Below are 53372 nucleotides of genomic sequence, written 5' to 3' on the forward strand. Positions count from 1 at the left end.
GAGGCCCACGAAAGGGGCTTCTGGAGCGGAAAATAACTCAAAATCTGCCCCTGATCCCGTCATGTGAAACAAAGTCTACCATCACCGCGTCCTCTGGAACGAATAGGCTGGGTTGTGCAGAGGTTTCTTAGCGCAGCCCCCGCCTACAATTGCGCCACCATGCTCGATATCGCTTTGTTGCGCCGCGACCTCGACGCCGTCGTCGCGCGGCTGTCTACCCGTAAGAATCCCCAACCGTTTTTGGATGTGGCGGCCTTCACCGCGTTGGAAGGCGAGCGCAAATCGCTGCAGGTGCGCACCGAGGAACTGCAGGCCCGCCGCAACGCCCTGTCCAAGCAGATCGGCCAGCTCAAGGCCAAGGGTGAGCACGACGCCGCCCAGGCGGTGATGACCGAGGTGGCGCAGCTCAAGGGCGAGCTGGAAATCTGTGCCCAGCGGCTGGAGCAGATTCAGACCGAGTTGCACGCCTTGCTACTGGCGGTGCCCAACCTGCCGCAGCCCGAGGTGCCGGTGGGCCCCGACGAAAGCGGCAATGTGGAGTTGCGCCGCTGGAGCCCGCAGGGCGGTCTGGGTGGCGACCCGGCACCCTTGCCGTTCGCGCCGCGCGACCACGTGGCGCTGGGCGAGCGCCTAGGCTTGGATTTCGAGACCGCCGCCAAGCTCAGCGGGGCGCGGTTTGCCGTGCTGCGCGGGCCGCTGGCGCGCCTGCACCGGGCGTTGGCGCAGTTCATGCTGGACGTGCAAACCACCGAGCACGGCTACACCGAGTGTTACACGCCCTACATCGTCAATGCCGAGACGCTGCGCGGCACGGGCCAGCTACCCAAGTTCGAAGCCGACCTGTTCGCGGCCAAAAAGGGCGGTGCCGAGGGCGACGAGGCGGCGCTGTATCTGATCCCCACCAGCGAGGTGACACTGACCAACTTCGTGCGCGACGCCATCGTGGCCGAGGCCGAGCTGCCAATCAAGTTGACGGCGCATACACCGTGCTTCCGCTCCGAGGCGGGGGCGGCGGGGCGCGATACGCGCGGGCTGATTCGCCAGCACCAGTTCGACAAGGTGGAGATGGTGCAAATCGTGCACCCGCAGCGCAGCCACGCGGCGCTGGAGGAGATGACTGGCCACGCCGAGGCCATTTTGCAAAAGCTTGGGCTGCCGTACCGCGTGGTGTTGCTGTGCACCGGCGACATGGGGTTTGGCGCGGCGCGCACGCACGACCTGGAGGTGTGGCTGCCGGCGCAGGGCACCTATCGTGAGATCAGCTCGGTGAGCAACTGTGGCGACTTTCAGGCGCGCCGACTGCAGGCGCGCTTTCGCAACGCGCAGGGCAAGCCGGAGCTGGTGCACACGCTCAATGGCTCGGGCTTGGCGGTGGGGCGCACGCTGGTGGCGGTGCTGGAAAACTACCAAAACGCCGACGGCACCATCACGGTGCCGCCAGTGCTGCGTCCGTATTTGGGCGGCGCCGAGGTGTTGTGACAGCCCGTCCGCCCGCCTGCCGGCGGGCGCCTCAGCGCAGGCCTGCGCCCGGCGCGTCGAAGTCGCGCTGGATCAGTTCGATCTTGTAGCCGTCGGGGTCGGTGACGAACGCGATGACCGTGGTGCCGCCTTTGACCGGGCCCGGTTCGCGGGTGATGGTGCCCCCCGCGGCGCGGATGCGCTCACACGTCGCGTAAACGTCCGGCACACCGATGGCGATGTGGCCGTAAGCGGTGCCCAGTTCGTAGGACTCGACGCCCCAGTTGTAGGTGAGCTCGATTTCTGCTTGTCCGGGGTTGCCGCCGTCGTAGCCCAGAAAGGCCAGCGAGTATTTGTACTCCGGATTGTCGGAGGTGCGCAGCAGCTGCATGCCCAGCACCCGGGTGTAGAAATCGATGGAGCGTTGCAGGTTGCCCACGCGCAGCATGGTGTGCAGGATACGCATCGCGGTCTCTCCAGGATGAGCCGGTTATTGAATACGGCCAAAGCTGGTGCGCAGCGGGTCGATGCCGCCGCCGCTCTTGCCCGGGCGGTTTTTGTTGCGACTGCGCCGCCCACGGTCGTTGAGGGCATCGATGCCGGTGCGCAGCGGATCGGGTTGCCGCGCCGGTGCGGGCCCCTGCGCCTTGCGTGGCCCTGGCATCTGGCCTGAGCGCCCGTCGCGGGGAGCGCGGTTGGCACCATCGGGGCGCGCAGTGGCCGTGGCGTCGGGCGCGCCGGCCGCCTTGTTTTTGTTGCGGCGACGCCGGTTGCGGTTGCGCCGTCCTTCGGGGTCGATGCGATTGCGGCTTTCCATGCCGTCGGCAGCGGGTGCCGAGGGTGAGGCGTCGGATTCGGCGCCCGCGTCGCCGGACGCGGCGTGGGCTGCCGGCGCCGCCGGGCGCGCCGCTTCGCCTGCCTTGCGCGCATGCATGCGCTCTTGCAGCTCGCGCCGTGCTGCGCGCGCAGCCGCTGCCATCACTTCACGCGTTGGCGGCTTGCCGGCGCCGCCCCACAGCACCTGCCGGCCCATGGCGATCGGTTCGGCCTTTTCGTCCGGGCCGGGCATGAACTCCGGCAGCGCTTCTACCGGAATCTGCTGGCCCGTGAAGCGCTCGATGGCCATCATCCAGCCTTCTTCGTCGAGGCTGACGAAGCTGAGCGCCTCACCTTGCGCGCCGGCGCGACCGGTGCGGCCGATGCGGTGCACGTAGTCTTCGGCGATGTTGGGGATGTCGTAGTTGATGACGTGCGGCAGGTCTTCGATGTCAATGCCGCGCGCGGCGATGTCGGTGGCCACCAGCACGCGCAGCTGTCCGCTCTTGAAGCCGTCCAGCGCCTGGGTGCGCGCCGTCTGGCTTTTGTTGCCGTGCAGGGCCATGGCACTGATGCCGTGTTCGTTGAGGAATTGCGCCACTTGGTTGGCCCCGAACTTGGTGCGCGTGAACACCAACACCTGGTTCCAGCCGTGGGTGTCGAGCAGGTGTTTGAGCAGGGCCATCTTGCGGTCGCGCGCCACCGGGTAGATGACCTGGCGGATGCGCTGCACCGTGGTGTTGGGCGGGGTGACCTGGATGTGCAGCGGGTCGCGCAGCAGCCCCGCGGCCAATTCCTTGATCTCGTCGCTGAAAGTGGCCGAAAACAGCAGGCTTTGTTTGTTGGCGGGCAGCAGCGCCAGCACCTTGCGCACGTCGTGGATGAAGCCCATGTCGAGCATGCGGTCGGCCTCATCCAGCACCAGGATTTCCACCGTGCCCAGGTTGACGTGGCCTTGGTCGGCCAAGTCGAGCAGCCGTCCGGGGGTGGCCACCAGGATATCCACCCCTTTGGCCAGCTTGTCGATCTGCGGTTTCAGTCCCACGCCGCCGAACACCACGGCGGACTTGAGCTTGAGGTGTTTGCCGTAGGCCTTGACCGATTCCTCGACTTGGGCGGCGAGCTCGCGCGTCGGCGCCAGCACCAAGGCGCGCACCGGGCGGAAGACGCCGCGCTTGGGTGGCTCACCGCGCATGGCCAGCAGCTGCAGCATGGGCAGCGTGAAGGCGGCCGTTTTACCGGTACCGGTTTGGGCGCCGGCCAATACGTCGCGGCCGGCCAGGACGGCTGGGATGGCTTCGGCCTGGATGGGGGTGGGCGTCTCGTAGCCCTGTTCGCGCACGGCCTCCACGAGGGCCGGCAGCAATTGGAGATCTTCGAATGTCATGTGTTTGGGATCGGGCGCCCATGCCGGGGCGCACGGCATCGGCCCATGTCACCGATGCGGCGCTCGAGCCAGTGGTGACTCAGCACGCGGGTGACTCAGTCCAGGGCAGATGAGGTCTGGAAAATGGGCAGCGGCCGCCGGGTGCGAGAGAAACGTTGATAGCACCTGCGTGAGCCCGCGTGCCCGGGCTTCATGCCAACCGGGACGCGACTGCTGGGCCCGGTTGGCGCCAATTGTCGCATAACTGCGATAATTCGGCGCAGCGCCGGGCCCAGAGCCCGGCCCCTTTTTTGTCGAACTGTTGTTTTTTCGAGTATGGCGCAGTACGTTTTTACGATGAACCGGGTCTCCAAGACCGTGCCGCCCAAGCGGCAGATCTTGAAAGACATCTCGCTGAGCTTCTTTCCTGGCGCCAAGATCGGCGTGCTCGGCCTCAACGGCGCGGGCAAGTCCACTCTGCTCAAAATCATGGCAGGGGTGGACAAAGATTTCGAGGGCGAGGCGGTGCCGATGCCCGGTATCAAAATCGGTTACCTGCCGCAGGAGCCGCAGCTCGACCCCGACAAAACCGTGCGCGAGACGGTGGAGGAGGGCATCGGCGGCGCGCTGGCGGCCAAGAAGCGGCTGGAGGAGGTGTATGCGGCCTACGCAGAGCCCGATGCCGACTTCGACGCGCTGGCCGCCGAGCAGGCCGAGCTGGAGGCCATCATCGCCGCTGCGGGCAGTGAAAACACCGACTTGCAGCTGGAACTGGCCGCCGACGCCCTGAACCTGCCGCCGTGGGATGCGGTGATCCGGCACCTCTCAGGTGGCGAAAAACGCCGCGTGGCCTTGTGCCGTCTGCTGCTGTCCAAGCCCGACATGTTGCTGCTGGACGAGCCGACCAACCACCTGGATGCCGAGAGTGTGCACTGGCTGGAGCAGTTTTTGCAGCGCTTCCCCGGTACGGTGGTGGCCATCACCCACGACCGCTACTTCCTGGACAACGCGGCCGAGTGGATTTTGGAGCTGGACCGCGGCATGGGCATCCCGTACAAGGGCAACTACTCCCAGTGGCTGGAGCAGAAGGAGCGCCGCCTGGAGCAGGAGCAAAAGGCCGAGGACGCGCGCCGCAAGGCCATGAAGGAGGAGCTCAAGTGGGTGCGCTCCAACGCCAAGGGGCGCCAGGCCAAGAGCAAGGCGCGGCTGCAGCGCTTCGAGGAGCTGTGCGACGTCGAATACCAAAAGCGCAACGAGACCAACGAAATCTTCATCCCGGTGGCCGACCGCCTGGGCTCGCAGGTCATCGAGTTTCGCCACGTCAGCAAGGGGTTCGGTGACCGCTTGCTGATCGACGACCTGAGCTTTTCCGTGCCGGCGGGGGCCATCGTTGGCATCATCGGCCCCAACGGCGCCGGCAAATCGACCCTGTTTCGCATGATCCAGGGCGTGGAGAAGCCCGACCGCGGCGAGATCATCATCGGCCAGACCGCCAAGCTGGCCTTCGTCGATCAGAGCCGCGACTGCCTGGACCCGAACAAGACGGTGTGGGAAGAGGTCTCGGGCGGCCTGGACAACATCACGGTGGGCAAGTTTGTCATGCCCAGCCGCGCCTACCTGGGCCGCTTCAACTTCAAGGGCAACGACCAGCAAAAGCGCGTCGGCGACCTCTCCGGCGGCGAGCGCGGTCGCCTGCATCTGGCCAAGACCCTGGCCAAAGGCGGCAATGTGCTGCTGCTGGACGAACCCTCCAACGACCTGGACGTGGAGACCCTGCGCGCGCTGGAAGAAGCGCTGCTGGAGTTCGCGGGCAGCGCGCTGGTCATCAGCCACGACCGCTGGTTTCTGGATCGCATCTGCACCCACATCCTGGCCTACGAAGGCGACAGCCAGTGGTATTTCTTCGACGGCAACTTCACCGAGTACGAGGCCGACAAGGTGCGCCGGCTCGGCGAAGAAGGTGCGCGCCCGAAGCGCGTGCGCTTCAAGTCGTTGGCCTGAGCATGACCGCGCCGCCTGCCTTGTCCACACCCGTGTCCCCACCGCCCACGGTGGCTGAAGTCGAAGCCGCGATGCGGCGCTGGATCGAGCGCGCCGTCATCGGGCTGAACCTGTGCCCGTACGCCAAGGCGGCGTGGGTCAAACGGCAGGTGCGCATCGCGGTGAGCCAGGCGCGCCACCTGGATGGCTTTTTGGACGATTTGGATGCCGAACTGCTGCGCCTGCGCGACACCCCAGCCGACCAACTGGACACCACGCTGCTGGTGCACCCGACCTTGTTTGCCGACTTCTTCGTCTTCAACGACTTTTTGGACGTCGTCGATCGGGTCATCGAAGAGCATGGCCTGGAGGGTGTGATCCAGGTCGCGCCGTTTCATCCGGATTTCGTCTTCGAGGGCAGCGCGCCCGACGACATCGCCAACGCCACCAACCGCGCGCCTTACCCGACGCTGCATTTGTTGCGTGAGGACAGCGTGGCGCGCGCCGTCGACGAGGGCGAGCCAGCCGAGCTCATCGTCGAGCGCAATATCCGCACCCTGCGCCAGCTCGGCGCCGACGGGTGGCGCCGGCTGCTGGCCGGCGACGGGCCATCGCCGTGAGCGCGTGCACAATGCTACATTTCACGCCAAAATGGCGAGAATGAAAAAGGTGAGCATGTCCAACCCGTTGACGCCCAGCAGCGATGCGTACTACACCACGTTGGAGGTGGCGCGCATGCTGGGCATGGCGGTGCGTTCGGTGCAACTGATGGTGGACCGCGGCGAGCTGCAAGCGTGGAAGACGCCGGGCGGGCACCGGCGCATCACCGCCGAGTCGCTGCAGCGCTGGCTGGCGCACAGCCGGGCGGGCCTGGTGCCGCCGGCGGCGCAGCGCGTGGCGCGTCCGCGTCGCAGTTCCGCACGCTCGCCACGGCCGCCGCGCATCCTGCTCATCGAGGACTCGTCGCACTTTCAGCACCTGGTGCAGCTGCTGGTGCGGCAGCGCTTTCCGCGTGCCGAGCTGCACGTGGCGCCCGACGGCATCACCGGGCTGGTGTCGTTCGGCCAGTTGCAGCCGGACTTGCTGATCGTGGATATTCTGCTGCCCGGGATCGACGGCGCCTCGATGTTGCTCGGGCTGCGCCGCCACGAACTGTGTGGCAGCTGCGGCTTGATCGTGGTGACGGCTCTGGACGAGCAGGCACGCCGCGATTGCGCCCATGCGCTGCAGGGGGTGCCGGTGGTGCACAAGTCGGAGCTGGTGCGCGCGCTGCCGCCGCTGATCGCCGCCGCGCTGGCCGAGCGCGGGTTTGAGGGCGCACCGGTGCCCGATGGCGCTCAGCCCAGCCAGGACGACCAGTCACCGGGCAGCAACCACAGCAGCGCCGCCGTCATCAACACGTAGCGGGCGAATTTGCCGATCGCCATGTAAAACAGGCAAGGCAGCAGCGGAAATTTCAGCCAGCCCGCCACAGCGCACAGCGGGTCGCCCACCGCGGGCAGCCAGCTCAGCAGACAGGCCTTGGGGCCGAAGCGCTCGAGCCAGTCCAGCGCGCGCAGGTGGGTCGGGGAGCCGCGGGCGCGGTCGATGGCGGCGTGGGCGCCATAGCCCATGGCCCAGCTCACGGCGCCGCCCAGGGTGTTGCCCACGGTGGCCACCAGTACCGTCGGCCAAAACAAATCGGGGTTGAGCTTGACCAGCGCGAACACCGCCGGCTCCGATCCCATCGGCAGCAGGGTGGCGGAAACGAAGGCCACCACGAACACCGTCGTCAGCCCCACCTCGGGCAGACTGAGGGTGTGCAGGAGTGACGAGAGCCAGACATCCATGGGGTTGCGTGAGAACCGTCGCCCAGACCGGGCACGGGCACCTGTCGGGTGCGCGCGCCCGGTCTGGGAGTTGTCGCAACGTGCGGGAAACGACGCTGCCGAGTATAGGGGTAGGGCATGACGGCGCGCGGCAGCGCGTGGTCCCGCAGTCGGTCGCCATCGCGGGCAGCGGGGATACAATCGTGCCTGTTTTTTCGGCAAGTCGCTGCATGCGCGGCGCCGCCCCGCTGTGCAACCCCCGCATCGTCCCTCTTCCATGTCTGGCGGTCTGGCCATTGGCCCCCACGTGCTGCTAAACCGGCTATTCGTCGCCCCGATGGCGGGTGTGACCGACCGGCCGTTTCGGCGTCTGTGCAAACGCCTGGGTGCGGGCTACGCGGTCAGTGAAATGATCACCTCGCGCCCGGAGCTGCGCGACAGCCTGAAAACGGCCCGCCGCGTGAACCACGACGGCGAGCCGGGGCCGATCGCGGTGCAGATCGCCGGCACCGACCCGGCCATGATGGCCGAGGCGGCGCGCTACAACATCGACCGCAGTGCGCAAATCATCGACATCAACATGGGCTGCCCGGCCAAGAAGGTGTGCAACAAATGGGCCGGCTCGGCGTTGATGCAAGACGAGCCGCTGGCCGCCGCCATCATCGAAGCGGTGGTGGCGGCGTGCGAGCCGCACGGTGTGCCGGTGACCTTGAAGATGCGCACCGGCTGGAGCGCCCGGGCCAAGAATGCCCCGGTGCTGGCGCGGGTGGCCGAAAGCGCTGGCGTGCGCTTGCTCACCATCCATGGCCGCACGCGCGAGCAGGGCTACCGCGGCCAGGCCGAGCACGAGACCGTGGCGGCCATCAAGGCCAGTGTGCGCATTCCGGTAGTGGCCAACGGCGACATCGACAGTCCCGAGGCCGCCGCACACGTGCTGCGCACCACCGGGGTGGATGCGGTGATGGTCGGGCGCGCGGCGCAGGGCCGGCCGTGGCTGTTTCGCGACATCGCGCACTATCTGCAAACCGGACGGCACGCGCCGCCGCCGACGCCGGCCGAGCTGCGACTGTGGTTGCGCGAGCATCTGAGCGACCACTACGCGCTGTACGGCGAATTCAGCGGCGTGCGCAGCGCGCGCAAGCACCTGCTTTGGTATTTGCGGGCGCTGCCAGGCAGCGAGGCGGCGCGTCAGCGCTTGCGCGACACGGTCATCGCAGCCGAAACCTGCGCTGCCCAGTTGCGCGCCGTGGACGCCTATTTCGACCAACTCGACCTGCCCTTGGCCGCATGAACCCACCTGCCTTGCCCGACTGCGTACGCGCCAACCTCGAGGCCTACTTCGCCGACCTGGGCGATACCGAGCCCGCCAACCTGCACGACATGCTGATGTGCGCGGTGGAAAAGCCACTGCTGGAGGTGGTGATGGCGCGCGCGCGCGGCAACCAGTCGCGCGCCGCCCAGTGGCTGGGCCTGAATCGCAACACGCTGCGCAAAAAGCTCCTGGAGCACGGTTTGCTCGACGCGTGATGCGTCACCCTGGATTTCCTGCCACTTTTTTCGAGGATGAACCCCCCATGAGAGCCCTGATATCCGTCTCCGACAAGACCGGCGTGCTGGAGCTGGCGCGCGCGCTGCATGCGCTGGGTGTGGCGCTGATTTCCACCGGCGGCACGGCGCGCCTGCTGGCCGACGCCGGCTTGCCGGTGGCCGAGGTGGCCGAGGTCACCGGGTTTCCGGAGATGCTCGACGGCCGCGTCAAGACGCTGCATCCCAAGATCCACGGTGGTCTGCTGGCACGCCGCGACCGGCCCGAGCACATGGCGGCCTTGCAGCAGCACGGCATCGCCCCCATCGACCTGCTGGTGGTCAATCTGTATCCATTCGAGGCCACGGTGGCGCGTGCCGACTGTACCCTGGCCGACGCGATCGAAAATATCGACATCGGCGGGCCGGCGATGGTGCGCTCCGCAGCCAAAAACTGGCGCGACGTGGCGGTGCTGACCGACCCCGCCCAGTACGCGCCGGTATTGGCCGAATTGCGTGACAGCGGCCGCTTGAGCGACACCACCCGCCTGCGACTGGCGGTGGCGGCGTTCAACCGCATTGCCCAATACGACGCGGCCATCAGTCAGTATCTGTCGGCCATCGATCTGTCGGCTGGGGCACCCGCCGTCGATGCGCCACCGCCGCGCCACCCCTTCCCAGGGCAGTTCAACGCCTGCTGGACCAAGGTGCAAGACCTGCGCTACGGCGAAAACCCGCACCAGCAGGCGGCGTTCTACCGCGATCCCGAGGCGCCGGCGGGCGCGCTGGCCACCGCCCAGCAGCTGCAGGGCAAGGAACTGTCCTACAACAACATTGCCGATGCCGACGCTGCCTGGGAGTGCGTCAAGAGCTTCGAGGCCCCGGCCTGCGTCATCATCAAACACGCCAATCCCTGCGGCGTAGCGGTGGGCGAGGGGCCCTTGCAGGCCTATCGCAAGGCGTTTCAGACCGATCCGACCAGCGCCTTTGGCGGCATCATCGCCTTCAACCGCAGCGTCGATGGCGAGACGGCGCAGGCGGTGGCCCAGCAGTTCGTCGAAGTGCTGATCGCGCCCGACTTCACGCCCGAGGCCTTGGCCGTCTTCAAGACCAAGGCCAATGTGCGCTTGCTGCGCATCGCACTGCCGGCCGACGCGGCCGCCACGCGCAACGCCTGGCACCTGCAGCGCGTCGGCGGTGGCGTGCTGGTGCAGACCACCGACGTCCACGTCTTGCGCGCGAGCGACCTGAAAGTGGTCACCAAGCGCCAACCCACGCCCGAGCAACTGCAGGACCTGCTCTTTGCCTGGACGGTGGCGCAGTACGTCAAGAGCAACGCCATCGTCTTTTGCAAGGACGGCATGACGATGGGCGTGGGCGCGGGCCAGATGAGTCGGCTCGACTCGGCGCGCATCGCCAGCATCAAGGCGCAGGCGGCGGGGCTCAGTCTGCAGGGCACGGCGGTGGCCAGCGATGCATTTTTCCCGTTCCGCGATGGGCTGGACGTGGTGGTGGACGCGGGGGCGACCTGCATCATCCAGCCCGGGGGGTCGGTGCGCGACCAGGAAGTCATCGACGCCGCCAACGAGCGCGGCGTGGCGATGGTCTTCACCGGCGTGCGCCACTTCCGCCATTGAGGCCTTCAGCGCCCGAACACGAAGACCGCCGGCAGCGCCAGCGGCAGGGTGGGCGCGTGGCGGCGCCAGTCGGCCACGCGCGCACTGTGCACCACCTGCTGCGGCAGCGTCAGGCCGCAGCACACCGCCAACCGGGTGGTGGGCTGCAGGGTGGCCAGCAGTGCCTGCAGCAAGGCGGCGTTGCGATAAGGGGTTTCGATGCACAGCTGCGTCTGTCCGCTGCGCAACGCATGCGCTTCGAGCTGACGCAAGCGCTGGCTGCGCGCCGCCGGTTCGTGCGGCAGGTAGCCGACGAACGCGAATTGCTGGCCGTCCATGCCGCTGGCGGCCAGCGCCAGCGCCAGTGACATCGGCCCCGGCAATGGCACCACGCGCAGCCCCAGGTCGTGCGCGGCGCGCACCACCGCGGCGCCGGGGTCGGCGATGGCGGGCATGCCGGCCTCGCTCACCAGGCCGATATCGTGGCCGTCTTGCGCTGGCGCCAACCAGCGCCGCGCCTGTGTGGCGGCGTCAGCGTGGGTCAGGTCACCGTGTTTGTGCCAGGCGCGCGGCAGCTCGACGATGGACTGTGCCGGCAGCGGCGCGGCCAAAGGCTGGTGCTGCCCCACGCGTTTCAGAAAGGCGCGGGCGCTGCGCGCATTCTCGGCAATCCAGTGCGTCAAGCGTGCCGCCGTCTGCAGCGTCAGGGCGGGCAGACTCGCGTCCAACGGGGTCTGGGCGGCGTCGTCACAGCCGAAATCCAGTGGGGTCGGCACCAGATAAAGGGTACCGGTGGCGCGGGTGGCGGCAGCGGTCATGGCAACGCCACCCCGGCGGCACGCAGCAAGCGCGCGGTGCGGATCAGCGGCAATCCGATCAGGGCGGTGGGGTCGTCGCTGACGATGGCCTCCAGCAGCGCGATGCCCAGCCCTTCGCTCTTGGCGCTGCCGGCGCAATCGTAGGGACGTTCGGCCCGCAGGTAGCGTTCGATTTCCTCGTCGCTCAGGGTGCGAAAGCGCACCTGCACGGCAGCAGCCTCTTGTGCGGCGTAGCCGCGCGCGTGGCACACCACGGCCACCGCCGTGTGAAAAACCACGGTGCGTCCGCGCATGGCTTGCAATTGCGCCACCGCGCGCTCGTGTGTGCCGGGTTTGCCCAGCGCCGTGCCGTCCAGATCGGCCACCTGGTCGCTACCGATGACCAGGGCGTGCGGGTGCAGCCGCGCCACGGCGTCGGCCTTGGCGCGGGCCAGGCGCAGCGCCAGTGCCGCCGGCGCTTCGCCCGGGTGCGGGGTTTCATCGACCTGTGGCGCGCAGATGTCGAATGGCAGACGAAGGCGCTGCAGCAGCTCGCGCCGGTAGGGTGAGGTGGAGGCCAGCACGATGCGCGCGGCAGGCGCATCGGCGGGCAGGGGCGAGGCGGGGGTAATCATAAGCCGCTATTGTCGGCTCAGCCGTCCCCACGCCCGCAACCGAGCCCGCACCGAAGCCCACCCCCATACCCGGTATCGCCCCCCCTAGGCGGGGCCGTTGCGGGCGCCCGATGGGGGCGCGCGGCAGCGGCGAGTGGTTACCGTACAGCTGGGCCGCAACGCGCGCCACGGCGCACGGCCATGGCCGCACGGGGGCGAATGGCCGCATGGGGGTCGTAGCCGGACACCGTGTGGGGCGGTTGGGTGTGGCTACGCTGGCTTGGCGGCAAACGCGCTATGCTTATCATATGGTCGCCACGCCCCACAAAGCCGATGGTCCCGATGGGCACGACGAGGCTTGGCATGTGTTGTGCCGCAGCAGCGATTTGAGCGATGGTGGCGACGCCGTGTCGTTCGACGTGCGCTACCGCGGCGTAGCCTGCCGGGCGTTTGCCATCCGGTTCCATGGCCAGGTGTACGCCTATCTGAATCGTTGCAGTCACGTGGCGCTGGAGCTGGACTGGATGCCAAACCGCTTTTTCGACGTGACCGGGCAGTGGCTCGTCTGCGCGGCGCATGGCGCCTTGTTCGACCCGCGCAGTGGGCGCTGTGTCGGCGGGCCCGGCCGTGGTCCGTTGGTGACGATCGGCGTGCGCGAGGACGGCGGCGTGGTGTGGTGGCGGTCACAAGTCGATGTGCAACCCCTGTTGTTTTGATACGTTTTCCGATATCTGATCATGACCGCACCCGTTCCGTCCCCCTCTCCCGAGTCGGGCCACACCACGGCTGACACCTCCGCGGTGCCGGCGGCGTCAGGCCCGGCGACGGTGGGCGCGCCCGCACCCGGCGCGGCTGCAGGCGCTCAGCCCGCTGGGCACGGTTCGGCACCGAGCGCGCAGCCGGGCTGGGAACGACAGCTCTTGGAGCGGCTGGCGCTGGCGGCGCTCGATGAGCAGCGCGCGGCGCGTCGCTGGCGGCTGTTTTGGCGCTTCGTTTGGTTGGCGTTTGCGACCATGGTGGCAGTGGTGTTGCTGCGCGACGTCGCGCCGGCCACCCCCGCGCATACGCCGCACACCGCGCTCATCGAAGTGCGCGGCCCCATCGGGGCTGACCAAGAGGCTAATGCGGCACAAGTGATGGCCGCCTTACGGGAGGCGTTTGCCGAGCCACAAGCCAAGGCCGTGGTGCTGCTGATCGACTCCCCGGGCGGCAGCCCGGTGCAGGCCGGCCTCATCAACGACGAGATCTGGCGTCTGAAGGACCAGTACGACAAACCGGTGTATGCGGTGGTGGAGGAGACCTGCGCCTCGGCGGCCTATTATGTGGCGGCGGCGGCCGACCGCATTTATGTGGACAAAGCCAGTCTGGTGGGCAGCATCGGCGTGCTGATGGATGGGTTTGGTTTTACCGGACTGATGGACAAGCTCGGCGTGGAGCGTCGCTTGCTGACGGCGGGGGAGAACAAAGGCTTTCTGGACCCGTTTAGCCCGCAGACCGAACGCCACCGCGCGCACGCGCAGCGTATGCTCGACGAGATCCATAGGCAGTTCATCGCCGTGGTACGCAAGGGGCGCGGCGAGCGCCTGAAAGAGGACGCCGAGACCTTCAGCGGCCTGGTGTGGACCGGTGAGCGTGCGGTACAGATCGGCCTGGCCGATGGGCTGGGCAGCGTCGATGCGGTGGCGCGCGACGTGGTGCAGGCCGAAGACATCGTCGATTACACCCAGCGTGAAAGCGTGGCTGAACGGCTGGCGCGCCGCATTGGCTCCGGTGCGGCGCAGGGGCTGTGGCAGGCAGCGCGGGCGGCCGCGCCGGCGTGGCGGTGATGAGCACACCGCACGCCCTCATCGTCGGTGGCGGTATTGGTGGATTGGGCGCGGCGCTGGCTTGCACCCGCGCCCAGCCTGCCCTGCACGTGACGCTGCTGGAGCGCGCCCCGGCGTTTTCCGAGGTGGGGGCCGGCATCCAGCTCGGCCCCAACGCGGTGCGTGTACTGCACGACTGGGGCTTGCGGCCAGCGCTGCAGGACTGCGCCGCGTGGCCACGGCAGCTGCGTGTGCGCGACGCCGGTGATGGAGCGGTGCTGGGGACACTGGCGCTGGCCGGGCGGGCCGAAGCGCGCTACGGCCAACCCTACGCCACGATCCACCGCGCCGATCTGCACGGGCTGCTGCTGCACGCACTGCGGGGGCGAGCGACGGTGACCCTGCACACCGCAACGGAAGTGCTGGCCCATCAGGAAGAGGCCGACGGCGTGACCGTACAAGCCCAGCAGGGGCCGCAGTGGCGTGGCGACGTGTTGCTGGCTGCCGATGGCGTGTGGAGCCGCACGCGCCAGCGCCTGCTGGGCGACGGCGCTGTCGTGTACTGTGGACATCTGGCCTACCGCGGTTTGGTGCCGATGGCCGATGTGCCTGCGCCGCTGCGTTTGCCCGAGGTCGTGGTCTGGTTGGGGCCACGCATGCATGCCGTGCACTACCCCGTGCGGGCGGGGGCGTGGCTGAACGTGGTGATCTTCGTCGAAGGGCCATTGCCCGGCGACGCGGCGCCATCGTGGGATCATGCCGCCCATGCGGTGGCCCTGCGGCAGGCGCTGGGCGCCGTACCTGCCGACTTGGCTGCGCTGGTGGAGGCGGTGCCGGCGTGGCGCCTGTGGCCGTTGTTCGTGCGCGAACCCATGGCGGGCCCGCGCGAGCAGGCGGTCGGGCGTGTGGCCTTGCTGGGAGACGCCGCACACCCCACGCGGCCGTATTTGGCGCAGGGCGCGGCCATGGCGCTGGAGGACGCCTGGGCCCTGGGGCGGCTGCTGCAGGCTGCCGGCACGCCCAGGCCCGATTGGCCGGCGCTACTGCAGCGCTGGGCGGCGCAGCGGTGGGCGCGCAATGCGCGCGTGCAGGCGCGCTCGCGCCGCAACGGTGTGGTGTTCCATGCCAGCGGCGTCCTGCGCTGGGCGCGCAACCGCGCGCTGGCCGTGGGCGGCCCATATCTACTCGACCAGCCGTGGCTGTACGCCGGCCCGCCGGATCCGCTGGCGCATTGAGCGCCGGCAGACCCGCGGGGCAGCATCGCGCTTGGCCCCCGCCAACCATCGGGCTACCATTGACGCCGGGGGGGCGTTGGATATTTTGCCGCTGGCGTGCGCGCGTACCCCCCCGACCCCTACCGAGGCAAAACCATGTCCCCTGTTGCCGACACCCCGGATTCCGCGGTATCCCTCAAGCTTTCCCCATGTCCCCCGGTGCCGCCGGCGGACGATGGCCGGGTGCCGCTGAAGCTGCGGCGGGTGGCCATCGACACCTATCGCGAAAACGTCGCCTACTTGCACCGCGACTGCGAAATCTACCGTGCCGAAGGTTTTCAGGCCCTGTCCAAGGTCGAGGTGCGGGCCAACGGGCGCCGCGTGTTGGCCACGCTCAACGTCACGCTCGACCCGCGTATCGTCAAATGCGACGAGATCGGGCTGTCGATCGACGCCTTCGATCAGATGGGGGTGCCGCCTGGACATCCCGCCACCATCGCGCAGGCCGAGCCGGCGGCCTCGATGGCCGCGCTGCACCGCAAGATCAGTGGCGAGCGCCTGGGACGCGACGAATTTCACGCCATCGTGCGAGACATCGCCGAGCGCCGCTATTCCAAAATCGAGCTGTCGGCGTTCGTCGTCGCCACGCAGGCGGGCGAGCTCGATCGTGAGGAAGTCTACTTCCTGACCGAAGCCATGATCGAGGCTGGCCAGCGGCTGGACTGGCGCGAGCGGCTGGTGGTGGACAAGCATTGCATCGGCGGCATTCCGGGCAACCGCACCTCGATGTTGGTGGTGCCGATCGTGGCGGCGCATGGCTTGGTCTGTCCCAAGACCTCATCGCGCGCCATCACCTCGCCCGCTGGTACCGCCGACACCATGGAGGTGCTGGCCGAGGTTGAGCTGCCCATCGGGCGGCTGCAAGAGATCGTGCGCGAGCACCGCGGCTGTCTGGCGTGGGGCGGCACCGCACATTTGTCGCCGGCCGATGACGTGCTCATCGCCGTCGAGCGTCCACTGTCGCTCGACTCACCCAGCCAGATGGTGGCCTCCATCCTGAGCAAAAAAGTGGCGGCGGGCTCCAACCACATCGTGCTCGACATCCCGGTCGGGCCCACCGCCAAGGTCCGCTCGATGCCCGAGGCGCAGCGCCTGCGCCGCCTGTTCGAATACGTCGCGCGCCGTCTGGGCATCTCGGTCGATGTCGTCATCACCGATGGGCGTCAGCCGATTGGCCAAGGCATTGGCCCGGTGCTGGAGGCGCGCGATGTGATGCGGGTGCTGCAGAATCACCCGCTGGCGCCGGTTGACTTGCGCCAGAAAGCGTTGCGGTTGGCCGGGCGCCTGCTCGAGTGCGATCCCGACATCCGCGGCGGCGATGGCTACGGGGTGGCGCGCGACATCCTGGACTCCGGGCGTGCGCTGGACAAAATGATGGCCTTGATCGCCGCTCAAGGCGCGCATCCGTTCGACCCCGAGCGTCCACCGCTGGCACGGCTGAGTTTCGAGGTCACGGCCGCGCGCGATGGGGTCGTGACCGCCATCGACAACGTGCAAATCGCGCGCATCGCCCGCTTGGCCGGCGCGCCGAAGGTGGCCGGCGCGGGGGTGGACTTGGCGCGCAAGCTGGGCGAGCCGGTGCGCGCTGGCGAAGCGCTGTATCGTGTGTACGCCGAATATCCCGCCGATCGCGAATTTGCCTGGGAAGCGAGCCAACGTCACAGCGGCTATCGGATCGGCGAACCCGACGAGCTGCCGCATTTGTTCGTGGAATTTTGACCATGCCAGTGCTGCTGTGTTGCGATGACGAGACCGCGCCGGCCCAGCGGTTGTTGGCGGCCCTGCAGGCGCTGCCACCGGCGCCGGCCGCAGCGGCCGCCGACGAGCCTTGGACCTTGGCGGTGATCGAGCGCCACCGGTTTCCGGACGGCGAATGGCGCTTGCGCCTGCCGGCTCGGCTGCCGCCGGTCGTCGCGCTCTACCGCAGTCTGCATCAGCCCAACGAAAAGCTGGTGGAGCTGCTGCTGGCGGCTCCGGCCGCGCGCGAGCTGGGCGCCCGGCGCCTGTGGCTGGTGGCGCCCTACCTGCCCTATATGCGGCAGGACACGGCCTTCACCCCCGGCGAAGTGGTTAGCCAGCGCCACGTGGGGCGGTGGCTGGCCGCGACGTTCGACGGGCTGATCACGGTCGACCCCCACCTGCACCGCGTGGCGACGTTGGCCGAGGCGGTGCCGCTGGCGGACGCGCAAGCCCTCAGCGCGGCACCGTTGCTGGCGCAGGCCATCGCCGCGCGCCGCCCGGGGGCGCTGCTGCTCGGGCCCGACACGGAGTCCGCCCAGTGGGTCGAGCAGGCGGCCGCTGCGGTCGGGTTGCCGACGGCCGTCTGTCGCAAGGTCCGGCGCGGCGACCACGACGTGCGCGTCGAGCTGCCCGCGCTGGACATGCGTGGGCGCGCCGTGGTCATCCTGGACGACATGGCCAGCACGGGCCGCACGGTGGCGCAGGCCGCCAGAGCGGTGCGCGCTGTGGGCGCAGCATCGGTGGACGTGGCGGTGACGCACGCGCTGTTCATCGGCGACGCGCTGGCGGTACTGCAGGACAGCGGCGTCGGCCAGGTGTGGAGTACCGACAGCGTGCCGCATGCCAGCAACACGGTGGCGCTGGCGCCGCTGCTGGCCAATGCGCTGCAGCGGTCGGTGCAGCGTCTTCGGGCGTAGGCCCGCGCGGCCGTGGGTTGGTCTCGGGCGCGGCCAGGGCTCACGTTGGTTCGTCCATACCGCCTTCGATGCGAATCCCGATTCGCTCGATCACCCCCTCGCGCGTGCGGCGCACGCTCAACTTCGCCGGTCCCCAGCGCAGTTGGTCGCCTTCCACCGGCGGGCGTTGGCTGGTGCGATGAAACCACTCACCGACCGTGAGCGTGTCGTCGTCGATGGCGGGCCAGCCATAGAACGCGCACAACGCCGCCATGCGCGTGTCTGCGGTGACCTCGAAATCGCCAAAGACATGGCGCGCCGCAGCCGCGTCGTCGCGGCTTGGCAGTACCACACCGGCGCGTCGCGCGGCCCAGGGCAGGGTGGCGCCTTGCAGCAGCAGCGAAGTCAGCACCACGACAAAAGCAATGTCGAAAAAGGTGCGCGCACCGTCGATGCCAGCCATCACCGGAAACACAGCCAACACGATCGGTACCGCACCGCGCAGACCCACCCACGCGATGAACGCGATCTCGCGCGGTGGAAAGCGCAACGGCCGCAGACACAGCCAAACCGCCATCGGACGGGCCACTCCCATCAGGACGGCGGCCACTCCCAGCGCCGGCAGCAGCGAACGCAGCGCCTCGGACGGGGTGACCAGTAGCCCCAGGAGCAAAAACATGCCGGCCTGGGCCATCCAGGCGTAGCCGTCCATGGCCTGTAGCGCCGGGGCCACCGAACCGCGAGCGCGGTTGCCCACCACCAGACCAAAGATGTAAACGGCCAAAAAGCCGGAGCCGCCCATCCAGGTGGCCGAGGCAAACACCGCGAGTCCAGCCGACAGCAGCAACAGCGCCCGCACACCGCCGCCGGGTCGGGTCAGGCGCGCCAGCGCCCGCAGCCCGTCGGCCATCGCCCACCCCAGCCCGGCGCCCAAGGCCAAGCCCCAACCGAATTGCTGCACCAGCGCCAGCAGCGCCTGCCATCCCCAGTGGGCGGACATCGCCCCGGCGCTGCGCGCCAGCTCGATCAGCGCCAGCGTCAGAAAGACCGCCATGGGATCGTTCAGGCCCGACTCGACCTCCAGCGTCGAGGCCACGCGCTCATTGAGTCGCACCCCGGAGGTCTGCAGCAGAGAAAAGACGGCTGCCGCGTCGGTGGAGCCGACGATGGCGCCCAGCAAAAGCGCCAGCCGCCAGTCCAGGCCGAGCAACAACCACGCCCCCAGCCCGGTCAGCGCCGCGCTGACGGCAACCCCCACCGTGGCCAACAAAATCGAAGGGCGCAACCCTGTGCGAAACGTGGCGTAACGGGTGCGCAAACCGCCGTCGAGCAAGATCACCGCCAGCGCCACGTTACCCACCCAAAACGCCAGCCGAAAATCCGAAAACGCCACGCCCCCCGGACCGTCTTCACCGAGCAGCATGCCGGCGACCAAAAACACCAGCAGAAAAGAAAACCCCAGGCGCGCGGAAAACAGCCCGGCCACCAGGCTCACCAGCAGCAAAGCAGAGGCCGTCAACAGCGGCAGCGCCAAAAAATCCAGTAACACCGTCATGGTGACCCGACCGTAGCACAATTCGCGCCATGACGGTACGTGAATGGGCGCTTGGCGGAGGCTGTTTTTGGTGCACGGAGGCGGTGTTCGACCGCGTGCGCGGCGTGCTCGATGTCGAATCCGGTTACTGCAATGGGTGGGCCGAGCGCCCCAGCTATGAGGAGGTGTGCAGCGGTATGACCGGCTGCGTCGAAGTGGTGCGGCTGCGCTACGACCCGGCGGTGATCGACGAGCGCACACTGCTGACGATTTTTTTCGCCATCCACGACCCCACCACCCCCAACCGGCAAGGAGCCGACGTCGGCACGCAGTACCGCAGTGGCATTTATTGGACCGAGCCGCTGCAGGCACAAGCCGCGCGAGCGCTGATGGCCGAGCTGCAGACCGCAGGCGTCTTCGCCGCACCCATCGTCACCGAGGTGGAGCCGCTGCGCCACTACTGGCCGGCCGAGGACTACCACCAGGACTTTTTTGCGCGCCATCCCCACCATGGCTACTGTGTGGCCGTCGTCAATCCCAAAGTGGCCAAACTGCGCCAGCGCTTTGCCAGCTGGCTCAAGCCCGGGGCCGATGCGGCGTGAGACGCCTGCGCCGTGACGCGCCGCTACACTGCGGGGCGTGAGCATTGCCGACCATCCCGTCTTCCAAGCCCTGGTGCCCGTGTTTTTGCTCATCGGCACCGGGGTATTCGTGGGCAGGCGTGGCTGGGTGGGGCCAGGGGCCATCAAAGAGCTGTCGAACCTGGTGTTTCTGCTGCTCATCCCGGCGCTGTTGTTTCGCACCATGAGCCAAGTGCGGCTCGACAGCCTGGACTGGCGGCCCATCGCCGCCTACTTCAGTGCGGTGCTGCCCTGGTTCGGGGCGCAGGTGCTGTGGTACGGGTTCACCCCGCGCGGCATCGTCTTGGCCTTGGGGGGCACGTTTTCCAATCTGGTGATGATCGGCATCGCGCTCGTCGGCCTGGCCTATGGTCAAGCCGGGCTGGTGACGCTGCTGACCCTGATCGCAGTGCACGCGCTGATTTTGCTGACGGTGGCATCGGTGGCGTTGGAGCTGGCGGATGCGCGCCAGCGTGCGCTCGACCAGCCGCTGGATCGCCAGCGCCTGTGGCGCGCCAGCGTGGCGGCGATGCGGGCCTCGATCATTCACCCGATTCCGCTGCCCATCGCCTGTGGCTTGCTGTGGGGAGCGTCAGGGCTGGCGCTGCCCGCGGTGGTGGACCGCCCCCTGCACTTGTTGGGCCAGGCGTTTGGACCACTGGCCCTGGTGCTGGTGGGCATCAGCCTGGCGCACACCCCGCTGCGCGGCCGCTGGCGCGAGGCGCTGGGTGTGGCGTTGGCCAAAAATGTGGTGGTGCCGCTGCTGGTGGCCGCCTCGGCGTGGGCCTGGGGGCTGCGCGGCTTGCCGTTGACGGTGCTGGTGGTGGCTGCAGCCGTCCCCGTCGGCGCCAATGTCTTTTTGTTCGCGCAGCGCTATCGGGTCGCGCAAGCCGAAGTCACGGCCGCCACCGCCGTCTCCACCGCGCTCGCCTTGTTGACACTGAGCATCGTGATGCTGGCGATGGGCGCACCGTCAGACACCGCGCGGGCGATGGCACCCTAGCCACGCGGCCCGATGGTGGCCGCGTCACCGGACGCGCCCCAAGGCGCGTCCAAGCCCGCGTGTGCGTCACGGGTGCGCGGTCGGTCTGGCCATCGCCGCGCTCGGTCTGGGGGCGATCGTCCGGCGTGCGCCTGGCGTGCGGCAGTGCCGGCGGTCGCCGACGAGTCAGCGCGCAGCGGTGCGCAGCGCCTCCGGCGTCCTCATTGGCTGATGCGCAGACCTTCCTCGATCTGATATTCGAAGTACCGCTGAAAACCAAAGGCCAGCGACGCCATGAAGGCGGTGGCTCCCACCATCAGGGCCAGCACCACGGCCAGCACCGTCCACCAATGGGTGGCGCCGCTGGGCGCGTCCGGGGGCAGCATGGGGTTGTGGCGGGTGTTCCAGCGCTCGGCCGGCATCAACGCATAGACGATGGCCGCCAGGCAGGCGATCACCAGACTGAATCCCAGCAGCGGCAGCAGCACCCACGACAGCTTGTCGTCTTGGCCGAAGGTCAGTACCCGGTCCACCCCCCACAGTCCCAGGGCGGTCGGGATGGCGTGGGCCCAGCCCCAGGTATCAGACCAACCATACAGGTAAAAGCGGTGTCCACCCAGCGGGCCGGTCAGAAAGGCTAGCCAGGCCGCCACGGTTTTGTTGCGCGGGTGGCGTCGGATGGGGGTAAGAGAGTCGTTGGACATGATCGTCGGAGGGGCGAACGAATGGAAGAGGCGGGTGGCCGCCGGCGCGGTTGACGGCGTCAGGCGCACGGCGGCTCGGGTGGCGTGCGGTCGCCCCAGCCCAGGGTTTTTTCCATCAGCACGATGTCGAGCCAGCGTCCAAACTTCCAGCCACAGCTGCGCACCGTGCCCACGTGCTCGAAGCCCAGCGCCGTGTGCAGGCCGATCGAGCCGGCGTTGGCCGAGTCGCCGATGACGGCCATCACCTTGCGAATGCCGCGTTGCTCCAGTTGCACCAGCAGCTCGGCCAGTAGGGCGCGCCCCATGCCTTGCCCCAGCGCGTCGGGGGCGATGTAGATCGAGTCTTCGACCGAATAGCGGTAGGCTGGCCGCGGCTTGAACCAGTTGCCGTAGGCAAAACCGAGCACGCGCCCGGCGCGCTCGGCCACCAGCCAAGGCAAACCCTTGCGCAGCACATCGGCGCGCCGCGCCGCCATCTCGGTCTCGCTGGGCGGCTCGGTCTCGAAGGTGCCGGTGCCGTGCTGCACGTGGTGGCCATAGAGGGCGGTGATGGCCGGCAGGTCCTCGTCGCGGCTGGGTCGGATCAACAAAGTCGAGTTCACGTCGAATGGCTGTCGGTCGGTGGACGAACGCGCCCCACGCGGGGCGGCGCGACGGACGGCTGGGTATAATGGCCGGTTTGCAACGTTTTGCTGGCCGGGTGGCCAGTTGCCGTGTCTTGAGCGTTGCCATGACCGTCTCGTCGAACCATACGCAAGGATAAACCATGGTCGTCATCCGACTCGCCCGTGGCGGCTCCAAGGCCCGCCCGTTTTACCACATCGTCGTCGCCGACAAGCGTTGCCGGCGCGATGGCCGCTTCATCGAGCGCATCGGCTTTTACAACCCGATCGCGCGTGGCAACGACGTGCCGCTCAACATCGCGCACGACCGGCTCGCTTACTGGCTGGGCGTGGGCGCGCAGCCATCAGAGACCGTGCAGCGCCTCATCAAGCAGGCTCCGAAGCCAGTGGCGGCCGAGGCTGCTGCGGCCTGATGCGGCGCAGGCCATGACCGAGGCGCAGCCTTGGCGCGCCGCCGCGCTGCCGGCCGATGCGGTGGCCGTCGGTCATGTCCAGGACGCCTGGGGCGTGCGCGGCTGGCTGCGCATACACAGCCTCAGCGCCAGCGGCGACGCCCTGCGTCATGCGCGCCGCTGGTTCTTGACCCCTCCCGACCCATCGGCGCCACGTGCGCGTGCCTTCGATGCTTTCGCCACGCCAGTCGAAGTCAGCGTGACCCAGGCGCGCTGGCACGGTGACGTCTTGGTGGCGCAACTGGACGGCGTCGACGATCGCAACACCGCCGAACGCTTGCGCGGCGCCGGTATCCACATTGCCCGCGCCGATTTCCCGCCCACCAACGGCCCGGACGAGTACTATTGGGTCGATCTGATCGGGTTGGCAGTGGTCAACCGCCAGGGCGTGGCGTTGGGTGTGGTGGACGATCTGTTGTCCACCGGGCCGCACGCCGTGTTGTGTGTGCGCGATGACGCCGGAGGCGAGCCGTTGGAGCGCCTGATCCCCTTCGTGGGTGCCTATGTCGATGCGGTCGATCTGGTGGCGCGGCGCATCACGGTGGACTGGCAGCCCGACTATTGAGGCCGTCAGCCCGCACCCATGGCCTGCCGCCATGCGTTTCGACGTCATCACGCTGTTTCCCGAGCTCATCGAGCCGTATTTGCACACCGGCGTGACGCGGCGCGCGTTTGCCAGCGGCATCGTGCAGGTGTGCCTGTGGGCGCTGCGCGATTTTGCCGACGGGCACTACCGCCGCGTCGATGATCGGCCCTTTGGCGGCGGGCCCGGCATGGTGATGATGGCCGAGCCGCTGTACCGCTGCTGGCAAGCGGTGCGTGCCGACCGCGGCTTGCCGCCGGTGCGCGCAGCCGGTGCCGACGTGGATGTGCCGACGGTGTTGTTTTCGCCGGCCGGCACGGTGCTGTCGCATGCCGTGGTGACGCGTTGGGCGCAGCCCCAACGACCCGGTGCGATTTTGATCTGTGGCCGCTACGAAGGGGTCGATCAGCGCTTCATCGATGCCTGTGTCGATGAGGAGATCAGCCTGGGCGACTTCGTGTTATCGGGTGGTGAAATCGCGGCGGTGGCGTTGTTGGACGCGGTGGCGCGCCTGCAGCCCGGGGTGCTGGGCGACGCCGACAGCGCGACCCAGGACAGCTTTCACCCGGCACTGGATGGCTTGCTCGACTGTCCCCACTACACACGCCCCGAAGTCTGGCAGGGGCCGGCGGGGCCGGTGGATGTACCGGCGGTGCTACTATCCGGGCACCATGCGCACATCGCGGTCTGGCGGCGCCAGCAACGGCTGCTGGCCACCGCACGCCGGCGGCCTGAGTTGCTCGATCGCGCCTGGCAGGCTGGCCATGTGACGCCGGCGGAGCAGCGTTGGCTGCAAGAGGCGGCGCCGCACACGGTTGGGGGAGAGCCGCGGCGCTAAAAGCGGGTGTGTCGGCGATGCCGACCCCGCCCGCCGCGCGGCGGGTGGGTGGAGAACGGCGGTTGCCGCCTGGATGGCGGGCCGATCGCCGTCGTTTGATATAATGGAAAGCTTTGATCCTCTGTCCGGCTTCGGGGCTGGGTCGATGAGTCCTGGGCGGGGTGGTGCAAGGGCGTCACTTCGTGCGACGGTGCAGCGCGGACACGATCAGGGTGTCATCATGAATCTGATCCAAATCCTCGAGCAGGAAGAAATCGCTCGCCTCAACAAGCAGATTCCCGAGTTTGGGCCCGGCGATACGGTGGTCGTCAACGTCAACGTCATCGAAGGCAACAAGAAGCGCGTGCAGGCCTACGAGGGCGTGGTCATTGCCAAGCGCAACCGTGGCCTGAACTCCAGCTTCATCGTGCGCAAAATTTCCAACGGCGAAGGGGTGGAGCGCACCTTTGCGCTGTACAGCCCGCTGATCGCCAGCATCCAGGTCAAGCGCCGCGGTGACGTACGCCGTGCCAAGTTGTACTACCTGCGTGGCCGCACCGGCAAAGCGGCGCGCATCAAGGAAAAACTGGGCGCGTAAAGTCGGGGTGGCGGCCGGCGCGCTTGGCGCGCGGCGGCGTGGCGATCGTGCGTGCGGTTGGCTGGCCAGGGCGCAGTGGCGCGCGACGCCTGGTTGGCGTGGGGCGATGCGTCAGTGCAGGTGGCGAGTCGTCACCTGTGGCCCATGTGTGGTTGTCGCTTCCAAGCCAGGTCATCGCTTCGTTTGCCCTCCGCTGCGGCTGCGCCCTGCCGTGCGTGCGGGGCCTGCGCTGACGAGGTGTCACGTCAGCTGGCCGTTGAGTAGCTAAGGCGGCGGCGCTGGTGTCGACACCGAGCCGCTCGTCTCAGACTGGCTGCCGTTGGGCAGTTCGATCAGGCGCTGGAGCAAGGCGTGTAGTGCCTCCATCAGCGCCCAGTGGGCGCGCTGCAGCTCCGCGTCGTTGGCTTCGACCGGCGATTGGCTCCACCAGCGATGCGCACTGTCGTGAAAATCGGCGTGGGCCTGCTGCAGCCGCGCGTACTCCGGCCAAGCGCGCGCCGTAGCCGGAAGATACTCCAGCATCACCGTATTGAGGGCGCAGGCTTCGAGCGGCCCGGCCGCTCGTTCGCGCTGCAGCAGCGGTATCAGCACGTGGCGGTGTTCCACTTCCAGCCGCGCCAGCGCGCGCGACCACGGGGAGCGTGCGATATCGCGCCAACGCAGCCACGACGGTGGGGTTTGCCAGGCGGCCACCCAGGCATCCCAGGCGGTGGCGGGCATCGGGCGCGCCACCCCATAGCCCTGGGCGGTATCCGCGCCCAGGCGCAACAGCAATTCGCCGTGCGCCAAGGTCTCCACGCCCTCGGCCACCACCTGCAGGCCAAACGCCTGCCCCAGCGCCACCACGCCCTCGACGATGCGCAGGTCGCTGATGTCGTCGAAGACGTCGCGCACGAACGATTGATCGATCTTGACGACATTGGCGGGCAGCCGCTTCAGATACGCCAGCGACGAATAGCCGGTGCCGAAGTCGTCGATGGCCAGTGAAACGCCCAGCGCGCGGCAACGCTGCAGTTGTTGCTCCAGCGTCTCGATGCCTTCCAAGGCGCTGGACTCGACGATTTCGAGCTCCAGCCGGCTGGGTGGCAGCCCCGGGTGGCGGGCCAGCAGGTGCTCGAGCCGGTGGGCGAACTCGGGCGCGCGCAGCTGCCGCGCCGCGACGTTGATCGACAGTGCCCAGGGCGCGTTGCGGTCATGCCAGCTTTGCAGCAGGCGCAGGGCCTCGGCGATCACCCAGTCGCCCAGCTCAACCATCACGTCGTCGTGCTCGATGGCTGGCAAGAACGCGCCCGGCGGCAGCAGTCCGCGCTCGGGATGTTGCCAGCGCAACAGCGCCTCGGCGCCGACGATGGCGCCATCGCTCAAGCGCACGCGCGGTTGCACGTACAGCTGGAATTCGCCGCCGCTGCGCAGGGCGCGCCGCACATCGGCGATCAGCTCCGCGTGCGCTGCGGCGCTGCGGTCTTCCCGCGGGTCATACAGGCACCAGCGGTTTTTGCCTTCGCGCTTGGCGCGGTACAGCGCCTGGTCGGCATGGCGCAGCAAGACCTCGGCGTCGGCGCTGTCATCCGGATAGAGGGTGACGCCAATGCTGGTACTCAGCCGCAGGGTCTCACCCCCGTGCTCGATCGGCTGGGCACAGGCCGCCAACAAGCGCTCGACGACACGGGTCCAACGGTCGCTGTCATCCAGGTCGCACAAAATGGCGACGAATTCGTCGCCGCCGACACGCGCCAGCGTGTCACCCTCGCGCAGCGCAGCCTGCAAGCGCTGCGCCATCAAGCGCAGCACCCAGTCGCCACGGTCGTGGCCGTGCGTGTCATTGACATATTTGAAGCCGTCGAGGTCCAGATAGGCCACCGCGACGCGCCGCTGGTGCCGGTGCGCCGTGGCGATGGCCAGATCCAGTCGATCGCCGAGCAGGATGCGATTGGGTAGCCCGGTGAGAGCGTCGTAGTAGGCTTGATGTTCGAGCGCGCGCTGCTGGGCTTTGAGTTCGGAAATGTCCTGCGCGATGGCGACATAGCGGATCGGTTGCCCGTGCTCGTCGCGCACGGCAGCGATGGTTTCGATGACGGGAAATTCGGTGCCGTCGTGCCGCCGCCAACACGCCTCGCCACGCCAGCGGCCTTCGCGCAACAGGCGCTGGCGCAGCCTCGTCCAGTCGGCATGCCCTTGGCGATCCACAGGGCGCCACGGCAGGTCGGCGCGGCCGATGAGCGCTTCGCGCGTGTAGCCGCTCATGCGCTCCATCGCCGCGTTGACGTCCAGTACCACCCCGCGTTCGTCGGTGATCACGATTGCCTCGCCGGCGTCTTGGAAGACGCTGGCGGCAATGGCGCGCGAATGCTCCAGCGCCACTTCGGCGCTGACGTCGCGCACCACGCCGGCCATGGCGAGCGCCTGCCCGCTGCGGGCATCGCGCGCCGTGACGCGCCCCCAGGCTTGCAACCAGATCCAGTGGCCATCGCGGTGTTGCATGCGATAGCGCTGGTCGGCGGCGTCGGTCTCGCCGCGCAGATGCGCGCGCAGCGTGCGCTGTACCGCCGGTAGGTCCTGCGGGTGGATGCGCTGTTGCCACCACGCGGTCGGGATGTCGGTGGGCACGCTGTCGTCCAGGCCGAGCAGCTCGCGCAGCCGCGGACACGGGGTCACCCGGTCGCGCGCGATATCCCAGCGCAAACGGGTCAGGCGGGCACCGCGCAAGGTGTCTTCGAGCTCCTGGGTCAGGGCACGCCGGTGCCGCACATTGCGTTGCAGCGATACCACGGCGGTTGCCAGCGCCACCAGCGCCACCAGCGCGCCGGCCAGCGACGCTTGCCACAGACGCGTGTGCCGCGCCTGTTCACTGAGCACCTGCGCGGTACGCTCCGCCACCAGCGCCTCCAGGCGCGTTTGGTAGCGCTGCAATTCGTGCTGCAGCACAGCACTGCGGCTTTCCGGCAACAGCACCAACAGCAGCAGGGAGCGCCCCTCGTGCACCACGGGGGAACTGTGCACCTCCACCGTCACCACTTCGCCCGAGGCCAAGCGGTGCGGAAACAGGAAAAAGTCCCGGCCCTCGACCTTGGCGCGTTCCATCTCGGCGCGAATTTCGGCCTCGCTGAGCTGATTGATGCGCGTGATGTTGAGCGTGCCCGCCGCCAACTCCGGGTAACCGTAGAGACGTTGTGCGGCCGCATTGGCGCCCACGATCGTGCCGTCAGTCGGATCGATCAGCCACATCGGCAACGCATGTTGCTGCAGCGGCGCGGGCAGGTCGATCGGCGCCGCGATGGCCGGCGGCTGGACGCTGGCGGATGCCAGGCAGATGACACCCCACGCGGCCGTGGCCAACAGCCGGCGCCGCCACGCGTGGCCGCGCCCAGGCGGCGTTTTCGGCGCGGGCCGCAGCGGTGTCACGGAGGCAGGGGGCGCAGACATGGTCGGTCCAGGGTCGTTGGGTTGCTATGTTAGCGGAGGCAAGGGCGGGTGTGCCACGGGCAAGGCCCGATGGCAGTGCCCAATGCGCCCTGTCACGCGAAATACCCGGGGGCGTGTGGTATGTTTCACTTTCGATGGACCACAGCGAACACCACACCGGCGTGACCGTGCTGCCGCCCGACGATGCGCGCCGCTTGGCCTTGCATCAGGAGGTGCACGCCCGTCCGCCCGCGCGTATCCGCCTGCCAGCCTTGGTGGTGTATGTGGCGGTGCTCAACGAGGGCGTGACGCGCGAACAGGAGCTGGCCCATTTGCAGCGTCTGCCAGGGCAGGCGGGGCTGACCTTGGATGCGTTACAGGATAATTTCCTGCGCCTGCGTTGTCCGGGTGGTTTCACCCTGAAATGGGAACGGCACACCGAATTCACGCGCTATTCGCTGGTGCAGCCGCTGCCGCCCGAGGCGGGTTTGGGGGCGTCAGACCCCGCGCTGTTGCCCGCGCTGCTGTTGTCCGAATCCTGGTGGGCCCAGATCCCAGGCCGCACCATCTGCGCCATCAAACTGGCCTTGGTCATCGGCGATCTGGCCGAGCCGGCGGCGGCCTTGGCACAGGCGCGCGCCTGGTTTGGGCAGCGGCCGGTGGTGGCGTCGTTGGTTGGGCGGCAAGCGTATGGGTTGGTGGTGACCGATTTTGCGCTGCGCGACAGCGGCTTCGAGCGCATGCTGTTCGTGGCTTCCCCCCACACCAGTGAGACGCGCGCCGGCCGCGTTTCGGCGCGTCTGCTGGAATTGGAGACCTACCGGATGATGGCGCTGCTGGGCTTGCCGGTGGCCAAGGCGCTGGCAGGGCCGATCGCCGAGGCCGAGGCACGGCTGGCCCATCTGACGGCCCAGATGGAGGCCAAAGCGACGTCGGATCAGGTGCTGCTGGACGAACTGGTGGCGCTAGCAGCGCGCATCGAGCGCGCCATCGCCGAGCACGGCTACCGGTTTTCGGCCACGCGCGCCTACGACCGCATCGTGCAGCAGCGCATGGCGGAGCTGCGTGAGCAGGCGATCCCCGGCACCCAAACCATCAGCGAATTCATGCAGCGCAGGCTGTCGCCGGCCATCGCCACGGTGGCCTCCACGGAGCAGCGCCTGGAGGCGCTGTCGGAGCGTATCGCGCGCACCGGGGCCTTGTTGCGTACCCAAGTGGACATTGCGCGCGAGGAGCAAAACCGTCAGTTGCTGGAAAAGCTCACGCGCGGGCAGGCCCTGCAACTGCGGCTGCAAAGCACGGTCGAGGGCCTGTCGATCGCCGCGATTTCGTACTACGTGATCAGCTTGGCGCTGTATGGGGCCAAGGCGCTGAAATCAGCCGGCCTGCCCATCCATCCGGAGCTGACCGCCGGCGCCCTGATGCCCGTGGTGCTGTGGGGCGTGTGGCGCCTGACGCGCCGCATCCACGCCAAGCTGCATGCCGACGGCGCCTGAAATGGGCAACGAGGCTTACTTGGTGCTCAAATATTCGGCGACCGCGGCCATTTCGAGTTCGGTCATCTTCTCGGCCACGGTGTGCATCACCACATTGTCGTTGGTGCGATTGCGTTTGTTGAACTGCTTGAGCTGGGTAAACAAATAACCGGGAAATTGTCCCGCCAAGCGCGGCAGGTTGGCTGCGCCATGACCATCCGGTCCATGGCATGAAGCGCAGGCTGGCACACCGCTGAATTTGTTGCCGTTTTGGTACAAGTAAGCGCCGACCGCGGCCAAACCCGTGTCTTTTACACTTTCCCGGGTCGGGGTCATTTTTTCGTAGTAACGCCCCAGGGCCAGCATTTCGTCTTCGGTCAGCTTGGCCACCATTTCGGCCATCGCGGTGCTTTTGCGCTCACCGCTTTTGAATGCCTTGAGCTGCTTGGTGATGTACTCGGCGTGCTGGCCAGCCAGCCGGGGAAAGGTTTCGCTGGTGGACTCACCATTGTCGCCGTGGCACATGGCACACACGCCATTGGCAATCTTGCGCGCGCGGGCCTCGTCGGCCTGCGCGTGCGCCACGGGGGCAACAGTCGCCGCGCCCAGGGTGGCCACAACCAGTGCAGAAAGAAAGCGAGCGCGAGGTTTCATGGGGCCGTAATGATGATTGGTTACGAATACGATGATATTTACCGCCGAAAAAACCCCACGACCAGTGGGCCATGGGGTCACCATTGGAAAAGGACGTCGCACTTCGGGTGGGCGACGCCACAACCCGTCGCGTTGCCGCGTGGTTCCTTAGGCGAGCGTGTCGGCCCAGATGTTGCGCGCCCAGGCCAAGGCGTAGCGACCTTCCAATTCGCTGGCGCGCGCCGACACACCGCCGGAGCCCGGCACGGTCAGCATGGTCTTTTTCTCCGGGTCGTAGCGGTGCACGCTGGCGACGTGCACCACGTCCTCGTCGGTGACGAAGCTGTAGCAGGTGTTGGCGTACAGCGGCGTGGCCGGCGGCTCCTTGCCCATCAGCAGGTTGACGATGGCCGCCGCACAGGTCTTGCCATGCTGGTTGGCCATGTGGCCGGACTTGGGCATGGCCGGCGCGATCTGGATCGCGTCACCCAACACGTGCACATTCTTGACGGCCTTGGACTCGAAGGTCAGGAAGTCCACGTCGCACCAGCGTTTGTTGGCCGTGGCCAGCCCCGCCTGTGCCGCGATGTCGCCCGCGCGCATGTTGGGTAGGACGTTGAGCACATCCCCCTTGAAGTTGTCGTTGAACTCGAACTTCAGGGTGTTGGTCGCCGCATCGACGTCCACCACGCGGTGCTTGGGGCGGTACTCCAAAATGCCCTTGTAGTGCTCGTCCCAGGCCTTTTTGAACAGGGCCGGCTTGGAGGTGACGTCGTCGTTGGCGTCGAAGACGATGACCTTGCTCTTGGGCTTGGCCTTCTTGAAATAGTGCGCCACCATGCAGGCGCGCTCGTAGGGGCCGGGCGGGCAGCGGTAGGGTGCCAGCGGGATCGACAGCGCGTACACGCCGCCGTCGGGCATGGCTTCGAGCTGCTTGCGCAGCGCCACGGTCTGCGGGCCGGCCTTCCAGGCGTGCAGCACTTTGTCCTGGGCACCGGGTTTGGCCATGCCGGGCAGCGTCTCCCACATGAAGTCGATGCCGGGTGAAACGATCAAACGGTCGTAGGCGATTTCGCCGCCGCTGGCCAGCTTGACGATGCGCTTGTCGGGGTCGATGGTCGTAGCGCGGTCGCGCACGATCTTGACGCCGTGACGCTTCTCCAGATTGTCGTAGGGGATGGTGATGTCCTCGATCTTTTTGATGCCGCCAATCACCAGATTGGAGATAGGGCACGAAATGAAGGTCGGGTTGGGTTCGATCAGCGTGACGCGCACCTTGCCTTCAGAGAACATCCGCGTGTATTTGGCGGCCGTGGCACCGCCGTAGCCACCGCCGATGACGACCACATGCGGGCCACTGGCCGAACCGACCGAGGCGCAGCCGCTGAGCCAGGCCACCGAGCCGAGGCTCGCGCCGGCGGCCACGGTTTGAACGAATTGGCGACGTTGCATCATGATGAGGTCTCCTGTTGGTTCGGCGGTTATTTTTTCTGTGCGGCGAAGTAGGCGGCCAGTGCCCGCAGCTCGTCATCACTGTAGCCCTTGGAGAGCTGATGCATGACGGTGGCTGGCTTGCGGCCGCTCTTGAAGTCCAGCAACTTCTGCAGCAGTTCGTCTTTGTCTTTGCCTGCCAAGGCCTCCATGCCGGGCTGTGCGTGGCCGTTGGTGCCGTGGCAGTTGGCACACGCCGCCGCCCATACCTTGACTTGATCGACCTGAGCGTGCGCGAGGACTGCGGCACCGAGCAGGACCGCCGTTGCGAGGGGTGTTTTCATTTTCATTGCGGATGATCTCCTCTGGGGTGATGCGGCACCGGGACCGCAACAAGGGGAAGGTATATCACGTCGTGCTGATATAAACAATCCGTAGTAATCCTAGGGGTATCGCCTGACGCCAAAGCGACGCGCTTGGCACGGCCGCCATGCTGCGCCGAAAGCTTGCACCGAAACCTCCGTCGGTTCGAGCTTAGCGCCACCGTTCGCTGCCCACCACCGGGACAACCCGCAGGCCGCCCCGTCGCTGGCGTCGTCCTCAGCCCAGTAGCGCGGTGGCGAATTCGCGCGCGTCGAAGGGTTGCAGATCCTCCAGTTTTTCGCCGACACCGATGAAATACACCGGTACGTCGCGGTGGTTTTCCCGTGCCCACATGGCGATCGCGGCCAGCACCCCACCCTTGGCGGTGCCGTCGAGCTTGGTCACGATGAGTCCGGTCAGCTGCAGCGCGGCATCGAACGCCTTGACCTGCGCCAGCGCATTCTGGCCGGTATTGCCGTCGATGACCAACAGCACCTCGTGCGGGGCGCTCGGGTCGGCCTTCTGCACCACGCGCTTGATTTTGCGCAGCTCCTCCATCAGATGCAGCTGGGTGGGCAGGCGGCCGGCGGTGTCCACGATGACCACGTCTTTGCCGCGCGCCCGCCCGGCGCTGACGGCGTCGAATGCCACCGCTGCAGGGTCGCCGCCCTCCTGGCTGACGATGTCCACCCCATTGCGCTGCGCCCACACCCCCAGCTGCTCGCGCGCCGCGGCGCGAAATGTATCGGCGGCAGCCAGCAGCACGGTGGCGCCGTGCTGGGCCAAATGCCAAGTCAGTTTGCCGATGGTCGTCGTTTTGCCCGCGCCGTTGACACCGGCCACCATCCATACGCTGGGGCCGTCGCCGTGTGCGCCAACCGCCAATGGTTTTTGCAAGGGGCGCAGCCAGTCGGCCAACACATCGATCAGCAATGCGCGCACCTGTTGCGCGTCGCCGGCGCGCTCGGCCTTGACGCGGCGGCGCAAGTCCTGCAGCAGATGGGCGGTGGCCTGGGTACCGGCATCGGCCAGTAACAGCGCCGTCTCCAGCTCTTCGTACAAGGCATCGTCGATGCGCGCGCCAACGAACACCGACGTCAGGCTCTGCCCCGTTTTGCGCAAGCCGGCCGCCAGCCGACCCAGCCAGCCTTGCCGGGTGGCGGCACTGTCGTGCGTCTTCGCTTCTGACGGCCCGGCGGACGGGGAGGGCGGATGGTTGGGGCCAGCGGGATCGGTGGCGGGCGCTGCGGGCTGCGCGGCACCGGCAGCCGGTGCGGGTGCGGGTGCGGGTGCGGGTGCGGGTGCGGGTGCGGGTGCGACGTCCGCCGCCGGTTGAGATGCAGCCGACGGCGTGCGATCGGCACCCAACGGGTCGACCGCGTCCGCCGCCGAGGGGCCCGCAGCCGGCGTTGCTGCGCCGGCAGGCTCTGGGCGGGAATCCGTGTCCGCAGGCGGCGTGGCGTCTCGCGCGCCGAAGAACTTTTGCTTGAGAAAACGGAACATAGGGTGGGCTTCTAAAATCCCACGCATTCTATGAAACCCGATATGTCTTGGTGCGCAACATGGGGCCGAGCGCCCGACGGGCGTCGGCGAGCCTCGTTGGCGGACCGAGCGTGGCGCGGCGGCCGCGCGGCGGCGTGCGCGCTGGCGCTGGCTTGGTGGGCCGCCGGCGCCATGGCCAGCGATACGGCGCCGGTGCATCGACCTGGCGAAGCGGCGCAGGGGCTGGCCGCCGCGGGCGAGCTCGCCAGTGCCGCGGGCCGCTGCTGCGGCGAGTACGGGCGCGCCAGCGCTGCCAGCGCTGCGTCGGCGTCCGCGGCGCAGACCTTCGTGCTGGCCAATGGACTGACGGTCATCGTGCAGCCCGACCGGCGCGCGCCTACGGCGGTGCAGATGTTGTGGGTACGGGTGGGATCGATGGACGAGACCGACGCCGAGGCCGGGGTGGCGCATGTGCTCGAACACATGATGTTCAAGGGCACCCCGAGCGTGCCCGAAGGTGAATATTCACGCCGTATCGCCGCTCTGGGCGGCCGCGACAATGCCTTCACCAGCCGCGATGTCACGGCCTACCACGTGCAGCTGCCGGCCGCCCAGCTGCGCCAGGCCATGGCGCTGGAGGCCGACCGTTTTGCCCACAACGCCTGGAGTGCCGAGACGCTGGCGCGCGAGCTGGACGTCATCCGTGAGGAGCGGCGTCAGCGCATCGAGGACGAGCCGTCTGCCCAACTGTTCGAGCAGTTTCAGGCGACGGCATGGCTGGTGCACCCCTACCGGCGGCCGGTGATCGGCTGGATGAGCAGCCTGCAGGGCATGCAGGCACACACCGTGCGTGATTTTCGGCAGCGTTGGTATGTGCCCGGTAATGCGGCGCTGGTGGTGGTGGGTGACGTCGATGTGCAGCAGGTGCGCCAGTGGGCCGAGGCGACCTTCGGCGCGCTGCCGGCGCGCGTGGTGCCACCGCGCACCCCGCTGGTCGAGCCCGAGCAGCGCGGCATGCGTCGCGTCGAGTGGCGCAGCCGCGTGCCACAGCCCACGCTTTTGATGGGGTGGCCGGTGCCGCGCCTCGACGCCCCCGACGCCGACACGCCCGAGGCGCGCGACGCGCTGGCGCTGCTGCTGCTGGCTGGCGTGTTGGACGGCCACGCGGCGGCGCGCCTGGGGCGCGCCTTGGTACAAGGCCAAGACGGTGCGCGCCTGGCCGATTCGGTGTCGGTGTCGTACGGACTGGCTGGGCGCGGGCCGCAGCAATTCATGCTGGCGGCGACGGTGCGTCCCGGTGTGTCCGTGCCGCAAGTGGAGCAGGCGCTGCGGGCACAAATCGAACGCATCGCGCGCGACGGTGTCAGCGATGCCGAGTTGCGCCGCGTGCGCAATCAATGGGCGGCCTCCGAGGTCTTTCAGCGCGATTCGCTGTTTGCCCAGGCGCGCGAGCTGGGCATGCATTGGGCGCTGGGCTGGCCGCTGGACGCCAACGAGCGTCTGTTGCAGCGGCTGGCCGCCATCACGCCCGCCGATGTGCAGCGCGTGGCGGTGCGCTACTTCGGCGACGACACACTGACGGTGGCGGTGATGCGGCCGCAGGAGGAGGCGCGATGAACCACGCTCGCGTCGGGCTGGGGCGCTGGCGCGCCGTGTCCGCGCTGGCGCTGCTGTGGGTGGCGGGGGTGGTCCATGCTGCCTTGCCCATCGAGCACTGGGTGCAGGCCAGCGGCGCGCGCATCTATTGGGTGTACAGCCCGGCGCTGCCGATGGTGGATGTGCGCATCGAGGTGGACGGAGGCAGCCGCCGCGACCCACCGCAGCAGGCCGGTTTGGCCGCCGCGGTGGCGCTGATGCTCGACAAAGGTGTGGCGGCCAGTCCGGCCGGGTCGGCGCTGGACGAAAATGCCGTCACCGAGGCCTGGGCCGAGCTGGGGGCGCAGTGGTCGGCCACGGCCACGCTGGACCGCTTGAGCGTCGCCCTGCGCTCCCTCACCACGCCCGAGATCTTGGACGGCGCCGTGGCGCTGGCGGCACGCCAGCTGGCCGAGCCGGCCTTCGACGCGGCGGTGTGGGCGCGCGAGCGCGAGCGGCTGATCGCCGCCTGGCAGCAAGCGCAGCTGCAGCCCGACACGCGGGCGGCGCGCGCGTTCGCGCAGGCCATCTATCGCGGCCACCCCTACGGCGCGCAGGCCGATCCGAAGACCTGGGCAGCGATCACGCCGGAAGCCATGCGTGCCTTCTACCGCCGTCATGCCCAGGCGTGCGACGCGCGCGTCACCGTGGTGGGACGTATCGAGCGCGCACAGGTCGATGCGCTGGTGCGGCGTTTGTTGGCGGGATGGGAGGCGCACGGCTGCGCGCCGTTGCCAGCACTGCCCGAGGTGGCTCCGTTGGCGCACGCACACACCGAGCAGCTGCCCTTTGCGGGGGCAGCGCAGGCGCAGATCCTGGTCGGGCAACCGGGTATCGCGCGGCACGATCCGGATTATTTGGCGCTGCAGCTGGCCAACCACATCGTCGGCGGCGGTGGGTTCACGTCGCGGTTGATGCGCGAGCTGCGCGAGCGCCGCGGCCTGACCTATGGGGTGTACAGCTATTTTTTGGCTGGGCGGCACGCCGGCGCCTACACGGTGACGGTGCAGACCCGTCCCGACCAGGCGGCGCAGGCGGTGGCGCTGGTGCATGAGGTGCTGCGCGACTTCACCGAGCGCGGTCCGACCGAGGCCGAGTTGGCCGAGGCCAAGGCCGCACTCATCCAAAGTCACGCGCTGCGACTGGACAGCAACCGCAAGATCACCGACCAGGTGGCCGCCATCGCGTGGTCCAACTTGCCGCTGGATGAGCTCGACACCTGGCCGGCACGGGTGGCGGCGCTCGACCGCGACACCGTCTGGCGTGCCTGGCGGCGCGTCATCGATCCGCAGCGGCTGGTCACGGTGGTGGTGGGGGCAGCGCCGTGACGCGCCCGCGCGCTCAGGCCGCCGCCCGCGCGCAGGGGCCGGTCGGAGAGGTGCGCATCATCGGTGGGTGCTGGCGGCGCACCCGCCTGCCGGTGGCACCGGTGCCCGGCTTGCGTCCCACGCCCGACCGTGTGCGCGAAACCCTGTTCAACTGGCTGGGGCAGGACTTGAGCGGCTGCCGCTGCATCGACGCCTTTGCCGGCAGCGGCGCGCTCGGCCTCGAAGCGGCCTCGCGCGGCGCGGTGGAGGTGGTGCTGTGCGAACGTCAAGCGCCCCTGGCGCGCGCCCTGCAGGCCCTTGTGCAGCGCTTGAACGCCCAAGGCGTGCGGGTGATCAGCGGTGATGCCCTGGCGACCCTGGCCCTGTTGCCTGCCGGGGCGTGGGACGGTGTGTTTTTGGATCCGCCCTTCGAAGACGCGCGCACGGGCGATGAGCGCTTGACCCGCGCCGCACTACGAGCCGCGCAGCGCTTGCTGCGGCCGCAGGGCTGGGTCTATCTGGAAGCCCCTCGCCCCTGGACGGAGGCGGAGCTGCACGCTTTGGGCTGGCGTCTGCACCGGCATCTGCGGGCCGGACAGGTGCATGCCCATCTGCTGTGGCGGGCCGATAATGCGACGCCATGAGCGATACCTCATCTTCAATGGCGCCATCCGCTTGTGTTCGCATCGGTGTCTACAGCGGCACCTTCGACCCCATCACCCTCGGACACGAGGATGTGATTCGGCGCGCCGCTACCCTGTTCGACCGTCTGATCGTGGCGGTGGCGGTGGCGCACCACAAACGCACACTCTTCGATTTGCCGCAGCGGCTGGCCATGGTGGCCGAGGCCCTGGCCGATTGCCCGGCGGTGCAGGTGCTGCCGTTCGATGGCCTTCTGATGGACTTTTGCCGCGTGCACCGGGCGCAGGCCGTGGTGCGGGGTATTCGCAATGTGACCGACTTCGACTACGAAGCCCAGATGGCCGCCATGAACGCCAAGCTCTTGCCCACGGTGCAGACGGTGTTTCTGCTGCCGCAGCCGCAGTGGCAGTGCATTTCGAGTACGCTGGTGCGTGAAATCGCGCGGCTGGGCGGGGATGTGTCGCAGATGGTCAGCGCCGGGGTCGCGCAGCGCTTGCGCGCGCTGTGCCAAGGGTGATTGGCGTGACGCGCCGGCGTTGCCCGCGATGCCCGTTTCGGGCCGACCACCGGTATGCCGATGCGGTATTGGCGTGAGCCGGCGATCGTCTGTCTTCGACACCCGCCGAGCGCTCTGCAGCCAATCGAAGATCGGCGTCTGTTGGACGCCGATCACGGGAGCCGATCATGGCCTTGATGATCACGGATGAATGTATCAACTGCGACGTCTGCGAGCCCGAGTGCCCGAACCAGGCGATCTCGATGGGTGAGGAACACTACGTCATCGATCCGAGCCGTTGCACCGAATGTGTCGGGCATTTCGATGAGCCGCAGTGCGTGCAGGTCTGTCCGGTGAGCTGCATTCCGATCAACCCCGATCATGTGGAAAGCCGCGAGACCCTTTGGCAGAAATACCGCCGCCTGCAAGCGGGCAAGGCAGGGTTGCCCAGCCGCGCCGGGGCGGACTAGGGAGCCGGCTGCCCCGAGGCAGACGAGGGCTTGGGGGCGTTCGGCGCCGCAGTGGCAGGCGCTGCCGGGCGCGGCGGTTTGGGGCGCGGCGGCTCTGTGGTGTGGATGGCGGCAGTGGCGCGGGCGACCTCACCGGCCAGCAGCAGCGGCAGGGCGCGCGCGCTGCGGTCGATGGCTTCGTCGATGGCGGCGCGTTCAGCGGCTGGTGGGGTGCGCAGCACCCAATGCACCACTTCGTGTTTGACGCCGGGGTGGCCGATGCCCAGGCGCAGTCGCCAGTAGTCGGCGCTGCCGAGCTGGGCGTGGATGTCGCGCAGGCCATTGTGCCCGGCGTGGCCGCCGCCGCGTTTGAGCCGCGCATCGCCCGGCGGCAAATCGAGCTCGTCGTGCGCCACCAGCAGCTCGTGGGGCGCGATTTTGAAAAAACGCGCCAAAGCCGCCACCGACTGTCCCGAGCGGTTCATGTAGGTGGTGGGCTTGAGCAGCCACAGCGGTTGCCCGTTGACGCTGGTGCGCCCGACGAGCCCAAAGTAGGCCCGCTCTGGCCGCAGGGTCACGCCCAGATCGGCGGCAATGCGGTCGATCCACCACCATCCGGCGTTGTGCCGGGTGTCCTCGTATTCCGGCCCGGGGTTGCCCAGGCCCACCAGAAGTTTCAGCATGGCAGGGTGACATTGTGCCGGATGCACCGTCCGTGTGCGCTGCCTTGGTGTGCACCGCAAAAAAGCGAAGGCCCGCGCGCAGCGGGCCATCGCCCGGCAACATCGACCGGGTGCACGTCACGCGCGGTGGCGTGACTGCCAACGGGGGCGCGGCCGCCAGCCGTGCATGCGCCGTATCGGACGGCAAGCCGCCGAAGCGGCGCACGCAGGGCCGCGTCGCAGCCGGCTGGCTTACTTCTTGCCCTTTTTGCCTTTTTTGTCGTCGGCCGGCGCCGCGGTGGGGGCAGCCACCACTTCTTCCATCGGTTCCACCACCGTGGCGATGGTGGGGTTGGGCTTGCCGTGCGTGACGACCTTGACCCCCGGCGCCAGCTTCAGATCGCTGACATGCAGACTCTGGCCCTTGTGCAGCTGGCCCAGATCGACTTCGATGAAGTCCGGCAGCTGGGTGGCCAGGCACTCGATTTCCAGTTCGGTGACCACGTGGTTGATGAGGCACTTGTCGGCTTTGACCGCCGGCGACTGCTCGGCATTGACGAAGTGCAGCGGCACCTTCTTGCGCAGACGGGTGCTGTCATCGACGCGCTGGAAATCCACGTGCAGCACTTGCGGCTTGAACGGGTGGTATTGCACGTCGCGCAGCACCACCTTGGTCACTTGACCGTTGAGCTCCATCTCCAGGATCGAGGTGTGGAAGGCCTCTTTCTGCACGGCCTGCCACAGCGCGTTGTGGTCGAGCTCGATATTCTGCGGCGCGGCATTGCCGCCATAGACCACACCGGGGGTGCGGCCACTCTTGCGCAGGCGGCGGCTCGCACCCGTGCCCTGCGTCTGGCGCTCGAAAGCGACGAATTTCATTGCAATCACTCCAAAGTTGGGGCGGTCGCGACCAACACGCCCCGGGTCTTCGAAAAAACCGCATCGCCGGCGTCCACCGGGGATGCGGCACGGTCGAACTCCGTGGCCCACCGGGGGGCGCGCGGACTTCGGCAGGACACGCCGCCTGCGGCCGAAGTCGGCCTCAGGCGGCGTTTTCCATTTCTGCAAACAGGTTCATCACCGACTCGCCCGTGGCGATGCGCGCGATCGTCTCGGCAAACAACGGCGCCACGTCGAGCTGGCGGATCTTGGGGCAGGCACGCGCCGCCTCACTCAACGGGATGGTGTTGGTGACGACGAGCTCATCCAACGCATCGCCCTTGGCCACACGCTCCACCGCTGGGCCGGACAAGATGGGGTGGGTGACGTAGGCGAAGACCTTCTCGGCTCCGCGCGCTTTGAGCACTTCGGCGGCTTTGACCAGCGTCCCGGCGGTGTCCACCATATCGTCCATGATGACGCAGTGGCGGCCTTCGATGTCGCCGATGACGTGCATCACCTCCGAGACGTTGGGCTTGGGGCGGCGCTTGTCGATGATGGCCATGTCGCAGTCGAGTTGCTTGGCCAGCGCGCGCGCGCGCACCACGCCGCCGACGTCGGGCGACACCACCAGCAGGTTCGGGTATTGCTTGCGGCGCAAGTCGCCTAGCAGCACGGGCGAGGCGTAGATATTGTCGACCGGAATGTCGAAAAAGCCCTGGATCTGGTCGGCGTGCAGGTCCATGGTCAGCACGCGCTCCACGCCCACCACCTGCAGCATGTTGGCCACCACCTTGGCGCTGATGGGCACCCGGCTGGAGCGTGGACGGCGGTCTTGTCGCGCATAGCCGAAGTAGGGGATGACGGCCGAGATGCGCGCGGCCGAGGCGCGTTTGAGCGCATCGACCATGATGACGAGCTCCATCAGGTTCTCGTTGGTGGGCGCGCAGGTGGGCTGGATGACGAACACGTCGCGCGCGCGTACGTTTTGCCCGATCTCGACCGTGACTTCGCCGTCAGAGAAGCGACCGACGTGAGCGGCGCCGAGCGTGGTGCCCAGGTAGCGGGCGATGTCGGCCGCCAGCACTGGGTTGGCGTTGCCGGTAAACAGCATGAAATCAGGGGTATGCGCTGGCGTCGAGCGTTCCATGGACTTTACCGGCACGGGGATGGGTGTTTTGGCAGGGGAGGAAGGATTCGAACCCTCGCATGTCGGAATCAAAATCCGATGCCTTAACCAACTTGGCGACTCCCCTACACAGGACAACCGCTGACGCGATCGACCTCATGCAGTGTTGCTACTCGTGTTCAGCAGCAAGACTCAAATTATAGCATCCTTTTTGCCACACGAGCAGCGGATGTTCTTGCAGTCCATTGCACACACGCACCTGCCAATTGGCCGGCCACGTTGCGGCACGCAGTGCCGCTTCGTCGTCGGCCGAGCGCAACGCCGCGAAGACCGCGCTGCCGGAACCCGTCATGCGCGGCTGCAAACCGAGGCCGCGCAGGCGTTGCAACGCGTCATCGACTTCGGCACACAGCCGGGTGGCGACGGACTGCAAATCGTTGCTGCCCCAGGTCCCCCGGGCGATGGCCGCGCAGGCGTCTGAGTCAGCGACAACGTCGGCCATTGTAGCAGCGGGCGTGTCGCGTTTGAGGGTCGGGGCGGAAAAAATCGCCGCCGTGGGTACTCCCGTCGCCGGTTTGACCACCACCCAGCGCTGGGCCGGCAAATCGATGGGCTGCAGCCGCTCGCCAATGCCTTCCACCCAGGCGGTGCGGCCGCCGACGAAAAACGGCACGTCCGCACCGAGCGTGAGCGCCAAGCGCAACAAGCGTTCGGTTGGCCAATGCAGGCCCCACAAGCGGTTGAGCGCCAACAGGGTGCTGGCGGCGTCGCTGGAGCCGCCGCCCAAGCCGGCCTGTTGCGGGATGCGTTTTTCCAGCACGATGTGCGCGCCATCCGGGCAGCCGCTGGCGGCTTGCAGCGCGCGTGCGGCGCGCAGACACAGGTCATCGGTGGGTAACGCCGGTGTGTCGGCCTCGATGCCGAGATCTTGGCGCGACAGCCGCCCGTCACTGCGTCGTTCGACGTGCAGCGTGTCGGCCCAATCGATCAAACAGAAGACCGACTGCAGCTCGTGGTAGCCGTCGGCGCGACGGCCCGTGACGTGCAGGAAGAGGTTGAGCTTGGCGGGCGCGGGGATATCGAGCAGGCGCAGCATGGGTCAGTGCCAGAGCAGGCGCAGATCAGCCTCGGGGGCAGGGGTCAGGCGTCGGGCCCGCAGCCGCCCCTGCGGCTGTTCGCTCAAGTCCACCTCCCACCCCGGCAGGGGATGGGGACGACCGGCTAGCCAGTCGAGCACGGCAGTCACGGGCACCGCGGCGCCGATCAGATCGGCGGTCAGCGCGGCCAGGTCGGGGTAGGGCGCGGGCTGGCCGTCGCCGCGGTCGAGCCAGGCGCCCGTTGGACTCCAGCGGACTTCGGCGGCTTGCGCGCCCAGCGGCCCAAACAAGCGCAGCACCCCTGCCTGCGCGGTGCCTTCCAGTTCGAAGACGGCGCTGAAGCGCTGCGGCGGGTCGCTGGCCAAGCTCAGCACCAGGCGCCCGCTCCATGTCGCCGCTGGTGTGGGGGGCGGGGGTGTGGCGCAGGCTGCCAGCAGCCCAGCGGCCACCGCGAGGAATGCACGACGCAAGCGGCAACCGAGCATGGTCAGAGCTCGACGCCGAGGCGTTGCAGGGTGGCGCGCAGTGTGCGGTGGCGCGCATCCAGCTCCAAGCCTTGGCGCCAGATGGCGCGGGCCTCGTCGCGCTCGCCCAGCACCCACAAGACTTCGCCGAGGTGGGCGGCGATTTCGGCATCGGGGCGGCGCCGCATGGCATCGGTGAGCAGGCGGCGCGCTTCGGTCAAGTTCCCGAGCCGAAATTCGACCCAACCCAGGCTGTCGATGATGTAGGCGTCGTCGGGGGCGCGGCGCAGCGCTTCTTCGATCAGCGCCTTGGCTTCGTTCAAGCGCACGCCGCGGTCGGCCAGTGCATAGCCGAGCGCGTTGTAGGGGTGGGGGTCGTCCGGGCGGCGGGCGATGAGGTCGCGCAGCAGCCGCTCCATCTCGTCGAGGCGGTCGAGCCGCTCGGCCAGCATCGCCAGATCGTATTGCAGGTCGGTTTGCTCAGGGTCGGCCGCCACCGCGGCCGCCAGCACCTCGTAGGCGGCAAGCGCTTGGTCGTGGTCGCGCAGCAGGCGCGCTTCGGCTTGACGCAGCCGCGCCCGGTCGTCGGCCGTGCGTGGCGTCGGCTCGCGCAACAGCGCCAGACCCTCGTCCAGGCGCCCGCGTTCGGCCAATGCATTGGCGTAAGCGATACGCACGGCCACCTCGGTCTGCGCCCCCGCCGCGCTCAGGTGGCGCTGCAGCAAGGCTTCGGCTTCTTGCGGGTACGCTTCCAGCAGCCCCAGCGCCAGTGCCGCGGCTGCCGTGGAGCGGGCATCGGCCTGCAGCGCACGCCGCGCCGATTGCAGCGCCTCGCTCGTGCGCCCTTTTTGCGCTTGTACCCGCCCCAGCGCCGCCCAGGCGGCGGCAGCCACCGCCGTGTTGCCGCGCAGCCATGGCTCCAGCGCCGTGCGCGCGGCCGCGAGCGCCCGCTCGGGCTCGTCCACGCGGCCAAGTATCAAGGGCACCACCCCGATGATGGTGGGGCGCCGCTCGGCGTCGGTGGCGCGAATCCAGTCACGCAGCACTGGGCCGATGTCGTCGGTGCGCTGCAGACCCAACAACAATTGCAGCTGGGTGCGCCACGCGTCGTCGTCGCCGGGCAGCGCACGCGCCCAGGCCTGCGCCGCCTCCAGCGCGGCGTTGCCCGCGCGCGCCTGCACGGCAATCTCGACCGCGCGCCGAAACAGGGCTGCCTCCTGCGTGCGGCGCGCCGCGTCCAACACCAGGGAATAGGCGCTGCCCGGGTCGTCACGCCGCTGCAGCTCGGCCAGCAGCAGTTGGTAGAACAACTCGGCGTCCAGTGCCGAGCGGGCGACGGTGACTGCATCGGCTGCGCCGCCATCCGCAGCCGTGCGGGGGGGCTCCTGAGCCGCGACGGGCGCCAGCGCCAGACTCAGGCACACGGGAAGCACGAGGGAGCGCAGGCGCGGCATGGCAGGGGTCCATCGGTCGGGTGGTCGTCGATGATAATCGACCCATCGCCACGCTGCATTCTGCACAGAGAAGCGCCCATGCCAGAGTTGCCAGAGGTCGAGGTCACGCGCCGCCGCATCGTGGCGCCAATGCTGGGCGCCCGCATCACCGGGGTACGCCTGGGGGCGCCCCTGCGTTGGCCCCTGGGCATCGAGCCGACGGCCCTGGTGGGGCGGCGGGTGCAGCAGGTGGGGCGGCGCGGCAAATATTTGCTCATCGAGCTCGACCACGGCGGGCTGTTGCTGCATCTGGGTATGTCGGGCAGCCTAGCATGGTGGGACGATGCGCCGCCACCGGGCCGGCACGACCACTTCGACTTGTGCACCGACCGCGGCACACTGCGCCTGCACGATCCACGCCGCTTCGGGGCCGTGTTGTACGTGGACGGCGCAGAGGATGCGCGGGCGCGCAAGCTGCTGGGCGCTCTGGGCGTGGAGCCGTTGGAGCCGGCGTTCGAACCGGTGTCGTTTCATGCCGCGCTGCGTGGGCGGCGCGCGCCGATCAAATCGGTCTTGCTGGCGGGCGACGTGGTGGTGGGCGTGGGCAATATTTACGCCAGCGAAGCCCTGTTTCGCGCCGGCATTCGGCCCACCACACCGGCCTCGCGCCTGGGCCGCACCCGTGTGGCGCGCCTGCACGCCGCCATTCGCGAGGTGTTGCAGCGGGCGCTCGATGTCGGCGGCAGCACGTTGCGCGACTTCCGTGTCAACGGGCAGGACGGGCACTTCCAGCTCGAATTGTGGGTGTACGGTCGCGCCGGCGAGCCGTGTCGGGTGTGCGGCACGCCGATCCGCGCCATCCGACTGGGGCAGCGCTCGACCTTCTATTGCCCCCGTTGCCAGCCGCGCTGAAGCGTGACGACGTTCGATTGGTGATGGGCACCAACGAACCTGTTACCACGGTCGCGGGCGAGCACGGCGACGGCCAGGTGGGTCGGTTGGCCCTCGACCATGTCACGGCGGGCGGCGCCGCCAGCGACCTGTTCGCCCGCGTGGTGGCGTGGCAGCGCCGCTGCGGCCGCCACGATTTGCCCTGGCAGCGCACGCGCGACCCGTATCGGGTGTGGCTGTCGGAGATCATGTTGCAGCAGACCCAGGTGCGCACGGTGCGGGGCTACTACGAGCGCTTTTTGCAGCGCTTCCCCGATGTGCAGGCACTGGCCGCGGCCGAGCTGGACGAGGTGCTGGCGCTGTGGAGCGGGCTGGGCTACTACAGCCGTGCGCGCCATTTGCATGCGTGCGCTCGTTGGGTGGTGCAGCGGTATGGCGGACGCTTTCCCGCCGACGCCGACGCACTGGCGGCGCTGCCCGGCATCGGGCCTTCGACGGCGGCGGCCATCGCGGCGTTTTGTTTCGGCCAGCGGCGCTCGATCCTGGACGGCAACGTACGCCGTGTGCTGACGCGCCTGTGGGCGTGGGACGACACCACGGCTGCCGGACGGCGTCGCTTGTGGCAAGCCGCGCAGGACGCGATTGCGCCGACGGCCAGCGCCGAAGACATGGCCGCCTACACCCAGGGCCTGATGGACTTGGGGGCGACCGTGTGCACGCGCAGCCGGCCGCGTTGCGGTGCCTGTCCGCTGGCCGATCGGTGTGCGGCGCACGGTGCGGGGCAGCCCGAGGCGTGGCCGCGGCCGCGCCCGGCCACCGCGCGCCAGTCGCTGACATGGTGGCTGCCGCTGTTCGAAGCGCCGGACGGACGTTGGTGGCTGCAGCGCCGCCCAGGGCGCGGGGTCTGGGCCGGGTTGTGGGCGCCACCGGTGTTGACCGCGGCGCCCGCGCTGGCGGCCTGGCGGCAGGCGGGCGTCGAAGTCCGGGCCGAGACGCCTTTTCGGCACGCGTTGACGCACCGCGAGCTCACGCTGCATCCGCTGCGGTGTCGGTGGGGGTGGGGACGCGGGCCAGACGACCGGGGCTCGCCGCCTGCGCTGCCGGCCGAGGTGGGCGCGCCCGATCAGGGGGCGTGGTGGTCGCCCGCACAAGCGCTGTCGCTGGGGCTGCCGGCGCCGGTGCGGCGCTGGCTCCAAAAACTCGTGTCCGACAGCTGCCCCTCCAATTCGCGGTGACGCCGCTGCACCGACCAGTGTTGGGCGAAGTGCGCCGCCAAGCGCTCCACCAGATAGACCGAGCGATGCTGCCCGCCCGTGCAGCCCACCGCCACCGTGACGTAGCTGCGGTGGTCGCGCACCATGGCCGGCAGCCAATGCTGCAGAAAGCCGATGATGTGCGACAGCATCGTCGCCACCTCGGGCTCGGCGTCCAGGTACGCCGCCACCGCTGCATCCAACCCGGTCAGCGCTCGCAACGCGGGCTCGTAGTGCGGGTTGGGCAGCATGCGCACGTCGAAGACGAAATCGGCGTCCATCGGCACGCCGCGCTTGAAGGCGAAGGATTCGAACACCAAGGCAAGCGGTGCGCCGCGGCGCACGAGCAGGGTTTTGACCTCGGTGCGCAGCTGCGCGGCCTTGAGCTGGCTGGTGTCGATGACCAGCGCGCCCTCGCGCAACGGGGCCAGCAGATCGCGCTCCATGGCCAGCGCTTCCACCAGCGCCCGGCGGGTGTCGCCGCCGTCGCGCGCCGACAGCGGGTGCATGCGCCGGGTTTCCGAGTAGCGGCGAATCAGCACCTCGTCGGTGGCGTCCAGATACAACACCGTGAGATCGATGCCACGCGCGCGCAGCGCTGCCAAGCGCTGCGGCAGGCCGGGCAGGGACGAGGCACTGCGCACGTCCATCGCCACTGCCATGTGCTCGACCCGGTGCGCGCGTTCGACCTCGACGAACGCCTCCAACAGCTCCGGCGGTAGGTTGTCCACGCAGTAGTAGCCCGCGTCTTCCAGCGCGTGCAGCGCCACCGACTTGCCCGAGCCGGACATGCCGGTGATCAGCACCAACTGCAAAGAGGCGGGGGCGATCTCGCTCATGGTTGCAGCAGCTCGCGTGCGTGGGCCAGCGAGGCTTCGGTGCCGGTGCCGCCCAGCATGCGTGCCAGCTCCTGCACGCGGGCCTCGCCGTCCAGTGGGGTGACGTCACTGACCGTGGCGCCGCCGACGGTGCGTTTGCGGACGTGCCAGTGGTGGTGCGCGCAGGCGGCCACTTGCGGCAGGTGCGTCACCGCCAGCACCTGCCGCTGCGTGCCCAGGCGTCGCATCAGGCGGCCGACCGTGTGCGCCACGGTGCCGCCGATGCCGCTGTCGATCTCGTCGAAGATCAGGGTGGGCGCCTCGCCCAGCGCGCTGGTGGCCACGGCAATGGCCAAGGCCAGGCGCGAGAGCTCGCCGCCGGAGGCAACCTTGGCCACCGGCCGCGGCGTGGCACCGGCGTGCCCGGCGACCAAAAACTCCACCCGTTCCAGGCCATACGCCTGCGCCTGTGCCAGCGGCTCCAGCTGCACCACGAAGCGGCCGCCACTCATGCCCAGACCCTGCATCGCGTCGGTGATGGCCGCCTGCAACCGTTGTGCCGCTGGTACGCGCTGTTGCGACACCTGCCGCGCCGCCTGCAAAAACGCCTGTTCGGTCAGGGTTGCCGCTTGCCGCAGCGATTCCACGTCGCCTTGGCGTTGCACGTCGCGCAGCCGTTGCTGCCACGCGCGCCAGCGCTGGGGTAGCTCCTCGGGCGCGCAGCGGTAGCGCCGCGCCAGCGCCAGCCAGCGTGCCAGGCGCTCATCCAGCGCAGCCAGGGTCTCGGGCTGCAGCTCGGTACCCTGTGCGGCATGGGCCACGTCCCGACACACGTCGCCCACTTGATCCAGCGCCTGTTGCAGCACGGTGACCCATTCGCCGTAGCGCGGTTCGATGTGCTGGTGCTCGCGCAGGCGGCCGATGGCGTGCGCCAGCAGCGCGCGGGCATTGGGCTCGCCGGTGTCGAGCGCGTCCAGCGCCGCCTGGGCGGCGTCGATGAGGGCCTGCGCGTTGGCCAGCCGGGCGTGCTGGCGGTTGAGTTCGGGCCACTCGTCGTCGCCGGGGGCCAGCCGTGCGACCTCGTCGATCTGCCACTGCAGGCGTTCGCACTCCTGCTCGCGCGCGGCTTGGCCGGCTTCGGCTTCGCGCAGTGTCTCTTGCGCCGCGCGCCACGCCGTCCAGGCCGCCTGCAGGGCGCTGGTGTCGATGCGTCCATAGCGGTCGAGCAAGGCGCGCATCGCGTCGGGACGGGTGAGGCTTTGCCAAGCGTGCTGGCCATGAATGTCCACCAGCCAGGCACCCAGCTCGCGCAGCTGTGCCGCCGTCGCCGGACTGCCATTGATCCATGCGCGGCTGCGGCCCTGGGCATCGACCACGCGCCGCAGCAAGAGCGGCTCGTCCTCGGTGGCATCGAACCCTTGGTCCTGCAGCCACGCTTGGGCGGAAGCGGGGACCTCGAATTCGCCTGCCACCTCGGCACGCGCGGCGCCTTCGCGCACCACCTGGGCTTCGGCCCGGCCGCCCAGCAGCAATTGCAGCGCATCGATCAGGATCGACTTGCCGGCACCGGTTTCGCCCGTCAGGGCGGTAAAACCCGGCCCGGGCTCCAGTTCCAGCCGATCAACGATGACGAAGTCGCGCACCGTCAGGCGCCGCCAGCTCATGCCACCACTCCCTCGTTCCAGTGCAACTTGCGTCGTAGTGTGTCGAAGTAGCTCCAGCCCTGTGGGTGCAGCAGCCGCAGGGTATGCGCCGAGCGCCGCACCACGATGCGATCACCCGGCAGCAGGCTGGTGAAGGTTTGCATATCGAAATGCGCGCTGGGCTCGCGCCCGGCCACCACCACGATGGCGATCTCGCCGTCGCTGGGCAGCACGATCGGGCGGTTGGATAACGTGTGCGGGGCGATGGGCACCATCACCCAGCCGGCGATGGCTGGGTGCAGCAGCGGCCCGCCGGCCGACAGCGCATACGCGGTGGAGCCGGTGGGCGAGGCGATGATGAGTCCGTCGGCGCGCTGATTGGCCACGAAATGCCCATCCACCTCCACGCGCAGCTCCACCATGCTGGGCGCGCCGCCCCGGTTGACCACGACGTCGTTCATCGCGATGGTCTGAAAGATGCACGCGCCGTCACGCCAGACGCTGGCTTGCATCAGCGCCCGCTGCTCCTCCTCGTAGGCGCCGCGCAACATTGGCTGCAAGACGGCGGCGAAGCGCTCGAACGGGATGTCGGTGATGAAGCCGAGCCGCCCCTGGTTGATGCCCACCAGCGGCACACCGTAGGGGGCGAGTTGGCGACCGATGCCGAGCATCGTGCCGTCGCCGCCCACCACCAGCGCCAGCTCACAATGGGCGCCGATGCCGGCCACATCCCGCACCGCGTCACCCAGCGGGCCCAAATGCAAGGCCGTGTCGCGCTCCAGGGTCACGTCGCAGCCCTGCTCGTGCAAAAAATGCACCACTTGCGCCAGCGCCTCGCGGCTGCCGCCGGCGTGGTACTTGCCCACCAGCGCCACCCGCTGGAATGGCCGCGCACGTGGCGCGGACGCAGAGGGCGACAGGGGCTGCACGGCAGGCGGATTCATGCTCAAATTACACCATGGGACACGATGAGTTCTCGATGTTAGACGAGCGATCGCGGTTGCTGTTGAAGGCGTTGGTCGAGCGCTACATCGCCGACGGTCAGCCCGTGGGCTCGCGCACCCTGTCTAAAGCCGCCGGGCTGGACCTGTCGCCGGCCACCATCCGCAACGTCATGAGCGACCTGGAGGAGCTGGGCTTGGTGGCCAGTCCGCACACCTCGGCCGGCCGGGTGCCCACGCCGCGGGGCTATCGCTACTTCGTCGATACGATGCTGACGGTGCGCCGCGCCGAGCTGTCGGCGTTGGAGGCGTTGCCCGCGCCGGCGCTGGCCGCCGAGCAGCCGCGCCAAGTCATCAGTCAGGCGGCGCAGCTGTTGTCGCAGCTGTCGCACTTCGTGGGCGTGGTGCGCGTGCCGCGCCGCCCGGTGGTCTTTCGCCACATCGAGTTTTTGCGCTTGTCCGAGCGCCGTGTCCTGGTCATCCTGGTGTCGCCCGACGGCGACGTGCAAAACCGCATCCTGCACCCCAGCAGCGAATTCACCCAGGAGCAGCTGCAAACCGCAGCCAACTACCTCAACGCGCATTACGCCGGCCTGACGCTTGAGGCGGTGCGCGAGCGGCTGCGTCACGAGGTCGATGTGCTGCGCGGCGAAATCGCCGAAATGATGGTCAAGGCGGTGGAGGCTGGCCACGAGGCAGCCCAGCAGGACGAGGTCATCATCGCCGGCGAGCGCAATTTGCTGGAGGTGGACGACTTCGCGCGTGACATGGGCAATTTGCGCAAGCTGTTCGATCTGTTCGAGCAAAAAACCCATGTCATGCGCCTGCTCGACATCTCGGCCCAGGCCGAAGGCGTCAGTATCTTCATCGGGGGCGAAAGCCAGGTCGTGCCCTATGAGGAGCTGTCGGTGGTCAGTGCCCCCTACGAAGTGGGCGGGCAAGTGGTGGGCACGCTGGGCGTCATCGGCCCACAGCGCATGCCCTATGACCGCATGATCCAGATCGTCGACATCACCGCCAAGCTGGTGGGCAACGCGCTGAGCCAAACGCGGGGCGATTGAGTCTGCGCGAGTAGCACATGGGCAAAATGCCATCGTCAGGCACTTGCCGTCGCGGACTGCTTGGCGCCGAAGCCAGAAAGACGGGTTTGTGGGTCGGTTGCCTCTGGGGGTGCTTGCGACGCGCCGGTGGCTGCCGCGGCCTTCGTACAATGGCGACTGTGGGCCGTTAGCTCAGTCGGTTAGAGCAGGGGACTCATAATCCCTTGGTCGCAGGTTCGAGTCCTGCACGGCCTACCAAACCAATCAAAGACTTTTCGGGATATTCCGCAAGGTCAACTGACCCTACAGCGGTCAGTGTGCACGGGGCTACTTGCTCGGGCCCCCAAGATCGCCCCCATCTTCCGTTTAGACAGCCCATACCGCAAGGCGATGTCGCGCACCCGCTCGCGCCCGCGTCGTAGGCCGTGCGTATGGCCACGTCGCACCGGCGCCTCTGTTTTTGATGCGGTCACCCGTCCGATCCCATCAGGTCAGACGAAACACGCCCTTGCCACGCAAGCAGCGGCAAAAGGGTGGGCCTGTGTGCAGATTTTTATGTAACCATTCGGGGGCCGGCACCGATTCTTGCAGAAGTGTCTGACTTGTCAACAGCACATATGAGCAACGAAATATCCACTCCAGGGCAGTGGCCAGGGCTGAAAATCGGTTGTTACCGTGCCCGTTTTTTTGCTGATGCCCCGGTGCACATGGGCGAGTTTCCTGGTTCGGCCTGGCGTGGGGCGCTGGGTCATGCCCTGAAGCGCACCGCTTGTGTCACGCGCCTGCCGCAATGTCGGCCTTGCGCGCTCTACCAAAGCTGCGTCTATCCCTACTTCTACGACACGCCGCCGCCCCCGACGGCGCAGAAAATGCGCCGCTATGAGACGACGCCGCACCCTTTCATCCTCGAACCCGGGACTGCCGGGGGGTGCAGTTATCAGCTGGGCTTCAAGCTGATTGGGGTGGCCAACCGGCAGCTGGCTGTATTCATCCACGCCCTGAGTCAAGCGGCGCAGGGGCCCAAGGGAGTTGCAGGCAATCGCTTGCAGCTTGAGGCAGTTGAGCAGGAAACCTATCCGGGGAGTGGGCACTGGCGTTGTATCTACCGACCGCAGGAGGCGCTGCAGGCCCTACCTCAGGTTGTTCCCCTCACGCCAGAGGCGCCCGGTGATCTCCGCATAGAGCTTCTGACCCCGCTGCGGGTCAAACGCGACGGCCGCCACGTGGGGCCGCGGGAGTTTCGCTTTGCCGACCTCTTCGGCACCCTGCTGCGTCGCATTTCGATGCTTTCTTTTTTTCATACCGACACGCCGCTGGAGACTGACTTCAAAGGGCTCATGGCGCAGGCGCGCGCCATTGAGGCGGTAACCGCTCTTAACTGGGAAGACAAGTTGCGCTATTCCTCCCGCCAGCAGGTTGCGATGAAGTTGGGCGGCGTCATTGGCCACATTGAGATTCGCGGCCAGGATCTGCGCCCGTTTTGGCGCTACCTATGGCTCGGGCAGTGGCTGCATGTCGGCAGCGGCGCCACCATGGGGCTAGGGCAGTACCGCGTCGAAGGCGCAAGCTTGCCAGCCCTGCACGACGCTGGGTGCCAAGCCTAACTTGTGGGGGCAAGAATCAGGACGAGCCATGACCGCTATGCCATCGATTGCTCCCCACGCCTATCCACGCCGCATTTTGCTTGCCGTCACCGGGCTTTCGCCGCAGGTGGTAACCGAGACACTCTATGCCCTTGCGCAGCAGGCGATGCCCTTTATACCGACCGAGATTCACCTCATCACGACACGGGAAGGCAGCGAGCGGGCGCGTTTATCCTTGCTTTCCGAAGAGCCTGGTTGGTTTCATCGCTTCATGCGCGATTTCGGCTTGAGCAATACCATCGCCTTCAATAGCGGAAGTATCCATGTGATGCACGATGTGCACGGCAACCCGCTCGATGATATCCGCACACCCGAAGATAACGAATGGGCCGCCGATTACATCACCGCTTGGGTGCGCCGTTTCACGGCTGACGCCGAATCAGCGTTGCACGTCTCGATCGCCGGCGGGCGCAAGACCATGGGTTTTTATCTCGGATACGCCTTGTCGCTCTATGGCCGGCCGCAAGATAGGCTCTCGCATGTCCTGGTATCGGAGCCTTTTGAGTCAAGCTGGGACTTTTTCTATCCAACCCCCTACGAGCGCGTCATTCAGGTGCGCAACAATACGCTGGCCAATTGTCAGGACGCTCGCGTCACCTTGGCGGAGATTCCGTTCGTTCGTCTGCGTGAAGGCTTGCCGCAGCGTTTGCTCAACGGTAATAGCAGCTTCAGTGAAACGGTACGCGCGGCTGCGCGTGGCCTGGCCGAGCCGCGTCTGGTGCTAAACATCACTCAAGGCAAGGCTCAGGCCGATGGCGAGCCCATCGACCTTGGTCCTACGGAGTTTGCCGTGCTGCTGTGGCTGGTCAAAAGAGTCATGGAGGATAACCCGGAGGTCCAATGGGGACGGCGTGAGGAGGCCGAGGAGTTCATGCGTTTGGCGCAAACGGTGCTCAACCCGGCTGGTGGAGAGTACGAGCGCCTGTACAAAGCCATCGAATGGCGACTGAACGACCCCAAAGCGCTCGGCGAGTATTTTGAGCCGCAGAAAAGCCGCATCAACAAGGCGTTCGCCGCCGCGCTTGGCGAAAATGCCGTTGCTCGCTACCAGATCCGCCGCACGGGCGCGCGCGGGGCAAGCCGCTATAGTTTGCCTCTGACGTCCGATCAGATCGAGATTATCGACGCAGACGAAATCCAGTGAAAGGGGACGCCGAGGATGCGTTGCGCAATGCCGTCTCCTTAGGCGGTGATGCCGACACCCATGCCGCCATCGCCGGCCCCGTGGCCGAGGCCCGCTTCGGCATCCCGCAGGACATCGCTGCCGCCGCCTTGGCGCGTTTGCCTGCGGACATGCGCGCCGTGATCGAAGCACTCTATGCCGCCGTCCGGCCGACCAACGCTTGAACCCGGATTGTCCATTGCGACGAACCGTTTGATTTTTTAAAGCCGCCGACCCTATCGAGTCGCCCCTGAAATATTCATAACATCATGATTTTTCTTGTGTTATTGTCTGTTTGCGAGTACAATTTCCCCCAGATTTGATGGTCTGATGCGCCGTTTTCTGGGAGTTTTTCGATGTTTGCCTGCCCCGCCACCGAGGACTTCTTCCGCTTG

General features: G+C 67.9%; 51 protein-coding genes, 2 tRNA genes and 1 pseudogene. 31 read left to right on the plus strand and 23 right to left on the minus strand.

From position 1 onward, the window contains the following. Positions 1 to 159 precede the first annotated feature (159 nt). Entirely contained in the window at positions 160 to 1479 is a 1320-nt protein-coding gene (gene serS / locus Tchar_RS06245) for a serine--tRNA ligase (RefSeq protein ID WP_144328204.1), read from the plus strand. A 31-nt stretch (positions 1480 to 1510) separates the two neighbouring features. Here the strand turns inward: serS and gloA are convergent, their stop codons facing one another. Both gloA and Tchar_RS06255 read right to left on the minus strand, forming a co-directional pair. Beyond that, on the minus strand, positions 1511 to 1924 hold the full coding sequence (gloA, locus tag Tchar_RS06250; protein ID WP_144328205.1) for a lactoylglutathione lyase: 414 nt from the start codon (positions 1922 to 1924) through the stop codon (positions 1511 to 1513). Between the two features lie 24 nt (positions 1925 to 1948). Further along, complete coding sequence (locus tag Tchar_RS06255) at positions 1949 to 3661, minus strand: DEAD/DEAH box helicase (RefSeq protein WP_144328206.1); 1713 nt, start codon at positions 3659 to 3661, stop codon at positions 1949 to 1951. 315 nt (positions 3662 to 3976) lie between these two features. Here Tchar_RS06255 and ettA point away from each other — a divergent pair, with 315 nt between their 5' ends. Genes ettA through Tchar_RS06270 form a run of 3 tightly spaced genes read left to right on the plus strand, consistent with a single transcriptional unit; the run spans position 3977 to position 7024 of the window. Continuing rightward, complete coding sequence (ettA, locus tag Tchar_RS06260) at positions 3977 to 5641, plus strand: energy-dependent translational throttle protein EttA (protein WP_144328207.1); 1665 nt, start codon at positions 3977 to 3979, stop codon at positions 5639 to 5641. Positions 5642 to 5643: 2 nt separating this feature from the next. Further along, a complete protein-coding gene (locus Tchar_RS06265) occupies positions 5644 to 6240 on the plus strand; it encodes a DUF1415 domain-containing protein (RefSeq protein WP_144328208.1) in 597 nt (198 codons plus the stop codon). 55 nt (positions 6241 to 6295) lie between these two features. Next, the gene (locus tag Tchar_RS06270) at positions 6296 to 7024 is read left to right on the plus strand and encodes a helix-turn-helix domain-containing protein (protein WP_144328249.1); all 729 of its coding nucleotides are present in this window, start codon (positions 6296 to 6298) and stop codon (positions 7022 to 7024) included. Here the strand turns inward: Tchar_RS06270 and Tchar_RS06275 are convergent. Further along, positions 6958 to 7449, minus strand: a complete 492-nt coding sequence (locus tag Tchar_RS06275) for a YqaA family protein (protein ID WP_144328209.1) — start codon at positions 7447 to 7449, stop codon at positions 6958 to 6960. The two genes, Tchar_RS06270 and Tchar_RS06275, sit on opposite strands and share 67 nt — an antisense overlap. A gap of 256 nt (positions 7450 to 7705) precedes the next feature. On the opposite strand from Tchar_RS06275, the gene dusB reads away from it, so the two are divergent. Genes dusB through purH form a run of 3 tightly spaced genes read left to right on the plus strand, consistent with a single transcriptional unit; the run spans position 7706 to position 10589 of the window. Next, positions 7706 to 8719: a tRNA dihydrouridine synthase DusB gene (gene dusB / locus Tchar_RS06280; RefSeq protein ID WP_144328210.1), complete on the plus strand. Its 1014-nt coding sequence runs from the start codon at positions 7706 to 7708 to the stop codon at positions 8717 to 8719. Beyond that, a complete protein-coding gene (locus Tchar_RS06285; RefSeq protein WP_144328211.1) occupies positions 8716 to 8955 on the plus strand; it encodes a helix-turn-helix domain-containing protein in 240 nt (79 codons plus the stop codon). The genes dusB and Tchar_RS06285 overlap by 4 nt, the downstream gene beginning before the upstream one ends. Before the next feature lie 47 nt (positions 8956 to 9002). Next, positions 9003 to 10589: a bifunctional phosphoribosylaminoimidazolecarboxamide formyltransferase/IMP cyclohydrolase gene (purH, locus tag Tchar_RS06290; RefSeq protein ID WP_144328212.1), complete on the plus strand. Its 1587-nt coding sequence runs from the start codon at positions 9003 to 9005 to the stop codon at positions 10587 to 10589. Between the two features lie 5 nt (positions 10590 to 10594). Here purH and Tchar_RS06295 read toward each other — a convergent pair whose 3' ends face one another. Both Tchar_RS06295 and Tchar_RS06300 read right to left on the minus strand, forming a co-directional pair. Beyond that, positions 10595 to 11386, minus strand: coding sequence for an SAM-dependent methyltransferase (locus Tchar_RS06295; RefSeq protein ID WP_144328213.1), 792 nt, complete (start codon positions 11384 to 11386; stop codon positions 10595 to 10597). After that, positions 11383 to 12000: a Maf family nucleotide pyrophosphatase gene (locus Tchar_RS06300; RefSeq protein ID WP_144328214.1), complete on the minus strand. Its 618-nt coding sequence runs from the start codon at positions 11998 to 12000 to the stop codon at positions 11383 to 11385. The genes Tchar_RS06295 and Tchar_RS06300 overlap by 4 nt, the downstream gene beginning before the upstream one ends. Before the next feature lie 287 nt (positions 12001 to 12287). Here Tchar_RS06300 and Tchar_RS06305 point away from each other — a divergent pair, with 287 nt between their 5' ends. The 5 genes from Tchar_RS06305 to Tchar_RS06325 all read left to right on the plus strand — a co-directional run bounded on the left by Tchar_RS06305 (position 12288) and on the right by Tchar_RS06325 (position 17715). Further along, positions 12288 to 12695, plus strand: coding sequence for a Rieske (2Fe-2S) protein (locus Tchar_RS06305; protein WP_144328215.1), 408 nt, complete (start codon positions 12288 to 12290; stop codon positions 12693 to 12695). 21 nt (positions 12696 to 12716) lie between these two features. After that, positions 12717 to 13805, plus strand: a complete 1089-nt coding sequence (locus tag Tchar_RS06310) for a S49 family peptidase (RefSeq protein WP_144328216.1) — start codon at positions 12717 to 12719, stop codon at positions 13803 to 13805. Then, a complete protein-coding gene (locus Tchar_RS06315; protein WP_144328217.1) occupies positions 13805 to 15019 on the plus strand; it encodes an FAD-dependent monooxygenase in 1215 nt (404 codons plus the stop codon). The genes Tchar_RS06310 and Tchar_RS06315 overlap by 1 nt, the downstream gene beginning before the upstream one ends. A gap of 135 nt (positions 15020 to 15154) precedes the next feature. Further along, positions 15155 to 16777: a thymidine phosphorylase family protein gene (locus tag Tchar_RS06320; RefSeq protein WP_144328218.1), complete on the plus strand. Its 1623-nt coding sequence runs from the start codon at positions 15155 to 15157 to the stop codon at positions 16775 to 16777. A gap of 2 nt (positions 16778 to 16779) precedes the next feature. Continuing rightward, positions 16780 to 17715 (plus strand): ribose-phosphate diphosphokinase, encoded by a 936-nt coding sequence (locus Tchar_RS06325; RefSeq protein WP_144328219.1) that lies wholly within the window; start codon positions 16780 to 16782, stop codon positions 17713 to 17715. Positions 17716 to 17755: 40 nt separating this feature from the next. Here Tchar_RS06325 and Tchar_RS06330 read toward each other — a convergent pair whose 3' ends face one another. Next, positions 17756 to 19249, minus strand: coding sequence for a potassium/proton antiporter (locus Tchar_RS06330; RefSeq protein ID WP_144328220.1), 1494 nt, complete (start codon positions 19247 to 19249; stop codon positions 17756 to 17758). 29 nt (positions 19250 to 19278) lie between these two features. Between Tchar_RS06330 and msrA the strand changes: the two genes are divergently transcribed. Together msrA and Tchar_RS06340 are read left to right on the plus strand one after the other, a co-directional pair. Next, positions 19279 to 19830 carry a peptide-methionine (S)-S-oxide reductase MsrA gene (gene msrA / locus Tchar_RS06335; protein ID WP_144328221.1) on the plus strand — a complete coding sequence of 184 codons (552 nt, stop codon included), beginning with the start codon at positions 19279 to 19281 and terminating at the stop codon, positions 19828 to 19830. Between the two features lie 37 nt (positions 19831 to 19867). Further along, entirely contained in the window at positions 19868 to 20851 is a 984-nt protein-coding gene (locus Tchar_RS06340; protein ID WP_144328222.1) for an AEC family transporter, read from the plus strand. 200 nt (positions 20852 to 21051) lie between these two features. On the opposite strand, the gene Tchar_RS06345 is transcribed toward Tchar_RS06340, so the two are convergent. Then, positions 21052 to 21534 carry a TM2 domain-containing protein gene (locus Tchar_RS06345; protein WP_144328223.1) on the minus strand — a complete coding sequence of 161 codons (483 nt, stop codon included), beginning with the start codon at positions 21532 to 21534 and terminating at the stop codon, positions 21052 to 21054. Positions 21535 to 21593: 59 nt separating this feature from the next. After that, positions 21594 to 22136, minus strand: coding sequence for a GNAT family N-acetyltransferase (locus Tchar_RS06350; RefSeq protein ID WP_236640304.1), 543 nt, complete (start codon positions 22134 to 22136; stop codon positions 21594 to 21596). 164 nt (positions 22137 to 22300) lie between these two features. Between Tchar_RS06350 and rpsP the strand changes: the two genes are divergently transcribed. The 4 genes from rpsP (at position 22301) to rplS (ending at position 24607) form a co-directional block, all read left to right on the plus strand. Then, positions 22301 to 22570 carry a 30S ribosomal protein S16 gene (gene rpsP / locus Tchar_RS06355; RefSeq protein ID WP_144328224.1) on the plus strand — a complete coding sequence of 90 codons (270 nt, stop codon included), beginning with the start codon at positions 22301 to 22303 and terminating at the stop codon, positions 22568 to 22570. A 13-nt stretch (positions 22571 to 22583) separates the two neighbouring features. Next, on the plus strand, positions 22584 to 23174 hold the full coding sequence (rimM, locus tag Tchar_RS06360) for a ribosome maturation factor RimM (protein ID WP_144328225.1): 591 nt from the start codon (positions 22584 to 22586) through the stop codon (positions 23172 to 23174). 31 nt (positions 23175 to 23205) lie between these two features. Then, positions 23206 to 24030 (plus strand): tRNA (guanosine(37)-N1)-methyltransferase TrmD, encoded by an 825-nt coding sequence (gene trmD, locus Tchar_RS06365; protein WP_144328226.1) that lies wholly within the window; start codon positions 23206 to 23208, stop codon positions 24028 to 24030. A 220-nt stretch (positions 24031 to 24250) separates the two neighbouring features. Next, positions 24251 to 24607 carry a 50S ribosomal protein L19 gene (rplS, locus tag Tchar_RS06370; protein ID WP_144328227.1) on the plus strand — a complete coding sequence of 119 codons (357 nt, stop codon included), beginning with the start codon at positions 24251 to 24253 and terminating at the stop codon, positions 24605 to 24607. Positions 24608 to 24871: 264 nt separating this feature from the next. Here the strand turns inward: rplS and Tchar_RS06375 are convergent, their stop codons facing one another. Then, the gene (locus tag Tchar_RS06375; RefSeq protein WP_144328228.1) at positions 24872 to 28030 is read right to left on the minus strand and encodes a sensor domain-containing protein; all 3159 of its coding nucleotides are present in this window, start codon (positions 28028 to 28030) and stop codon (positions 24872 to 24874) included. A gap of 134 nt (positions 28031 to 28164) precedes the next feature. Between Tchar_RS06375 and Tchar_RS06380 the strand changes: the two genes are divergently transcribed. Next, positions 28165 to 29505, plus strand: coding sequence for a DUF3422 family protein (locus tag Tchar_RS06380; protein WP_144328229.1), 1341 nt, complete (start codon positions 28165 to 28167; stop codon positions 29503 to 29505). Positions 29506 to 29520: 15 nt separating this feature from the next. On the opposite strand, the gene Tchar_RS06385 is transcribed toward Tchar_RS06380, so the two are convergent. The 4 genes from Tchar_RS06385 to ftsY all read right to left on the minus strand — a co-directional run bounded on the left by Tchar_RS06385 (position 29521) and on the right by ftsY (position 33414). Then, a complete protein-coding gene (locus Tchar_RS06385) occupies positions 29521 to 30219 on the minus strand; it encodes a c-type cytochrome (RefSeq protein ID WP_236640306.1) in 699 nt (232 codons plus the stop codon). A 66-nt stretch (positions 30220 to 30285) separates the two neighbouring features. After that, the gene (locus tag Tchar_RS06390; protein ID WP_144328252.1) at positions 30286 to 31569 is read right to left on the minus strand and encodes an NAD(P)/FAD-dependent oxidoreductase; all 1284 of its coding nucleotides are present in this window, start codon (positions 31567 to 31569) and stop codon (positions 30286 to 30288) included. A gap of 29 nt (positions 31570 to 31598) precedes the next feature. Next, a complete protein-coding gene (locus Tchar_RS06395; protein ID WP_328592033.1) occupies positions 31599 to 31892 on the minus strand; it encodes a c-type cytochrome in 294 nt (97 codons plus the stop codon). Positions 31893 to 32148: 256 nt separating this feature from the next. After that, on the minus strand, positions 32149 to 33414 hold the full coding sequence (gene ftsY, locus Tchar_RS06400; protein ID WP_144328231.1) for a signal recognition particle-docking protein FtsY: 1266 nt from the start codon (positions 33412 to 33414) through the stop codon (positions 32149 to 32151). A 96-nt stretch (positions 33415 to 33510) separates the two neighbouring features. Here ftsY and Tchar_RS06405 point away from each other — a divergent pair, with 96 nt between their 5' ends. The 5 genes from Tchar_RS06405 to Tchar_RS06425 all read left to right on the plus strand — a co-directional run bounded on the left by Tchar_RS06405 (position 33511) and on the right by Tchar_RS06425 (position 37943). Then, positions 33511 to 35010 carry a M16 family metallopeptidase gene (locus tag Tchar_RS06405; protein ID WP_236640308.1) on the plus strand — a complete coding sequence of 500 codons (1500 nt, stop codon included), beginning with the start codon at positions 33511 to 33513 and terminating at the stop codon, positions 35008 to 35010. Further along, positions 35007 to 36356 (plus strand): M16 family metallopeptidase, encoded by a 1350-nt coding sequence (locus Tchar_RS06410; RefSeq protein ID WP_144328232.1) that lies wholly within the window; start codon positions 35007 to 35009, stop codon positions 36354 to 36356. The genes Tchar_RS06405 and Tchar_RS06410 overlap by 4 nt, the downstream gene beginning before the upstream one ends. Further along, the gene (gene rsmD / locus Tchar_RS06415) at positions 36353 to 36979 is read left to right on the plus strand and encodes a 16S rRNA (guanine(966)-N(2))-methyltransferase RsmD (RefSeq protein WP_236640310.1); all 627 of its coding nucleotides are present in this window, start codon (positions 36353 to 36355) and stop codon (positions 36977 to 36979) included. The genes Tchar_RS06410 and rsmD overlap by 4 nt, the downstream gene beginning before the upstream one ends. Then, positions 36976 to 37494 carry a pantetheine-phosphate adenylyltransferase gene (gene coaD, locus Tchar_RS06420; RefSeq protein ID WP_236640312.1) on the plus strand — a complete coding sequence of 173 codons (519 nt, stop codon included), beginning with the start codon at positions 36976 to 36978 and terminating at the stop codon, positions 37492 to 37494. Before rsmD ends, coaD begins: the two co-directional genes overlap by 4 nt. Before the next feature lie 167 nt (positions 37495 to 37661). Then, positions 37662 to 37943 (plus strand): YfhL family 4Fe-4S dicluster ferredoxin, encoded by a 282-nt coding sequence (locus Tchar_RS06425; protein ID WP_144328234.1) that lies wholly within the window; start codon positions 37662 to 37664, stop codon positions 37941 to 37943. On the opposite strand, the gene pth is transcribed toward Tchar_RS06425, so the two are convergent. From pth to Tchar_RS06460, 7 genes are all read right to left on the minus strand, one after another. Further along, positions 37940 to 38605: an aminoacyl-tRNA hydrolase gene (gene pth / locus Tchar_RS06430; protein ID WP_144328235.1), complete on the minus strand. Its 666-nt coding sequence runs from the start codon at positions 38603 to 38605 to the stop codon at positions 37940 to 37942. The two genes, Tchar_RS06425 and pth, sit on opposite strands and share 4 nt — an antisense overlap. Before the next feature lie 231 nt (positions 38606 to 38836). Further along, positions 38837 to 39463, minus strand: a complete 627-nt coding sequence (locus Tchar_RS06435) for a 50S ribosomal protein L25/general stress protein Ctc (RefSeq protein WP_144328236.1) — start codon at positions 39461 to 39463, stop codon at positions 38837 to 38839. Positions 39464 to 39626: 163 nt separating this feature from the next. Then, entirely contained in the window at positions 39627 to 40613 is a 987-nt protein-coding gene (locus Tchar_RS06440) for a ribose-phosphate pyrophosphokinase (RefSeq protein ID WP_144328237.1), read from the minus strand. Positions 40614 to 40642: 29 nt separating this feature from the next. Further along, positions 40643 to 40719: transfer RNA gene (locus Tchar_RS06445), tRNA-Gln, on the minus strand. A 42-nt stretch (positions 40720 to 40761) separates the two neighbouring features. Beyond that, positions 40762 to 41688 carry a 4-(cytidine 5'-diphospho)-2-C-methyl-D-erythritol kinase gene (gene ispE / locus Tchar_RS06450; RefSeq protein ID WP_144328238.1) on the minus strand — a complete coding sequence of 309 codons (927 nt, stop codon included), beginning with the start codon at positions 41686 to 41688 and terminating at the stop codon, positions 40762 to 40764. Positions 41689 to 41691: 3 nt separating this feature from the next. Continuing rightward, on the minus strand, positions 41692 to 42174 hold the full coding sequence (locus Tchar_RS06455; RefSeq protein ID WP_144328239.1) for a lipoprotein insertase outer membrane protein LolB: 483 nt from the start codon (positions 42172 to 42174) through the stop codon (positions 41692 to 41694). A 2-nt stretch (positions 42175 to 42176) separates the two neighbouring features. Continuing rightward, on the minus strand, positions 42177 to 43607 hold the full coding sequence (locus tag Tchar_RS06460; protein WP_144328240.1) for a tetratricopeptide repeat protein: 1431 nt from the start codon (positions 43605 to 43607) through the stop codon (positions 42177 to 42179). 78 nt (positions 43608 to 43685) lie between these two features. Here Tchar_RS06460 and mutM point away from each other — a divergent pair, with 78 nt between their 5' ends. Then, the gene (gene mutM / locus Tchar_RS06465; RefSeq protein ID WP_144328241.1) at positions 43686 to 44498 is read left to right on the plus strand and encodes a bifunctional DNA-formamidopyrimidine glycosylase/DNA-(apurinic or apyrimidinic site) lyase; all 813 of its coding nucleotides are present in this window, start codon (positions 43686 to 43688) and stop codon (positions 44496 to 44498) included. A 23-nt stretch (positions 44499 to 44521) separates the two neighbouring features. After that, positions 44522 to 45712: an A/G-specific adenine glycosylase gene (gene mutY, locus Tchar_RS06470; RefSeq protein WP_144328242.1), complete on the plus strand. Its 1191-nt coding sequence runs from the start codon at positions 44522 to 44524 to the stop codon at positions 45710 to 45712. Here mutY and rapZ read toward each other — a convergent pair. From rapZ to Tchar_RS06485, 3 genes and pseudogenes are all read right to left on the minus strand, one after another. Next, positions 45694 to 46569: pseudogene (gene rapZ, locus Tchar_RS06475) on the minus strand (RNase adapter RapZ); the annotation flags it as partial. The gene mutY and the pseudogene rapZ overlap by 19 nt on opposite strands. Further along, entirely contained in the window at positions 46566 to 48212 is a 1647-nt protein-coding gene (gene recN, locus Tchar_RS06480) for a DNA repair protein RecN (RefSeq protein ID WP_144328244.1), read from the minus strand. The gene recN and the pseudogene rapZ, both read right to left, overlap by 4 nt. Further along, a complete protein-coding gene (locus tag Tchar_RS06485; RefSeq protein WP_144328245.1) occupies positions 48209 to 49135 on the minus strand; it encodes an NAD kinase in 927 nt (308 codons plus the stop codon). Before Tchar_RS06485 ends, recN begins: the two co-directional genes overlap by 4 nt. Before the next feature lie 35 nt (positions 49136 to 49170). On the opposite strand from Tchar_RS06485, the gene hrcA reads away from it, so the two are divergent. From hrcA to Tchar_RS06510, 5 genes are all read left to right on the plus strand, one after another. Continuing rightward, on the plus strand, positions 49171 to 50193 hold the full coding sequence (hrcA, locus tag Tchar_RS06490) for a heat-inducible transcriptional repressor HrcA (RefSeq protein WP_144328246.1): 1023 nt from the start codon (positions 49171 to 49173) through the stop codon (positions 50191 to 50193). A 160-nt stretch (positions 50194 to 50353) separates the two neighbouring features. Next, positions 50354 to 50430: transfer RNA gene (locus Tchar_RS06495), tRNA-Ile, on the plus strand. Between the two features lie 275 nt (positions 50431 to 50705). After that, entirely contained in the window at positions 50706 to 51776 is a 1071-nt protein-coding gene (gene cas6, locus Tchar_RS06500; protein WP_144328247.1) for a CRISPR system precrRNA processing endoribonuclease RAMP protein Cas6, read from the plus strand. Positions 51777 to 51804: 28 nt separating this feature from the next. After that, positions 51805 to 52959, plus strand: a complete 1155-nt coding sequence (csm6, locus tag Tchar_RS06505) for a CRISPR-associated ring nuclease Csm6 (protein ID WP_201739316.1) — start codon at positions 51805 to 51807, stop codon at positions 52957 to 52959. Then, positions 52956 to 53162 carry an ADP-ribosylglycohydrolase family protein gene (locus tag Tchar_RS06510; protein ID WP_144328248.1) on the plus strand — a complete coding sequence of 69 codons (207 nt, stop codon included), beginning with the start codon at positions 52956 to 52958 and terminating at the stop codon, positions 53160 to 53162. The genes csm6 and Tchar_RS06510 overlap by 4 nt, the downstream gene beginning before the upstream one ends. The last annotated feature ends 210 nt before the right edge of the window (positions 53163 to 53372 follow it).

This window comes from Tepidimonas charontis (genome assembly GCF_007556685.1).
Taxonomy (GTDB): Bacteria; Pseudomonadota; Gammaproteobacteria; order Burkholderiales; family Burkholderiaceae_C; genus Tepidimonas; species Tepidimonas charontis.

Excerpts from the sequence above, each read along its gene's own strand:
- serS (WP_144328204.1), top strand. The coding sequence starts at position 160 with ATGCTCGATATCGCTTTGTTGCGCCGCGACCTCGACGCCGTCGTCGCG.
- gloA (WP_144328205.1), bottom strand. The coding sequence starts at position 1,924 with ATGCGTATCCTGCACACCATGCTGCGCGTGGGCAACCTGCAACGCTCC.
- Tchar_RS06255 (WP_144328206.1), bottom strand. The coding sequence starts at position 3,661 with ATGACATTCGAAGATCTCCAATTGCTGCCGGCCCTCGTGGAGGCCGTG.
- ettA (WP_144328207.1), top strand. The coding sequence starts at position 3,977 with ATGGCGCAGTACGTTTTTACGATGAACCGGGTCTCCAAGACCGTGCCG.
- Tchar_RS06265 (WP_144328208.1), top strand. The coding sequence starts at position 5,644 with ATGACCGCGCCGCCTGCCTTGTCCACACCCGTGTCCCCACCGCCCACG.
- Tchar_RS06270 (WP_144328249.1), top strand. The coding sequence starts at position 6,296 with ATGTCCAACCCGTTGACGCCCAGCAGCGATGCGTACTACACCACGTTG.
- Tchar_RS06275 (WP_144328209.1), bottom strand. The coding sequence starts at position 7,449 with ATGGATGTCTGGCTCTCGTCACTCCTGCACACCCTCAGTCTGCCCGAG.
- dusB (WP_144328210.1), top strand. The coding sequence starts at position 7,706 with ATGTCTGGCGGTCTGGCCATTGGCCCCCACGTGCTGCTAAACCGGCTA.
- Tchar_RS06285 (WP_144328211.1), top strand. The coding sequence starts at position 8,716 with ATGAACCCACCTGCCTTGCCCGACTGCGTACGCGCCAACCTCGAGGCC.
- purH (WP_144328212.1), top strand. The coding sequence starts at position 9,003 with ATGAGAGCCCTGATATCCGTCTCCGACAAGACCGGCGTGCTGGAGCTG.
- Tchar_RS06295 (WP_144328213.1), bottom strand. The coding sequence starts at position 11,386 with ATGACCGCTGCCGCCACCCGCGCCACCGGTACCCTTTATCTGGTGCCG.
- Tchar_RS06300 (WP_144328214.1), bottom strand. The coding sequence starts at position 12,000 with ATGATTACCCCCGCCTCGCCCCTGCCCGCCGATGCGCCTGCCGCGCGC.
- Tchar_RS06305 (WP_144328215.1), top strand. The coding sequence starts at position 12,288 with ATGGTCGCCACGCCCCACAAAGCCGATGGTCCCGATGGGCACGACGAG.
- Tchar_RS06310 (WP_144328216.1), top strand. The coding sequence starts at position 12,717 with ATGACCGCACCCGTTCCGTCCCCCTCTCCCGAGTCGGGCCACACCACG.
- Tchar_RS06315 (WP_144328217.1), top strand. The coding sequence starts at position 13,805 with ATGAGCACACCGCACGCCCTCATCGTCGGTGGCGGTATTGGTGGATTG.
- Tchar_RS06320 (WP_144328218.1), top strand. The coding sequence starts at position 15,155 with ATGTCCCCTGTTGCCGACACCCCGGATTCCGCGGTATCCCTCAAGCTT.
- Tchar_RS06325 (WP_144328219.1), top strand. The coding sequence starts at position 16,780 with ATGCCAGTGCTGCTGTGTTGCGATGACGAGACCGCGCCGGCCCAGCGG.
- Tchar_RS06330 (WP_144328220.1), bottom strand. The coding sequence starts at position 19,249 with ATGACGGTGTTACTGGATTTTTTGGCGCTGCCGCTGTTGACGGCCTCT.
- msrA (WP_144328221.1), top strand. The coding sequence starts at position 19,279 with ATGACGGTACGTGAATGGGCGCTTGGCGGAGGCTGTTTTTGGTGCACG.
- Tchar_RS06345 (WP_144328223.1), bottom strand. The coding sequence starts at position 21,534 with ATGTCCAACGACTCTCTTACCCCCATCCGACGCCACCCGCGCAACAAA.
- rpsP (WP_144328224.1), top strand. The coding sequence starts at position 22,301 with ATGGTCGTCATCCGACTCGCCCGTGGCGGCTCCAAGGCCCGCCCGTTT.
- rimM (WP_144328225.1), top strand. The coding sequence starts at position 22,584 with ATGACCGAGGCGCAGCCTTGGCGCGCCGCCGCGCTGCCGGCCGATGCG.
- trmD (WP_144328226.1), top strand. The coding sequence starts at position 23,206 with ATGCGTTTCGACGTCATCACGCTGTTTCCCGAGCTCATCGAGCCGTAT.
- rplS (WP_144328227.1), top strand. The coding sequence starts at position 24,251 with ATGAATCTGATCCAAATCCTCGAGCAGGAAGAAATCGCTCGCCTCAAC.
- Tchar_RS06375 (WP_144328228.1), bottom strand. The coding sequence starts at position 28,030 with ATGTCTGCGCCCCCTGCCTCCGTGACACCGCTGCGGCCCGCGCCGAAA.
- Tchar_RS06380 (WP_144328229.1), top strand. The coding sequence starts at position 28,165 with ATGGACCACAGCGAACACCACACCGGCGTGACCGTGCTGCCGCCCGAC.
- Tchar_RS06390 (WP_144328252.1), bottom strand. The coding sequence starts at position 31,569 with ATGCAACGTCGCCAATTCGTTCAAACCGTGGCCGCCGGCGCGAGCCTC.
- Tchar_RS06395 (WP_328592033.1), bottom strand. The coding sequence starts at position 31,892 with ATGAAAACACCCCTCGCAACGGCGGTCCTGCTCGGTGCCGCAGTCCTC.
- ftsY (WP_144328231.1), bottom strand. The coding sequence starts at position 33,414 with ATGTTCCGTTTTCTCAAGCAAAAGTTCTTCGGCGCGCGAGACGCCACG.
- Tchar_RS06410 (WP_144328232.1), top strand. The coding sequence starts at position 35,007 with ATGAACCACGCTCGCGTCGGGCTGGGGCGCTGGCGCGCCGTGTCCGCG.
- coaD (WP_236640312.1), top strand. The coding sequence starts at position 36,976 with ATGAGCGATACCTCATCTTCAATGGCGCCATCCGCTTGTGTTCGCATC.
- Tchar_RS06425 (WP_144328234.1), top strand. The coding sequence starts at position 37,662 with ATGGCCTTGATGATCACGGATGAATGTATCAACTGCGACGTCTGCGAG.
- pth (WP_144328235.1), bottom strand. The coding sequence starts at position 38,605 with ATGCTGAAACTTCTGGTGGGCCTGGGCAACCCCGGGCCGGAATACGAG.
- Tchar_RS06435 (WP_144328236.1), bottom strand. The coding sequence starts at position 39,463 with ATGAAATTCGTCGCTTTCGAGCGCCAGACGCAGGGCACGGGTGCGAGC.
- Tchar_RS06440 (WP_144328237.1), bottom strand. The coding sequence starts at position 40,613 with ATGGAACGCTCGACGCCAGCGCATACCCCTGATTTCATGCTGTTTACC.
- ispE (WP_144328238.1), bottom strand. The coding sequence starts at position 41,688 with ATGCTGCGCCTGCTCGATATCCCCGCGCCCGCCAAGCTCAACCTCTTC.
- Tchar_RS06455 (WP_144328239.1), bottom strand. The coding sequence starts at position 42,174 with ATGCTCGGTTGCCGCTTGCGTCGTGCATTCCTCGCGGTGGCCGCTGGG.
- Tchar_RS06460 (WP_144328240.1), bottom strand. The coding sequence starts at position 43,607 with ATGCCGCGCCTGCGCTCCCTCGTGCTTCCCGTGTGCCTGAGTCTGGCG.
- mutM (WP_144328241.1), top strand. The coding sequence starts at position 43,686 with ATGCCAGAGTTGCCAGAGGTCGAGGTCACGCGCCGCCGCATCGTGGCG.
- mutY (WP_144328242.1), top strand. The coding sequence starts at position 44,522 with ATGGGCACCAACGAACCTGTTACCACGGTCGCGGGCGAGCACGGCGAC.
- recN (WP_144328244.1), bottom strand. The coding sequence starts at position 48,212 with ATGAGCTGGCGGCGCCTGACGGTGCGCGACTTCGTCATCGTTGATCGG.
- Tchar_RS06485 (WP_144328245.1), bottom strand. The coding sequence starts at position 49,135 with ATGAATCCGCCTGCCGTGCAGCCCCTGTCGCCCTCTGCGTCCGCGCCA.
- hrcA (WP_144328246.1), top strand. The coding sequence starts at position 49,171 with ATGTTAGACGAGCGATCGCGGTTGCTGTTGAAGGCGTTGGTCGAGCGC.
- csm6 (WP_201739316.1), top strand. The coding sequence starts at position 51,805 with ATGACCGCTATGCCATCGATTGCTCCCCACGCCTATCCACGCCGCATT.